Genomic DNA, 56,255 nt, shown 5'->3' on the forward strand with positions numbered 1-56,255 from the left:
GGCCGGCGCCCCGGCGGGGGGCCGCCCGCTTCCGTGGAACCGACTAGCGGCGCAGGCCGAGGCGCTCGATGAGCGTACGGTAGCGGACGATGTCGGTGTTCTTGAGGTAACCGAGCATGCGGCGACGACGTCCGACCATGCCCATGAGGCCACGGCGGGTGTGGTGGTCGTGCTGATGCGTCTTCAGGTGTTCCGTCAGGTCCAGAATGCGACGTGAGAGAACAGCAACCTGCACCTCCGGGGAACCCGTGTCGCCTTCGTGGGTGGCGTAGGCCTTCATGATTTCGGTCTTGACAGTAGCGTCGAGGGCCACATTAACTCCTGGAGTTGTACCGCGAACAGTTGATTTGCCGTCTCCGGCGTGATGACACGCAACCGCGGACTGCAGCGCACACCGCCAACCAGTCTATCATCACCGGTCACTACCGACGATGGGCCCTCCAGGCGTGGGTGAAGTAGGGCAGCCCCAGCTCTTCGCCCGGCTCGTGCCCCAGATGCTCATGGAGGTACCAGTCCAGGTTCCCCTCGACCCGGGCCCGGATGGGTGCCTTCGCCCGCAGGTAGTAGCTGCGTGATTTGGCCAGTTCAATCAACAGTTCCGGGGTCACCGTCTGCTCCCAGTGCAGGCCCATCGACTCCCACCCGGTGAATTCCGGCCCGATCTCCGGAACGAACCCGGGACGGTGCACGTCACCGGCATGCATGATGCGACTGAGCCGGTGCACCCAGGGCACGGTGACGTCCAGCTGGTTCCAAACCAGCGCCAACCGGCCTCCAGGGCGCAGGATCCGGGCGGTCTCGGCGGAGGCGGCCGGAACGTCCACCCAATGCCAGGACTGCGCCGCGGTGGCCACGTCGAAGGATCCCGCCGGAAGGCAGGTCTGCTCGGCGGTGGCCAGCACGGTGGTGATCGATGAGGATTTCAGCCGCAATTGGGCGAGCATGTCCTCCGAGGGGTCCACCGCGGTCGTACGCAGTCCCCGGGCGGCCAGTTCCCTGCTGAGGATGCCGGTCCCCGCCCCCAGGTCCACTGCGTCGCGGGCCCCGGCGGGGAGCAGGAAGTCAACGACCTCCGCGGGGTAACCCGGGCGAACGGCATCATAGAGCCCTCCCCCGTGGGCGAAGGCGGCGCCGAAGGACCGGCGGCGGGAGGCTTCGATGGCCGGCCCGCCGGCAGGAAGATTGGGAAGCGGGGCGTCCGGTGCGGGCCGGGTCACCGGTTCGACGGGCTCGCGCTCAGGCGCCGGCCCGGTCATGTTCCAGGACCCCGCGGGCCAACTCGACGTCCTCGTTCATCTGCTCAATCAACGCCTCGATGCCGTGGTAGGCGACCATCGGTCGCAACCGGGCCACGAATTCGACGACGGATTGCTGGCCGTAGAGATCGAAGTCCCCGACCTCTTCATCGGGACGGTCGATGACATGGGCCTCGACCTGCCGGCTCACCCCTTCGAAGGTCGGGTTCGACCCGACGGAAATGGCGGCAGGCCACCGCATGCCCGCCTCGTCGACGAGCCAGCCGGCATAGACCCCGTCGGCGGGGATGATCCCCGAGGCGTCGGTGGACAGGTTCGCCGTCGGAAACCCGAGTTCACGCCCCCGGGCGGCCCCGTGGACGATTTCCCCGCGCATCCGGTGGGCGCGACCGAGGATCTCGTTGGCGGTGGCCACGTCCCCGTCGGTGAGGGCCTCGCGGATCCAGGTGGAGGACCAGCGGCGGGTCTCACCGACATCGTCGATGCCGATGACGTCGAATCCGTGGATCCTTCCCATCTCGACCATGGTGTCGAAGTCCCCCGCGTTCCCGCGCCCGAACCGCACGTCATGACCGACGACGACGGCGCAGGCGTGCAGCCGGTCGACGATGACATCCTGGACGAATTCCTCGGCGGTGGCCTGGGAGAAGGCCAGCGTGTAGTTCACCATCAGGACCGCGTCCAGACCGGTCTCGGCCAGTGAGTCCACCCGGTCGGCCAACCCCATGATCAGGGGCAGGTAGCTATCGGGACGGTGCACCTTCGCCGGATGCGGATCGAAACTGATGGCCACGGCGGCAGCACTGCGTTCGCCGGCCAGACGGGTCAGCGTGGACAGGACCTCGCGGTGGCCGCGGTGGACACCATCGAAGTTGCCGATGGTCACGACGGATGGCCCGAAGTCCGGGGGGACGGATTCGAGGCCTTTCCAGTAGTGCACTGTGCTCCTTGGGAATGCGGCGGTTGTTCGGTGGCCGGGCTGACGCCTTTCCATTATTCACGATCGGCCCCCTGAAGCTGAATTCGGCTAGCTGTCGGCTTCCGCTTCACGATGCCGGTTCAGCCACCACAGGCCGATCAGTGGCAGCACCAACGGGATGTATCCGTACCCCTGCCCGAAGTGCGACCAGACCGCCGGGTGGGCGAAGTCCTGCGGCAGCGCGAAGGACAGGATGCCCACCACGATGACCCCGATCAGCTCGATGAGCACCGCCAGGAAGGACACCTTCCAGCTGCCGGGCTTCTTCGAGGCCAGGGCGATGGTCGCGATGATGTAGATGATGGCGGCCACGGCACTGAGGGCATAGGCCAGGGGCGCTTCACCGAACTTCGTCAGGACCTGGTAGCCGGCGCGGGCCGTGGAGGAGATCGCGAAGATCCCGTAGACGGCGATGATGATCCGCCCCAGCCCGGCTTGGCGGCTGTTCGGGCGCTGGGTGGCTGGTGCATTCATACGAGGGTGGCTCCATCCCAAATCTGTTCCATGCGATACAACATGACGAATACGGTGAGGCCGACGGCGGCCAGGACGGCGTTGGACCAGCGGGTCTTGTCGGTGATGGCCCAGGCGAAGGCCACGACCGGGACGAACAACGCGGTGGCCACGTACCCCCAGAACTCCCAGGCTTCACCGGAGATCGTCTCCCCGCCCGCCTGGCGGACCGCCGCGGCGATGCCATAGACGATGAGGAAGACCTCCACGGCGGCCACGGAGATGATGGCGTAGTCGTCCGGGTGGTCCCGCAGGATCGTGGCGACGACGCTGAGCACGACGGAGAGCGCACAGATGATCACCCCGGCAATGAAGAATCCATCGACGATCACGGTGGGTTGCTACCTTTCGGCTGGCGGGCGGGGTCGGGTGTGCGGGCTCAGGCGGTGACGAAGACGATCTCGGGCTTCGCGGCGCCGCCCTTGTTCTTCAGCAGGGCCACGCAGGTCCCGTCCGGGGAGAAGGCGGCAGTGACGGCATCGTCCTGGGCATTGGGCCCGATCCGGCGTCCGAAGGACAGTTCGGTGGCTTCCTCGGCACTGAGTTCGCGGTTTTCGAACAGGGCCCGGGCCGCTGCATCCAGGGAAAGCATCCCGAATTCCTCGGCCAGCTGCTCCATGGTCCGGGCGCCGTCGATGCCGTAGGGGCCCACTCGGGTCCTCCGCAGTGCGGTCAGGTGTCCCCCGACGCCCAGGTCCTCGCCGAGGTCACGGGCCAGGGCCCGGATGTAGGTGCCCGAGGAGCATTCGACGGTGACGTCGACGTCCTGGATCTTGCCCCCGCGCAGGCGGCGCACCTCGTGGACCTCGAAGCGGCTGACCGTGACCGGCCGCGAGGGAAGATCCACTTCCTGACCGCTGCGCACCCTGGCATAGGAGCGTTCCCCGTTGACCTTGATGGCGCTGACGGAGGAGGGGACCTGCTCGATGTCACCGGTCAGTCCGGCCACCTCGCGGTGGATCTGTTCCTCGGTGACCGCCGCGGCGATGCGCGCCTGGAGCAGCTCGCCTTCGGCATCGTCGGTGACGGTGTTCTCGCCGAGGCGGATGGTGGCTTCGTACGTCTTGGTGGCCCCGACGATGTAGGTCAGCAGACGGGTGGCCTTATTCACCCCGACCACCAATACCCCGGTCGCCATGGGATCCAGGGTCCCGGCGTGGCCGACCTTGCGGGTCCCTGCGAGACGGCGGGTCCGGCCGACGACGTCGTGGCTCGTCCAGCCCTGGGGCTTGTCGACGATCACCAGTCCCGATCCGACGTCGTCCTGAGCTGTGCTGGCACCTTTTTTCACGCACCCTAGTATAGGCGGCCCGAAGTCCCCGTGTTCACCGCCGCCTCCGAGGGCGGTACAAGAGGCGGCTCCCCTCCCCGGGCTTTGCCGGTCAGATCCCGTCGGAGGAGACCTCTCCCCCGCGGGCGGCTGCTTCTTCGACGATCTGCTGGACTTCGCCGGTGTTGAAACCGGATCTGACGGCCCAGACATAGGTGACGATGCCCACCAGGAGTTCCACGCCCATGCCCCAGGGGAAATGCAGCACCGGTGATTCCAAGGGGCCGTAGACGCCGAGGTAGCCCACCAGCAGCGAAGCCAACAACAGCCAGATCAGCCACCAGGTCGCGTTCACGTGGCACCGCCCGGTTTTGTTGCTGAAGAACCACAGGGCCGCGCAGAAGGCGATCACCAGGACACAGAACACCGCGTAGTACACCGGGAACGGCCAGCCTCCGGGGCGCTGGGCCTGGGCCCCGCTGAGGACCCATCCGCCGGCGGTGGCCACCCAGATCCACAAGACGAAGAAGATGATGCTGATCGCAAATGCCGGGACCGCCGAGATCCACTTGCTCTTCCACGCATAGTAGGCGGTGAAGAAGGGCAGCCCGATGAATGTGGCCGTGAAGACGTTGGCCAGGGTGGAGAAGCCGCTCCAGTACAGGATCAGCACCGCGGCCAGGAAGGAGATCGGGGACCAGAACCGGTAGGCCCTCAGCCGGAAGGGCCGCTTCAGTGACCCGGCGGTCCTGCGCAGGACCGGTAGCCCCACCCCGCCCATGATGTAGGTCAGCACCGCCGCCGAACTGATGAACCCCACCAGTTGGTACCAACTCGGTGCCGGGACGAAGAACACGCATCCGACCACGGCCGAGACGACCAGGGCCACCCAGGGGATCCCGAAGCGGTTGCTCTCGGTGAACTTCTTGGGGATGTTCCGGTACACCCCGAGCCCGTATCCGGTGCGGGCGCCGGTCCCCAGATACACCCACCCGGTGGCCAACGGGGACACGGCCGCATCGATGAGCAGGAAGGTACCCAGGGCCGCCAGCGCCGCGATGTTGGCCGAGCCGAGTGCATGGAACAGCGGCCCGTCCGCCCAGCCTCCGGCCACCAACTGGTCCCATTGACCGCCCTTGAGGCCCATGTCCTTCCAGTTGATGGCCCCGATGAACGCCACTTGCAGCAGGGTGTAGATCACTGCCGGGATCGCGATGGAACCAATGGTCGCCAAAGGGACGTTGCGCTGCGGATTCCTGACCTCCCCGCCGAAGTCCAGTGCCTGCCTGAAACCCAAGAGGGAGAAGATGATGCCCGTGGTGGCGATGGCGTGGAAGATCGGGGGAACTCCCAACGGGGCGAAACCGCCATAGGTGGTGAAGTTGCTGCCGTCGAGGATGAAGAAGAGGAAGATGAAGGTCAACGTCGGCAAGGCGATCTTCCAGATGGTCACCCACCGGTTGGATTCGGCCAGGAACCGGGCCCCGAAGAAGTTCAACACGAAGAAGAGGAACATCAGGACGAATCCGCTGAGGATCCCGGTGGGCCAGCTGAGCAGTTGCACCCCGTCCACGGTGGTCAGGAAATGGGTGTCGGGGAACCGTCCACCGATGTACGTCAGTGTCGCTTCGGCCTCGATCGGCGGGATGGAGACCACGGACAGCCAATAGGCCCAGCCGATGATCCAGCCGGAGAAGGCACCGTGGCTCAGGAACGTGTATCTGACGATGGCCCCGGAGCGGGGAAGCATGGCCCCGAGTTCGAGATAGGTCAGGGCGATCAGGAACACCAGGACCGAGGCGATGATCCAGGACAGGATGGCTGCCGGCCCGGCGACTCCGGCGGCCGCCAACACCCCGAAGAGCCACCCGGACCCGATTTGGGCGCTGACGCCCAGGAACAACAGTTGCGTAAAGGACAGATTTCGTTTCAGGGCCTTATCGGTCGATTCGAATGATCCGCGCTCAGTCTCGTGTGCGAGGCCCATGGTCAACACTTCCTTGTGTTTGACTTGAATCCTTGTTTATTCAGAATAAACCCCTCATAATGCGCACGAAAAGACAAGTTCACCGAAATTTTTGGAAGTCTTTTTTGTGCTCGAGGTCTCCTCGCGATCAGGCTTACATGCCGGGGAAATCCGGCCCCTCCGGGACGACTCGGTCGTGGCATGCCGCCATCGCTTCGGGTGGGACGGGCCTGCCGCTGGCGTTTTGTGCGTTGCTGATGCCCAGCGCCGAGACGACACCGGCCGCGATCATCAGCAGCGCCGCCACCAGAAGTACCCGGTGGAAGGCCGCGAAGTCCAGGACCGGACCGGCGAACCAGCCCACGGCAGCAACGGCGAGGAGACCGGCCACCCGTGACACCGCGTTGTTGATAGCCGATCCGATACCGCTCTGGGCCGGGTCGATGGCCCCAAGGACTGCCGCGGTCAGCGGGGCGACTGTCACCGCCAGGCCCAGCCCGAAGAGCACGACACCCGGCAGAATGTGCTGCCAGTAGTCCAGCGGTTCCGTTGCCGAGAGCATCAGCAGGAAGCCGGCAGCTCCGATCACGGGTCCCACGGACATGAATAGCCTGGGCCCGTATCGACCAGCAAAGGTCCCGAAGAGTGCGGAGAGTGCCAAGGACATCAAGGTCAACGGGATGGTGGCCATACCCGCTGAAAATGCGGTGAACCCTGCCGTCTCCTGCAAGAAGATCGGGATGATGAACGTCCCCAGCGTGATCCCCGCGTAGAACGCCGCGGTGGCCAGGTTTCCGATGCCGAAGTTCCGCTCCCGAAACAAGTGAAGGGGCATCATCGGGTGCCGTGCCGTTTTCTGCCTCCACATGTAGGCGCCCAGACAGGCCAATCCCCCAGCAAGCGGCAGGGAAACCAACGGAGCTGCCCACCCCCGCCCGTCCTGGAAGATCAAGGCAAAGACCGTCCCCCCCAGCCCCAGAGCCGCCAGCAACGCGCCGAGAACATCGATCGGCGTCCGCGCCGAGGGTTTCGCCGGCTCGTGGAGCTTGAGTAGTAGGACCAGGGTGACGGCGATCGGGAGCACGTTGATGGCGAAAACCAGCCGCCATGAAACAGCATCCACCAACAGTCCGCCCAACAGGGGCCCTGCGACGAAAGCGGTCCCCGTCCAGGCCGTCCATTGTCCGATGGCCCGCGCCCTGGGTTCTTCAGCGAAAGTGGAAGTGATCAGCGCCAACGAGCTGGGTACCAGCAGTGCGGCCGCAGCTCCCTGAAGTAGACGTGCGGTCAACAGGACGCCGGTGCTGGGGGCCACGGCACAGAGGAGTGACGCAGCGCCGAAGAAGATGAGTGCGAAGCGGAGCATCCGCACCCGCCCGAAGATATCGGATAAACTGCCCGCCACCATGATCAACGAACCCAGGGTGAGCAGATAGCCGTCGAGCACCCACTGCTGGGTGGTGATTCCCCCGCCCAGTTCACTGGCGATCGCCGGGAGGGCGACATTGACGATGGAGCCGTCGAGAAAGGCCACGAACGAGGCAAGAATTGCCACCCACAACACGGAACGTTCTGACCCGCTCATGGTTTCAGTCCCCTCCGCTGGATACTGCTGAACCGAAGATAGGACCGTGCCCCGGGGAAGTCAATGCCCGCTTCAAGGTGCCTGGAGGTGCTAATTGACCTGCCGGTATCGGCCCCGAAAAGCGACGGCGGCCGTCGTGCAGGTGATCTCCTGCACGGCAGCCGCCGTCGATGGTGAAAGACGCGGGACCTAGACTTCTGTCTCGTCGTCCTCGTCGTCACGCTTATAGGGATCGGCGTCCCCGGCGTGCGTCGCCTCGGAAGCCAGCGCGGCCACCTCGGCGTCACGCTCCTTGGCCTCACGCAGCAATTCCTCCAGGTTGGAGGCGTTCACTGGGATTTCGTCGGCGACGAATTCCAGGGTCGGGGTCAACCGGACGGTCAGGTTGCGCCCGACCTCCTTGCGCAGGATCCCCTTGGCCTTGGCCAGCCCTGCGGCGGCTGCGGCCTTTTCTGCGTCCTCGCCGAGGACTGTGTAGTAGACGGTCGCGTTCTGCAGGTCGTTGGTGACACGGGTGTCGGTGATCGTCACGTTTTCAACGCGGGGATCCTTCACCACCTTGCCGAGCGACTGCGCGACCAGGACCTTGATGCGTTGCGCGAGCCGTGCCGCGCGAGCCGGATCGGCCATGATGCCCTCCTGGGGATACCTTGTGCTGGTTCTTGCTGCTGTGTGGAAAAGAAGACGCCGGGCGCCCGCCCGTCAGGCGAGCGTCCGGCGTCGTACTGCCTTGGCGTCTAGACGCGCGGCTTCTCGCGCATCTCGAAGGTCTCGATGATGTCGCCTTCCTTGATGTCGTTGAAGGAGCCCAATCCGATACCACATTCGAAGTCCGTGCGGACCTCGGTGGCGTCGTCCTTGAAGCGCTTCAGCGAATCCACCGTCAGCTTGTCCCCGATGACCTTGCCATCGCGGGTGACACGCGCCTTGCTGTTGCGTCGGATCGTCCCGCTGCGGACGATCGAGCCGGCGATGTTGCCGAACTTGGAGGAACGGAAGACCTCGCGGACCTCCGCCGTACCCAGCTGGGCTTCCTCGTACTCCGGCTTCAGCATGCCCTTCAAGGCCAGCTCGATGTCATCGATGGCCGCGTAGATGACCGAGTAGAAGCGCATGTCAACGCCTTCCTTATCGGCCAGATCGGAAACGCGCTCGGCAGGCTTGACGTTGAAGCCGATGATGATCGCGTTGTCCACGGTTGCCAGGTTGACGTCGTTCTGCGTGATGGCACCGACGCCGCGGTGGATGACGCGCAACTGCACGCCTTCGCCCACGTCGATCTTGAGCAGTGAATCCTCGAGGGCTTCCACGGCACCGGACACGTCACCCTTGAGGATGAGGTTGAGGGTGTCGATCTTGCCATCGGCAACGGCCTGGTCGAAGTCCTCCAGGGTGATGCGCTTGCGACGCTTCGCCAGCTGGGCGTTGCGGTCGGCCGCCTCACGCTTCTCGGCGATCTGACGGGCGGTCCGCTCATCCGAGGTGACCAGGAACGTGTCGCCGGCCCGGGGGACGGTCGACAGACCCAGCACCTGGACCGGACGCGACGGGGTCGCCGTTTCCAGGTTCTCGCCATTCTCGTTGAACATGGCACGGACGCGTCCGTGGGCCTGACCGGCGACGATCGTGTCGCCGACCTTCAGCGTGCCGGACTGCACCAGCACGGTGGCCACTGCACCACGACCCTTATCGAGGTTGGCCTCGATGGCGATGCCGCGAGCATCCTTATTCGGGTTGGCGCGCATGTCCAGTGCGGCGTCCGCGGTCAGCAGCACCGCCTCGAGCAGTTCCTCGATGCCCAGGTTCTTCAGCGCCGAGACCTCGACGAACATGGTGTCGCCACCGTATTCCTCGGGTACGACGCCGTATTCGGCGAGCTGGCCCTTGACCTTGTCGGGGTTCGCCGCGTCCTTATCGATCTTGTTCACTGCCACGACGATCGGCACGTCGGCCGACTGGGCGTGGTTGAGCGCCTCAACGGTCTGCGGCATGACGCCGTCGTCCGCGGCGACCACGAGCACGGCGATGTCGGTGACCTTCGCACCACGGGCACGCATGGCCGTGAAGGCCTCGTGACCGGGGGTATCGATGAACGTGACGGCACGTTCGTTGCCCTCGTGTTCGTGGCTGATCTGGTAGGCACCGATGTGCTGGGTGATGCCGCCGGCTTCGCCCTCGATAACGTTGGACTTGCGCAGCGCATCGAGCAGTCGGGTCTTGCCGTGGTCGACGTGACCCATGACGGTGACCACCGGGGGCCGTGCCATGAGGTCCTCGTCGCCTTCGTCCTCGAGCTCCTGATCCAGGTCGATGGAGAAGGATTCGAGCAGCTCGCGCTCCTCGTCCTCCGGGGAAACGATCTGGACTTTATAGCCCAGCTCGTCGCCCAGGACGTCGAAGGTCCCCTCATCCAGCGACTGGGTGGCCGTGGCCATCTCGCCGAGGTGGAACAGCACCGTGACCAGTGCCGCCGGGTTGGCTTCGATCTTGTCGGCGAAGTCGGTGATGGAGGCACCACGACGCAGGCGCACGATGGTCTCGCCGTTGCCACGGGGAATGCTCACGCCGCCCAGCGACGGTGCACTCATCTGCTCCAGTTCCTGGCGCTTCGCCCGCTTCGACTTGCGCTGCTTGCCGCGACCGGCGCCTCCCTTGCCGAAGGCACCCTGGGTGCCACCGCGACCGCGGCCACCACCCTTGCCGCCGAAGCCGCCACCGGGACGGCCGGGGCCGCCTGCGCGTCCTGGAGCGCCGGGACGGCCTCCACCGGCCGGGGCCGGACGCTCGGTGCGGTTGGGCATCATGCCCGGGGTCGGGCGGGGCCCACCCGGACGAGTGCTCGGGGCACCGGCACCGGGGCGCGGGGCTCCCGGACGAGGCGCACCCGGACGAGGACCACCGGCACCGGCCGGCGGACGCGGTCCACCCTGGCCTGCCGGGGATCCGGTCCGCATGCCCTGCTGGGACGCGAACGGGTTGTTCCCCGGACGCGGCCCACCGGGACGCGGGGCGCCCGATCGTGCACCGGGACGCGGCCCGCCGGGACCGGAGTCCTTGCCGCGCATCCCCTGCTGGGATGAGAACGGGTTGTTGCCGGGGCGCGGGGCACCGGGCTTGGCGGTCGTCGGACGCGGTGCGGCCGGCTTCGCCGCCGAGGAATCCTCGGCAGCCGGCGCTTCGGCAGCCGCCGGCTTCTCTGCCACGGGCTCCGGAGTCGCCGGGGCAGCGGGTGCTGCCGGGGTCACGCCGGGCTTCGGGGCCGGACGGGCGCCGGGACGCGGGGCGTTGGACGCAGGGCTTGCCGGAGCAGCAGGGGCCGCAGGGGCCGCAGGGGCCTCCTTGGCCGGAGCCGCCGGGGTGGCCGGCTTGGCTGCTTCCGGTGCCTTGGCAGCCGGCTTCGCCGGTGCCTCGGACTGGGGGAATGCGCTCCGTAGTTTCTTGACTACGGGCGCTTCAATGGTCGACGAAGCGGAACGGACGAATTCGCCCAGTTCCTGCAGTTTTGCCACTGCATCCTTCGAAGTGATGCCGAGCTCTTTGGCGAGCTCGTGTACGCGGACCTTGGCCACATTTCTCCTGTCTCGGTCCGCCCCTGCACTCACTTCTTACCGGGTGCGAACCGTCTGTTTCGGGCTTGGTCGGTAGCCGCCCAGAGGCAGCATGCCGATCGTTGCGCATAACTGATTGGTCATCGTTAGGCGCTCATCGCTTGACACTCATCGGGTTTCCATCAGATTTCTGACCCGCTTTCACGTTTGACGGTTGATTCGGTGCTACCACCCGGCGGGGGCGCACCCAGTGCGGCCAATGCAATTTCCACTTGCGAGTCGTCCACGGGGGCCCTGAAGGCCCTGCGGAACGCCCGCCGCTTCACGGCACGGGCTGCACATACCGGTGCGGGGTGCAACCAGGCACCCCTACCGGACTTGCATCGACTGGGGTCGGGAACGACCAATGAGCCTGTTCCTTCGACCACCCAACGCAACAACTGATCCTGATCCGTCGATTCCCGACACCCGACACACGTACGCTGCGGCTGATGCTGCGAGCTCACGCGAGGGAGTCAACTCCTGGGTTGGGGTCGGCGGACCTGAACGGACCACTGACTAGTCTACCGCTTTTCCCACCGCCCATGGGGCATCGGTGCCGACGGTCACTCGGGACGAACCGCCTCGACACGCCCGTTCGGGTTGGCATCGGAGGAAATATCGATCCGCCAGCCGGTGAGCTTGGCCGCCAGACGGGCGTTCTGCCCTTCCTTGCCGATGGCCAGCGACAACTGGTAGTCCGGAACGACCACATGGGCCTGGCGGATGGCCTCATCGACGATGGTGACCGACTTGACCTTCGACGGGGAGAGGGCATTGGCGATGAACCGGGCCGGATCCTCGTTGTAGTCCACAAGGTCGATCTTCTCGTCGTAGAGCTCGTTCATGACCGCACGCACACGCGAGCCCATCTCGCCGATGCAAGCACCCTTGGCGTTGATTCCGGGCTTCGTGGGGCGCACGGCGATCTTGGTCCGGTGCCCCGCTTCGCGGGCCAGGGAGACGATCTCGACGGTTCCGTCCGCGATTTCCGGGACCTCGAGCTCGAAGAGCCGGCGCACCAGGTTGGGGTGCGAACGCGACAGGGTGATGGCGGGGCCCTTCAGGCCCTTGCGCACGTCGGTGACGTAGGCCCTGATGCGCGCACCATGGATATATTTTTCGCCCGGCACCTGTTCCGGTGGTGGCAGGAGGGCCTCGATGGTTCCCAGGTTGACCTGGATCATGATCGGGTTGTTGCCCTGCTGGATCTGGCCGGAGATCAGTTCGCCTTCCTTGCCCTTGAACTGTCCCAGGATGTTGTCGTCCTCCACGTCGCGCAGACGCTGGAGGATGATTTGCCGGGCCGTGCTGGCGGCGATGCGGCCGAAGCCTTCAGGGGTGTCGTCGAATTCGGCGAGTTCGTTGCCGTCCTCGTCGGTGTCGGTGGCCCAGATCGTGACTCGGCCGCTCTTCTGGTCCAGTTCGGCCCGGGCGCGATCAATGGCTCCCGGGGACTTGTGATAGGCCATGACCAACGCCTGCTCGATGGTCGGGATGATCAGGTGCAGTGGAATCTCGCGTTCCGATTCCAGGAGTCGCAGTGCGCTCATATCAATATCCATGTCAGGCCTCCTGCGCCTCGTCGATTTCCGGTACTTCGTCGTCCAGGGGCCCTGGAGTGGTGAACTCGACGTCCACGGTGCCTCGACGGATGTCGCCATAGGCGATCACACGGGGCTCGCCCTGCTTGGGTTTCATGCCCTTCTTCACCGGGACGTCGGGGACGACGGTCACGGTCTCGTCGTCGGCTTCCATCAACCGTCCGGTGATGTTGTCTTCGCCGATCAGGTTGATCTTGACCAGACGACCGATGTTCCGGCGCCAGTGGCGCGGCAACGTCAGCGGACGGCCGATTCCGGGCGAGGAGACCTCGAGTTCATAGGCCGGCCCCGGCTCGGCGGGCGCCTGGTCCATGGCCGTTGATACGGCTTGGGAGACCTCGGCCAGTGTGTCGAGATCGACGCTTCCGGTTCCTTCGAACAGATCCACGATGACGTTCACCGTGCGGTGGTCGGCACTGGAGCGGACCTCGACCTCTTCAAGGAGGAGGTTGTGGGCGGAAACGGTGGGTTCCAGATACTCCTTGAGCCGCTGCCCTTCGGACGGGGTTCCTGCCGGCTGTTCGGACATGACTTCCTCCCACATATTCGATGTTGTGCGTACAAGAGTATCGACAATTTCGCGGCTCCGCCGACGTCGCACCCCGTGGCAGGGCCCGCCGGGCGGTTCACTGGTCCGTCCCCTCGGAAGATCGAGCCCGCCACGGGTGGCATCGAGCCCCTGGTTCAGCGGGGCCCATGGGATGATCGTGTCGATGGTTACACGCTCCCCCTCCCCCCGTGGTCCCCGCCGTTCACCACGGCGCGGGTTCTCCGCAGTGGCCAGGTTCCTGCTGCGCACCTTGGGCCTGCTGCTGGTGGCTGCCATCGTGATCGGTATCGGCACGACGGTCGAAAGCCGTTGGGGCCCGGATTCCCGGGGCGGTGGGCAACAGATGAGCCCACAGGAAAAGGCTTCCCGGACCATGCTCGCCCTGGCAGGAACCGCTGAGGAACTGGCCACCGGAACCTCCGGGCAGGACGCGGGAAGTGCCTCCCCATCCGCCTCGGCTCCTGCCTCGCCCCCGTCGGAGAAGGCCCCGACGGTCGACAAGGCGTCGGCCACCGAGCTGGAACGGATCTCCACCATGCTGCGTCGGCATGTGGAACTTCTCACACCGGGGCTGACTGCCCACGTACAGCAGGAGGCCGACCAGAGCGCGTCGGCACCTGCCTCACCAAGCGCCAAGACCACGGATCCGGCGACTCCTTCCGCTACTGCGGCATCCACCACCACCTCCGTCACCGAAGTGGCCGTGGAACTGGCCGATACGGCCAACTGGCTGCTGGAGGCCGCCACCGACGCCGCTTCCAGTGAGGTCCCGGCAGTTCTGGGCTCGGGCATCGAACAACGCCTGGCCGCCCAGCGGCTGGCAGGAAAGATCCCCGGGGACGGTGCCTCGAAGAAATTGCCGAAGTTCGTGATCCCCGAGGCAACTCATGCCTGGCAAGATGCCGAGAGCCACCAGTTGCCCGAGGGCTCCTGCGCGGCCGAGCCAACGGATGGCGCCACCGGTAGTCCGGCGGCACCGGGGACGAATGCCGGTTCCTCGGTTTCTGCCACCCCTCTTCCGGCGAGCAGTACCGAGGGTATCTCCGCGCAGGACCAGGCTTCGGCCGGCGCCCTGGAGCAGGCCTCCGATGCTGCTTTCCGGCTTGCGTATGGATACCAGATGGCCGCCGTCAAACAGCCCGGGGATTCGACCCGGAAGGGCTGGGAGCTCTCGGAGGCCTCCGCCGAGCTGGGTCACCGGCTGGAGGATCTGCTGCCTGCCGGATGCACCCCCGTCCGGGAACCGGCCTACCAGCTCCCCCGGGATTTCTCGTCGAAGCCCATCGCGTCGGTCGCCGAGGCGGAGGGCCAGTTGGCGGGCCTGCTTCGTGATGCCGCTGCGGCCTCCGAACAGCCGGTCCGTCCGGCGCTGATCGCGGAAACCTGGCTGTCGGCCGAGCGTTCATTCACCTTGGCGAACACCATTCCCGACCTCACCTGAGGAAGTCATGGACACCGATCGTGCCCGCGATGCCTTTCGCGCTCAGTTCCAGGATCTTCCGGCACCGCTCCGCCACCAGGCGTTGCGGTCGTCGGCGGGAAGGCCCTGGCTGGACACCCTGTGTGAACGTGTCCTGGCCCGATGCGGGAGCTGGCATCTGGTCCCGGATCCTTCAGCGCCGCATCCATTCCTTGCCGGTCACGCGGGGCTCGTGGTTCCCGTCATCGACGCAGCGGGAGCCCGCCTGGCGCTCAAATGCCAGATCCCCGATCCCGTCCTGGCCACCGAGGCCACGGCACTGAATTGGTGGTCCGGGCAAGGCGCGGTCACGTTGTTCGCGGAAGAGGACGGGTTCCTGCTGTTGGAACGTCTGGACCCGGATCACGATCTGGGCTCCATGGCCCTGCCGGAGGCCGTCGAGATCTGGGGGCAGTTGATGTCCCGGCTGAGCCTGCCGGCCCGGGAGCTTACGCCGACGACGGCGGGCGCTGGGATGGTGGAGAGAACCGATGCCCTCGCCGAACGCTGGAACGATGAGCTTCCCGCCCGGTGGGCCGAGCTTCCGCCGGTGCTCCCCCGGCGTCTGCTTGAGGCCGCACTGGAACTCTGCCAGGTTCGCGGTGCCGTCGGCCGACGTGACGACCGGGACTTCCTGGTGCACTCCGAGCTGCACTACTTCAGCGCGCTCCGGCGGCCGCCCACCGGGGAATTCGTGGCCATCAACCCCCACCCAGTGATCGGCGACCGGGAATTCGGCGTCCTGCCGATGCTCGAGAATCGTTTGGCCGACCTGCCCTCCCGAAACTCCGGCCCCGCCTTGCGACTTCGTCTCCGCCATCTCAGTGAAGCGGCCGGACTCGACGAGGAATCGGCGGTGGGATGGGCGGTGGCCCGGGCGGTGGAGGACGTCCTGACCCATGCCGAGGAAGGCCTCTTCGACGAGGCCGAAAGATCCCTCTGGGTGGCGACGGCGCTCAGCGGCGGGGATGTCTCCTCCTTACCGGACGTCCACCGGCTCAACCCCCTGAACTGATTCCCTTTGCTGGCCGGTGGGTCTCAGCTGGTGTCTCCGGGCAGGGGTGGTGCCTGGGACCGGTAGTGGTGGCCGGTCGGAGTGGTGACCACCGTGGTATGCCGGGCCCCGGTCACGGTTTCGGTCCTCCACCCGGGCGCTTCCTTGCTGTAATTGCACTCAGCACACAGGCCCGCGGAATTCCTTGCGGTGGTCCTGCCCCCGGCAGCCCACCCCAGCACGTGGTCGTGGTGACGGACCGGGGCATCACACCACGGGCTACGGCAACACTGGTCGCGGGTCTCGATGAAACGAGCCAACCCCGCAGGAAAGATCCGCGCACGCGAGTCCATCGCGACCAGCTCCCCGGTCTCCGGGGCCGTATACAGCCGCCGGAGCCACGCCAACTGCTGTGGGGCGGGAAGATCATCAGCCCCGCCGGTACTGGGCCCGGGGGTACGAAGGCCACCGGCCCGGCGGATCAGTTCCCTAGCCACTTGGGCCGGGATGACCCCGTACCCGGGAAGGAACGCCGGTTCGCCATCACCCTGGAATAACGTCCGGTCGGTCATGACCAACTGGATCGCCACCGGCACCGCAGCCGCGCTGGCCCGACCGGTCAGACGCTCGACCAGGGTGTCGGCCATGATCTGCCCGCGGGAGCGGCCATCACCGATACCCACCAACCGGTCAGCTTCCATCGTGAGGGCCTTGAGCACCGAAACGCCCTGGGCCACCGGCAACAACCCGGACAAGATCGACATGGTGTCAGGGGCAGGTCGCAGGGAGACCCTGCGGTCCTTCACCGCCCGGCGGGCTCGGTCCACCACCGCCGACGGTGAGGCCGCGTAGGCTAATTTCCTGGCCCGGGCCACCAAGGCCCGGGTCCCGACGCCTTCGAGTGCTGAAGGGTCGGCCAACAGTTGTTCATCGACCTGGCGGCGTTGCTCCGCGTCCAGGCAGGCGGTTTCCTGCACCAGCAGGGTGGCCCGCCATTCACTGAGTCGGCCGGTGGCCAGGGCGTGGTGGGCATGGGGCATCTCGTTCACCACGGCCTGGGCCATCCCCACCAGCCGGTGCCCGGCATGCGGGGATTCGGACCGGGCCAACGCGACCTGGGTGTGGACCCCGGCCCCGGCCTTCTCCGCCGGGAGGCCTTCGGCCAGGTGGCGGGTGCGCACGGCCGCGTCCAGGGCCACCGCTGCCCGGGCCTGGAGGCCGGACAGGGCGTTCTTCGCTGCTTCGGCGGTGGCCAGGACGTCGATGAGGCCGGCCTCGTCCAGGCCGGCGGTGTCCATGGTGGGCAACAGGTCCAATAACGAGGTCAGCACCCCGGGGGCAGGTCCTGCCGTCGGGGTTTCCGGGGTCCTCGGTGATTCGAACATGTCTTCGATTCTATCGAGGGCACCCCACGGAAAGCCCGGGAAACCAGCCCTGTGAGGGGCCCGTGGATCACCCAAGAAACCCCCTGCCGAACTACTGCCGGTGCAGGATGTTCTCCTGGACGACGTCGTACCCCAACCTCAGGATCAGCACCGTCACGACCACGAGGAAGACGATGCGGATGAACCTGCTGCCCTTGCTCACGGCCATCCGCGCCCCCAGATAGCCGCCCACCATGTTGGCCAGCCCCAACACGAGCCCCAGCCCCCAGAGCAGGTGCCCGGTGGGCAGGAAGAAGGCCAGCGCCCCCAGGTTGGTGGCCATGTTCACGATCTTGGCCTTGGTGCTGGAGGCCAGGAAGTTGTATCCGAGGAAGACGACCATCGCGATGATCAGGAATGATCCGGTCCCGGGGCCGATGAGCCCGTCGTAGAACCCGATGACCAGGCCGATGACCGCCGCCACCGCATAGTGCCGGCGACCGGTATGGCGCAGGGTCGTCAGCTCCCCGACCGTGGGTCTGACGGCGGTGAAGATCGCCACGGCGACCAACGCGGCGACGATGATCGGCTTGAAGACCGCCGCGGGCAACAGGGTGGCCACGATCGCGCCGCCGAAGCTGCCGATCAGGGCGATGCCGGCCATCGGCAATGCGGTCTTCAGGTCGGGGTTGGCCCGGCGGTAGTAGGTGATGGCACTGGTCGTCGTGCCGAACACCGAGCCGAGCTTATTGGTGGCCAGCGCTTGGACGGGCGTGATGCCGGGGACCAGCAACAAGGCCGGCAACTGGAGCAGTCCCCCGCCACCGACGACGGCATCGATCCAGCCGGCAGCCAGACCCGCGACGAGCACCAGCAACACGGTGCCCAGCTGGAGGTCCACCAGCCCGGAGCCCTCCAGCAGGGACGCCCAGTCCACCGGGTGACCGCCTAGCCGCGAACGGCGTCGACGAGGTGGCCCACCACATCGGCCACCGGGATGTTCTCGGCGGTCCCGGAGGCCCGGTCCTTGACTTCCACCAGACCTTCAGCCAGGCCACGGCCCACGACGGCGATGGTGGGGACCCCGACCAGTTCGGCATCACCGAACTTCACCCCGGCGGAGACCTTCGGGCGGTCGTCGAAGATGACCTCGATGCCCTGGGCGTCGAGCGCTGCGGCGATGCGTTCGGCTTCGGCGAAGAGCTCGGCGCCCTTGCCGGTCACCATGAGGTGTACGTCGGCGGGGGCGACGTTGCGCGGCCACATCAGCCCACGGTCGTCGTGGTTGGTTTCGGCCAACGCGGCCACGGCTCGCGTGACCCCGACCCCGTAGGAGCCCATCGTGACCGTGACGAGCTTGCCGTTCTGGTCCAGGACCTTCAGTTCCAGTGATTCGGCGTATTTGCGGCCCAGCTGGAAGATATGACCCATTTCGATGCCTCGTGCGGTGCGCAGCGGCCCGGAGCCATCGGGGGCGGGGTCGCCCTCGCGGACCTCCACGCATTCGATGGTGCCGTCCCAACCGAAGTCGCGACCGGCGACCAGGCCGAAGACGTGGCGTCCGGGTTCGTTGGCACCGGTGATCCAGGAGGTACCGGAAACGACGCGCGGGTCCACCAGGTAGAGGACCCCGCTGGCCGCCTCGGTGCCCAGCACCGCATGATCGAGTCCGTTGCCGGGACCCATGTAGCCCTTGACCAGCGACGGGTTCTTCTTCAGGTCGTCCTCGGTGGCTGCCTCGATCTCCACTTCGCCGCCGATCTCCAGGTGGCCGGCGATATTGGCCTCGACGCGCTTGAGGTCCACCGCCCGGTCCCCCGGCAGGCCGATGACGACCAGCCGGCGCTCCCCGGTGGGCATTTTCGCGGCGATGACGACGTTCTTGAGCGTATCCGCTGCGGTCCACTCGCCGGCGTCCCGGGGGGCCACCTCGTTGGCGACGGCCACCAGCGTGTCGATGGTCGGGGTGTCGGGGGTGTCCTTGACCTGGCACGCCGGCAGCGTGGAGTAGTCGATGTCTTCGGGCACGACGGTGGTCACGGCCTCCACGTTGGCCGCATAGCCGCCGGCCGAACGCACGAACGTGTCTTCCCCGACCGGGGTCGGGTGCAGGAACTCCTCGGATTTGGAACCACCCATGGCCCCGGCAGTGGCTTTCACCGGCAGGATCTCCAGGCCCAGGCGGGAGAAGATCTTCAGGTAGGCCTCGCGGTGCTTGGCGTAGGCGGTGTCCAGACCGGCGTCGTCGATGTCGAAGGAGTAGGAGTCCTTCATGATGAATTCGCGGCCGCGGAGCAGGCCGGCGCGGGGGCGGGCCTCGTCCCGGTACTTGTTCTGGATCTGGTAGAGGTAGACCGGCAGGTCCTTATAGGAGTTGTAGAGGTCCTTCACCAGGAGCGTGAACATCTCCTCGTGGGTCGGTGCCAGCAGGTAGTCGGCGCCCTTGCGGTCCTGGAGCCGGAAGAGGGCGTCGCCGTATTCGGTCCAGCGGCCGGTGGCCTCGTAGGGTTCGCGCGGCAGCAGGGCCGGGAAGTGGACTTCCTGGCCGCCGATGGCGTTCATTTCCTCACGGACGATCGCCTCGACCTTCGCCAGGACGCGCAGGCCCAACGGGAGCCAGCTGTAGATGCCGGGGGCGGCGCGGCGGATGTAGCCGGCCCGCACCAGCAGCTTATGGCTGGCGACCTCGGCGTCAACCGGGTCTTCGCGCAGGGTGCGCAGGAACATGGTGGAAAGTCGCAGGACCACGCTTGCTGTCCGTTTCCGCGGGCTGGGCCGCTGGTCGTGTGGGTTGATGTCCAGGTCGGGACGCTTCCAATTTACCCGCTGCCCGACGAAGGGCCGAACAGCCTAGGGCCCGCGGGCCGCGTCATTGCGTTCGCAATGCTTCCAGCGCCTCATCGAGCTGCTCGGCCACATCCTCGGGAACGATGTCTTCCTCCTGCTCGTCGCGCGTGGTGGCCGAGACCACCACGGCTCCATCGCTGCCGGAAACGGTGTAGCTGGCCACCCCCTGTTCCCCGGCGGCGACATCCATCCGGTAGCCCACGGTGGCTTCGGCATCCGTCGTCGTCTTCTCCCGGTCCACCGTGGCGGTCCCGTCGGTGTCGCCCAGATGCAGGTCGAAGGTCCCGCAGCGGCTGACCAGATCCGTGGTGCGGGAGACGGCGGCGGCGGCGGCTTCGGGATCGGGGTAGGAGGCCAGCGATACGTAGCTTTCCCGGTTGACCGTATCCCCGGGGATGGTCACCGAGGTGATGACCGCCCCGGCGGGCAACGTGGCTTCCTGGTTGTCCATGAACGGCGCACATTGGGCGGGGGTGATGTCCATGTCATCGAGCAGGGCCTGCCCGGTTTCGGTCTGTCCGGCGATCTCCTTGGCCGTCCGGACCCGGGCCCCGGGATGGTTTTCGGCCAGTTCATGGGCCGCGTCGGCCAATTCATCGGCGGTGAAGGACGGCAGCGGGCCCGTCAGCGGGGGCAGGGCACTGCTGCTCGCGGGAGCTTCGCTGCTGCTCGGGGACGCGGCAGCGGAGGACGACGACGGCGCCGGGTCCGCTGACCCGCTGCCGCCGGCCTCGGACGGTCCCCCCGGATCGCCGCCGGTGCAGGCGCTCAGGACCAATGGCAGGGCCAGAAGCACTGCGGCGGTCCTGCCACCTCTGGCTGCAGACGATGCCCCGTCCATGGGTCCCCCGTTTCGCAGGCCGGAACCGGCCCCGTGGGTGCCGGATGTTCTCCCCCACCCTAGCGAACGTGGAGCCCGCGAGGCAGGACCGCAGCACTGCGGATTCAGAACAGGACCGTGGCGAATTCCCCGACCTGTTCGAATCCGGCGCGGCGGTAGGTGGCCAGGGCCGGGAGGTTGTAGTCGTTCACGTACAGGCTCGTGACCGGAGACAGGGCCAGTGCCGATCCCGCCACCGCGGCCATGGCCGGCCCGGAGATGCCTTCTCCGCGGTGTTCCGGGGCGACCCAGACCCCCTGGATCTGGGTGGCGTGCGGGGAAACGGTCCCGAGTTCGGCCTTGAAGCGGATGCCGCCATCCGCCGGGCGGTCCACGAAGGAATGTCCCTGGCGGATCAGCGAACGAACCCTGGAACGGTAGAAGGGGGCGCCGGCACCCAAGGGCGAGTACCCCAGTTCCTCTTCGAACATGGCGGCACAGGCCGGCAGGACGGCGTCGAAATCGGCCATCGTCGATCTCCGGACGGCGGTGGATGGAAGGATCCGCGGCTGCCGGTCCAAGACCATCAAGGGTTGGGAGGGCCGGACATCGAAGGCGCGTTGCGGGGATTCGGGCCGCAGCGAGTCCCAGAGCGGCAGCACGGCAGAGGCCGGACCGAACATGGAGGAGACCTGGCGTTCCATGCCCAGGACCGCGGTGGCGAAGGCCAGTGCGTCGTCGGGCCCGGCCTGGATGGGGACCAGGTTCGCGCCGACCCAGAGTGCAGCGCTCAGTTCACCGGCGTCGTAGCGTCCCAGCACCAGGGACCCCGTCGGGGTCGGTGCCGCGGAACCGGTGGCCGCCAGTTGGGCGTCCATGAAGATGTTGGACACCGGGTCCCGGGCGACGAGGCCCCGCAGGGCGGCGGTATCCTCGTCGGCCAGGACGCGGACGGTGTCCCCGAAGGGTTCGCCACCGCTGTAGCGCAGCTTCGCCGGAGGGAACCATGGGAGTGCACGGGAGAGGATCCTGGACATTCCTTCCCCTTCCCGGCGCCTGCGGTGGCGGCTTATGCCAAAGTCTTGCAGACTCCGGCCCGTGGCGGAACCAGATGACACCGCATGGTGTTGCTTTGGATCAGGAGACCGAAACACTCGGGACGCCACCGGTGGCATCCCCCGCGGCTTCCATTTCCTCTACGATGCGTCCGGCTTCTTCGATGAGGGTCTCCACGATCTGGTCCTCGGGGACGGTCTTGATGACTTCCCCCTTGACGAAGATCTGTCCCTTGCCGTTGCCGGAGGCGACGCCGAGATCGGCTTCGCGGGCTTCGCCGGGTCCGTTGACGACGCACCCCATGACGGCCACGCGCAGCGGGAACTCCATGCCCTCGAGCCCGGCCGTGACCTCGTCGGCCAGCTTGTACACATCGACCTGGGCCCGGCCGCAGGAGGGGCAGGAAACGATTTCGAGCTTGCGGGGACGCAGGTTCAGCGACTGCAGGATCTGGTCCCCGACCTTGATCTCCTCGACCGGCGGGGCGGAGAGGGAGACCCGGATGGTGTCGCCGATGCCCTGGGAGAGCAGTGCGCCGAAGGCCGTCGCGGACTTGATGGTGCCCTGGAAGGCCGGACCGGCTTCGGTCACGCCCAGGTGCAGGGGCCAGTCGCCCTGTTCGGCCAGCAGCTCGTAGGCGCGGACCATGACGACCGGGTCGTTGTGCTTGACGGAGATCTTGAAGTCGTGGAAGTCGTGTTCCTCGAACAGGGACGCCTCCCAGACCGCTGATTCGACGAGCGCCTCGGGGGTGGCCTTGCCGTACTTCTTCATCAGGCTCGGGTGCAGGGAGCCGGCGTTGACGCCGATGCGGATCGAGGTGCCGTGGTCCTTGGCCGCCTGGGCGATCTCCTTGACCTGGTCGTCGAATTTGCGGATGTTCCCCGGGTTCACGCGCACTGCCGCGCAGCCGGCTTCGATCGCCGCGTAGACGTACTTCGGCTGGAAGTGGATGTCCGCGATGACGGGAATCTGTGACTTCCTGGCGATGATCGGCAGGGCCTCGGCATCATCGGGCGACGGGCAGGCCACCCGGACGATATCGCAGCCCGAGGCCGTGAGTTCGGCGATCTGCTGCAACGTGGCGTTGATGTCGGTGGTCGGCGTGGTGGTCATCGACTGCACGCTGATCGGGGATTCCGAACCAACACCGACGGCCCCGACCTTGATCTGTCGGGTTTTCCGTCGCGGGGCCAGAACCGGTGGTGGGGCGGCTGGCATTCCAAGGCTGACCGAGGTCAAATTATCCTCCGGGTTTTCAGGGGTGTTCATCCAGGCCCCATTATCCCCCTTCCGAGGGGAAAATGGGGCCCGATAGTGGATCAGACGTGGTGAGAGAGCTCACCGGTCACGGGGCTCCATTCGGTCAGGCGCAGTGCCGCGACCAGGGAGTTGGCGTTGAACGGGTCTTCGCCGAGCTTCGCGGCGAGGGCCTCCTCGGAGGGTGCCTTGATCAGCAACAGGGCCCCCGAGCCATCCACGTAGGGGCCGGAAGCCACGAGGGAGAACCCGTCGGTCAGGGTCCCCAGGAAGGCACGGTGCGCGGGGCGGTGTTCGTCCCGGGCGGCTTCGGAATCAGCTGCGTATACGTATTCCACGGCAAAAATCGTCATGGGCACCAGTGTACGTTCCCCGCGACAGGCCGGTGGACCGGCTACTGGTAGGAGACGAACCACGGTTTCGGCTCGAGGTCGAAGGTCTGCTCGGGGGTGAAGGTCGGGGAGTCCTCGTCGATGAAGTTCTTCCACGCCATCCTGATGCCGTCGGGCAGGTCCCGACGCAGGTTCTTCCAGGTCGCCAGTTTCATCCCCGGGGTGCCGTGGCCGTCGGCATGCAGGACCATCGCCAACTCGGGGTGGGTGGTGTCCAGCGTGGAACGGTCCGTGATCATGCTCCGCCGGAACTGATGGAGAATGACGACCTTCTGCGGCAGTTCCTTCTTCCGGGTCAGTGCGGCCAGCCAGTCGTTGGTCCGGTTCAGTTCCGCGGCGTCGACGGAACCGATTTGTTCCATATGCCGTTGCCCGGGCTTCAGCCTCCATTCCGGGTCGTAGGCGATGCCCACGTTCGGGTAGGCCAGCAGCTTCTCGTAGTGCTTGGCCTGGGTCAGGAAGTCGTTGCGTCCGGGTTGCAGGTCCAGCACCACATAGATCCCGGCCTCTTGTGCCGCCTTGACCCAGGGTTCCAGGGTGTCCACTGGGGTGTAGCGGGAGTACTTCCCGTCCGCACCGGGGGCTGCGGAGGCGACCGTGGCGATGATCTCGAAGGCGGGCTGGACCTTTTCCTTGCTATGGGGCTGGTATTCGGCGGCCAGTTTCCGGGCCCGTTTGATCGTTCCGTCGAGGTCCTGCTCCCCCAGGGCGCCCAGGGAGGAGGTGCCGGGTGAGCCGTAGAGCCCGATCAGGCGCCGGTCCGGGAACACGAGCTGCCCGCCGCCGGGAAGTTCCTGTCCACTGGCTGCAGTGGCTGCCAGGGCAGAGAACTCTGCCGGTTTGGCGAACCCCTTTCCGAACGTGAGAAGCTGCGCGCCCGCATGGTCACCGAAGAATTCCCGGTTCGTGTCGGCCCGCGGATCGGGTGATTTCATCCTCGCCCGGTCCGCCCCCGCGGCTTCGGCGGTGGCCAAGGCCGGTCCCGCCGCCGGGTCTGCCTTCTTCCCCGCCCGGACAACGACCGCGAACCCGGGGTCGGTCGCCTTTTCTGCTGCATCGATGGAGGGCGGTTCCGCGTCCGGGTCCTCCCCGTCCACGACGTCCCGGTCCCCCGCCACCGCCTCGGACAGGGGCCCGTAGGCGATGAGGGTGCCCGCCCCCAAACGCTTCAATTCCTCGTCGAAGTCCTTCTGCTCCGAAGCCCCCTCGGGGGCCATGAGCACCGGGATGCCGAGTTCGCCGGCCCGCCCCGCGGCCCGCGTGGAGGAGTCGGCGTCGTCGTTTCCGAGGACGACGACGGCGGGTGCCTTCGCGAAGAACGCCTCGCTGGCTTCCAGTGCCATATCCCCGGTGTCCCCACCCAGGTGGCTGATGCCGGGCTCCGGCTCGGCCAACACGACGCGGTCGGGGTTCGCCCCTGACGACGCCGCCGTGTTTCCGGCGTAGTTCCCCGGGGCGTTCGCGGTGCATCCGGCCACGACGAGCCCCAGGGCCAGGGTGGCCGCGACGAGGGCGCTCCCGCGCAGCGTGGTGCCGGTGGTGCGTCGATCACCCAAAAATATTCACCGGTTTGACGATATCCGCATAGATCAGCAGCGCACCCATACCCAGCAACAGGACGCCCACCACGTAGGTCAGGGGCATGAGTTTGGCGATGTCCACCGGCCCCGGGTCCCGACGTTTGAAGACGCGGGCGACGAAACGGCGCAGGCCTTCCCAGAGGGCGCCGACGACATGGCCGCCGTCCAGGGGAAGCAATGGAATGAGGTTGAAGACGAAGAGGGCGACGTTCAGGCTGGCGACCAGACCGAAGAGCGTGGCGATGCGGTCCTTGATCGGGATTTCGTCCATGGCGCTGACCTCGCCGGCGATCCGGCCGACCCCGACGACCGACATCGGCCCGTTCGGGTCCCGTGGCGCCGAAGAGAAGGCCGCCTGCCCCACTGCCACCAGTCGTGCCGGCAGATCCACCACGATGCCGGCCACGGCCCGGACGTTCTGACCCACGGCCGACGGCACCTCGGTGAGCGGCAGGGTCATCTGCACGTTCTCCGAGCCCATGCCCACGAAGCCGACGTTGACCAGTTCGGTGTTGCCGTGGGCGTCGGTTTTGACCCGGCCGTTGATATCCAGGGCAGGTTGCTGGGATAGCTTCGGGGTGATGCTTGTGTGGTGTTCGGAGCCGTCCCGCAGATAGGTGATCGGAACGGTATTCCCGGCGTCGGCCCGGATGAGCTCGGAGAGGTCGTCCCACTGCCATTCCTTGAGCTGGTGTCCGTCGAAGGAGGTGATCCGGTCTCCCGGACGCAGCCCTGCTTCATAGGCCGGTGCCGCCGGGTCGCCGGCCTGGCAGTTCGTTGCCGCGTCGTCGCCGCCGCGGGCCTTCTGGTCGGCCTGGCTGACCACGCACTGGTAGACCTCGGAGATGTTGGTCGTGGACTGGATGGACCCGAAACCACTGATCAGCACGGCGAACAGCACGAAGGCGATGACCAGGTTCATGAACGGGCCGCCGAGCATGATGATGACGCGTTTATATACCGGGAGCTTATAGAACATCCGGTGCTCGTCCCCGGGGCGCAGCTGCTCCGCGGCCGCTTGACGGGTCTCATTGGCCAGCTGGGTAAACATTCCCGTGCTGGCGGCCTTGACCTTGCCCTCCACCGCTGTCGCCTCGGCGGGAGGGAACATCCCGATCATCGAGATGTAGCCGCCCAGAGGGATCGCTTTGACCCCGTATTCGGTTTCTCCGCGCCGGCGAGAGAAGATCGTCTTGCCGAAGCCGATCATGTATTGCGGGACGCGCACGCCGAAGAGCTTGGCCGGGACCAAGTGGCCGATTTCGTGCAAGGCAATGGACACGGCGACACCGATCGCAACGATCAGGACGCCGGCAATGAAGAGGATGACTGTCACAATTGTCCCCAACGATCCTGGGCGCTCTTTCGTGCCCACGCTTCGGCCACCAGTACCGACTGGACACTGAGTTCATCGCCGACGATGGCCCCGGCGTCGTATTTGCCCACCACATCGGCGACGGCGTCCACGATCTCGGGGAACCGGATGCGTCCTGCGTGGAAGGCCGCGACGGCTTCCTCGTTCGCCGCGTTGTAGACGGCCATATGGGTGGCCGAGGCATTGGCTGCCTGCTTGGCCAGGCGGATCGCCGGGAAGGCTTCCTCGTCCAGCGGTTCGAAGGTCCAGGTCGACGCGGTGGTGAAGTCACAGGCCGCCGCCGCGCCGGGGACCCGGGCCGGCCAGCCCATGCCCAGGGCGATCGGCAGGCGCATATCCGGCGGAGAGGCCTGGGCGAGGGTGGAGCCGTCGATGAACTCGACCATGGAGTGCACGATCGACTGCGGGTGGACCACGGCGTCGATCCTCTGTAGCGGGACGTCGAAGAGCAGATGGGCTTCGATGACCTCCAACGCCTTGTTGACCATGGTCGCCGAGTTGGTGGACACGACTTTGCCCATGTCCCAGGTGGGGTGGGCGAGCGCCTGGGCGGGGGTGACGTCCATCAGCGCTTCCCGGCTCATGCCGCGGAACGGGCCGCCCGAGGCGGTGACGATCAGCCGGGAAACCTCCTCGGCGGTGCCGGCACGCAGGGCCTGGGCCAGCGCCGAATGTTCCGAGTCCACGGGAACCAGCTGGCCCGGCGCGGCGGCCTGCTTCACCAGGGCGCCACCGGTGATCAGCGATTCCTTATTCGCCAACGCCAGTAGGTGTCCCGCCTTCAGGGCCGCCAGCGTCGGGGCCAACCCGATCGAGCCGGTGACGCCGTTGAGGACGACGTCGGCATCCGGGTAGCCGGCGATGCGTGCCGTCGCCGTGGGGCCGGTGAGCAGTTCGGGGCGGTAGGAGCTGTGCCCGGCAAGCTCGGCATGGGCGTGGATGCGCGCCTTGAGCTCATCGATGTCCCCCTCGGCGAGCGCGACGACCTCGGCCCGGGTGTGCACCGCCTGCCGGGCCAGGAGTTCGAGGTTGGAGCCGCCGGCGAGCGCGACGATGCGGAACCGGTCGGGGGCTGCATCGGCGACGTCGATGGCCTGGGTGCCGATCGACCCGGTCGAACCGAGCAGGACGATGCGCCGGGGGGCATCCGGGGCGGGGTTGATATGTGGCGGTTCGCGAAACTCCATGCCTCCAGTATCGCGCACTCGGCGGCAGGGGTGGACATCCCGGCGGCCGGGTCAGGAGGACTCGCCGTCGTCCTCTTCCCCTTCGTCGTCCAGGTCGCTCCAGTCGGCGTCGAGCCCTGAGGCGTCGGCCGCATCACCGGGGAATTCGAAGGGGTGCCGGAGCATCCAGATGAGCCGCCGGGTGACCCCCGGGCGCACCGGGAAGGTGTCCACATGGAAGATCTCGGGGTCCGCCAGCGAGGGTCGGTAGGTCCCCAGGCTGTCGGAGCCCCCGGCCTCCTCGGGCGAGGCCGGGGCATAGTGTACGGCCAACGGCGAGCCGAGTTCGGCGGCCAGTTGTGTGGCCAGCAGGATCCCCTCGGCCCGGTGGCGTCGGGACAGGACCCCGGTGGACGCGGTGTCGATGTCGTGGTCGGTGAACTCGGTTTCCCAGGCACGCATCCTGGCTTCGAGTTCGGCCGGCAGCGCCAGTTCGTCATAGGCCACGGGCTCCCACGTCCAGACCGGGCTCTCCCCATTTTCGACGAAGAGGCGCACATAGGGCACCCCTTCGATCGTGGTGTAGCTGGTATCCGGCTCCATCTCCTCCATGGGGACAGTGTGCCAGTGTTCAGTCGTCGGAGACGCGGAGGTCGACCTCGATGTTGCCTCGGGTGGCATTGGAATAGGGGCACACCTGGTGGGCCGCCTCGGCCAGCTCGCTGGCCACGGTCGCGTCCACAGCGGGCAGGGTGACTTCCAGGGTCACTGCCAGGCCGAACCCTCCGGACTCGAGCCCACCGAGGTGGACCTGGGCGCCGACGCTGGACCCATCGACGTCGATCTGGCGTTCGCGGGCCACCATCTGCAGTGCACTGTGGAAGCACGCGGCGTAGCCGGCGGCGAAGAGTTGTTCGGGGTTGGCACCGGCACCTGAACCGCCCATGGATTGCGGGATGGCCAGATCGAGGTCGACCCGGTTGTCGGTGGAGGTGACATGCCCGTCGCGGCCGCCACCGGTGGCGAGTGCTTCAGCGGTGTAGAGAGTCTTCATGATGGATCCTTGGGGTTGTCGGTGCGGGCAGGCGTTGCCTGCCCGGTGGAACAGATCTTGGCCAGTAGCCGGCGCAGCTCGACTGCTTCCGCTGCCTCTAGGCCCAGCTGGGCGAACAGACGTGCTGGAATCCCAACGGCGTCCTCGCGCAGGGCCGCGCCCTCGGAAGTCAACTGGACCGTGACCACGCGCTCATCGGCAGTGCCGCGATGCCGTTGGATGCGGCCGGAGGCTTCCAGCCGCTTCAGCAGCGGTGACAGGGTCCCTGAGTCGAGACCGAGCCGCCGTCCAAGCGTGGAAACCGGTTGACCGTCCTGCTCCCACAGGGCGAGCATGACCAGATATTGCGGATAGGTCAGGCCCAACGGCGCCAACAACGGGCGGTAGGCAGCCACGACGGTCTTCTCACTGGAATAGAGCGGGAAGCATAATTGCTCGTCGAGAGCCAGCGGGTTGATCTGCATAAATTAAGAATAGTGCACAATTTAGTTGTGGGCAACTCATCTAACCTGCCATCCATTAGCGTTCCACTGAGCCCGGCTGTCGTTTTCCGAAGACGATCGCTCGGAATGCCGGCCAAGCTGATGAATCGTTAGCTCCTGTTGACTCGGCCTAGTACTTCTCGTGGGATGAAGCGTCGGGAGACAAAGCCAGCACGCCATGCCAGACTGACGTGATGCCCCGCCAGTACGAGCCTCCGGCGCGAGAGGTCTTGGAGTGGGTTCGGCGCCATGTGCATGCGCATGCCCGGGTAACCGCCGTCGCGCGCCTGCAGGGCGGAGTCACCGCAGACATGGACCGAATCACTGTCGAGGCTCCGAGTGGAGCCCGGGATGTGGTGCTGCGCCGCTGGCAGTTCGATGACGAGGCTGAGGCCCAGGTAACACGCGAAGCGTCCGCGCTGACGGCGATACGTGGTCACGGGGTGCCTGCACCTCAACTCCTCGCAATGGACGCGGACGGCGTCGAGACCGGGGTGCCCTGCACACTCACGTCCGCCTTGACCGGGCAGCCGGACCTGGCTCCGGCAGACATGCGTTCCTGGCTGGGCCAACTCGCGACCACTCAGGCGGCGATCCACGCCGTACCCGACCGGCCACGAACCTCCGCGGACGCCGGGAACGGTGACGGCGAGCCTGTGCCCGTGCCGGACCGCTACGGCGGGCGCCACCGCCCCACTGGACTGGTTGTCTGACCGTGGTCTGCGCGATGCGGCCCGCGAGGCTGCGTCGGGACCGCTGGGCGGCGAAACGGTCTTTGCGCACGGCGACTACCAGCACTTCAATGTGTTGTGGGATGACAGGCGACTCACCGGCGTTGTGGACTGGCCCGACGCGGCGACCGGCAACCGGGGCAGCGACGTCGGCCACTGCAGGCTCAATCTGGCCGTATTGTTTGACGCCGAGACGGCTGGTGCCTATTTGACGATGTACGAGCGTGCTGCGGGCGTACGGGTGGATCGGCGGGCCGACTTGCGGGCGTTGCTCTGTTTTGACCTCGGGTGGCAGCACTTCGTCCCGCACCAAGTGGCAGGTCGGGCTCCGCTCGACCTGGCCGGGATGCCTGAGCGGGTTGCTGCCGCAATCCGCGATGCCCTGAACGGGGTCCATTAGCCTGTCTGTTTACGGTCAACGGCGTATCCGGATTTTCCGCAAGTGGAACCCAAACGGGCGTCCCGGAGTGGGATGACCGCGGCTCTCAGCTAGCGGCTGTTGTCCGCCAACTTCTCCAGCCCGACCACTCGGCCGCCTCAATGACGCAGAACCGGTTTCCCTCGGGGTCTTGCATGATGACGTAATCTGCATCGTCGGGGCATCGACCCCAATCCACCTTGGTGGCACCGAGAGTCGTCAGTCGGTGAACTTCAGCCGCTTGGTCCTCTGCGTACAAGTCCAGATGCATGCGCGGTGGCAATATCCGCTCAGAGCGGTGCGCGTCGAGGGAGACATTCGGACCAGTTCCATCGGTGGCGAATAACAGTGCGAAGTCATCATCAATCGGCTCACGCACAGCGTAATTGAGAGCATCAGACCAAAATTGAATCTGTTTTTGCAGGTCGCTCACACGAATGACTATGGACCCAACAACAAGCATTCCATAACCGTAGGTTGAGTGGAGTGACGCCACAAGCGGAACCCCATGGGAGGCAACTGTTCCCGTGTTGAATAAGGCCTATCGTTGTTGAATGGCGATGAAAGACAAGTTCGGGTATCCGCTCAAAATCGAGGCTATTGACCGCTACATGCCCCCGGTTGAGCTCCCTCCTTCGACCACACCTGAGGAACACGCTCGCCATGCAGAGGCCTATTCTGCCTACCAAGAACGCTTCCTTCAGGCGTCCAAGGAACGCCGCAACAACAAGGAGTGAATTCGACTCTTCGAATCCTCGCCTCCTGCGCCTCAATAGCCGAACCTCCACCGGACATCGGCCGAGGTGTCCCGTGCATATGTGTGGAGCTTGGCGCTCTTTGGTCGTGTTCTGTGACCGATACTTCTCCTCACGGTGGCATTGAGGTCAAGGATCAGCGAAGCGGTCTCTGTTGCGGAGAATGAGGGTCGTGGTAACGGTCACACCTCCGCCCGCAGCCTTCGTGGGGTGGTTAAGGCCGTTCTGCGCTCATCGAATCGATGCTGTTCACCGCATCGTGGGAGCTCGGGCTACCTGAGCAGGGGGGCGAGATAGCCGCCCTCGTCTTCAAGCAGGGCGGTGAGCAGGCGGTCCGGTCGCCAGTTCTGGAGTCGTTCCTCGTCGCTGCCAAGGGCCAGCCAGATCTCAAGGTCACGGAGCTGGTCGAGAATCGCTGCGCCACGGATAAGCGTACGACCATGAATCAGATCCATATGACGAGCGGCAATCTCAACCGCCGCGTTGCCTGCCGCCGAATCAACGCAATGGCCCTCCTCGGATATGCGGGCCTCGTAGACCAGCCGGCACAGGTCGATCTCGATCGGAGCGAGCACGGCGAACTCAAAGTCCAGCAGGGCGACGACTTCACCGTCCCATAAGGCATTCATCAGCGCGAGGTCGCCATGGTTGACGGTTTGCTCTACTAAGGGTGCAGCCCGGAAGTAGTCCTCGATGACTTCGTGGAGCTGCGCCTGCTGGGCGCTGGACAGTCCCAGCGCGACTTCGGCGTGTTTAGCCGACGCGGTGGCAGCGTCAATCGTTGCTGGCACGAAACCACCGTGCGACGCGACAAGCGTCCTGAGGTACGGGCTCGAGTCGTGCACGCTGTGGGCGCGGGCCCACAGCTGACGCACTGCTGATTCCTGCTCAGCAGGCGTCAGTGTAGGCCATGCCTCTTGGAGATTCTGACCGGGGATCTCTGCACTCACGATCCAGCCGTGGCCTGCGATAGTGCCCTCGCCGAGGATCTCTGGGTGTCCGACCTCTCGCGGCAGAGCCCGCACGAGCGCAACCTCTCGAGCCATGTCGACGGGTGTATGCGCGATTCGTACGGCGATGCCGTCACCGACCCATGTCGCGTTTGAGGATCCGTTTGCTCGCTGCATCCGCGTGAGTGTGCCGCCGTAGCGGGTTGCGACTTCAGCGGCCAAATCCTGGACGAAGGCTGCGCTGATCTGGTCGCGATCTTGGTCCAGTGGGTGGATATTTGCAGAGGGCTCTTTCATAGGGCTCTCATTTTGGCATATCCGTTTAAGCGCCGATTCAGTGGCGCTACCTCGATCCTTCTCTACACCCTCGACGGGGAAGAGAGTTGCCTTACCCATCGGGTCTGAGGATGATCCGTGCGGAAATCCACCCGAGGGGGTGTGTCTAGGGCAGATCGACTTTGGTTTGAACATATCAATGCCCGCAAGTGGAACCCACTGCGGGATGGTGCTCGCGGGCGCCACACGTCCAACAATTTCGATTCAGCTGCTTGTCGTCCAATACACGAATTCCCAGCGGGCGAGCAGCAAGGATCAGTTTGTTCCGACCGGATGACGGTCTCTTCTGGGCATACTCTTCAGCGCGCTCAGGGGAACCGTCGCAAGGATCAATCCAGCAAAGACAGAAACGGCAGCCAGAACTATACCGTTGGCCAAGAGCTGGTACGAAGACCACGCGATCTGGAGCACACAAGCCGTGGCTGAAACCCAAGCAGTGCCCAGGATAGTCGGGCCAGCGTGGACCGCACCAGAGTCCCGTGACACGGTTCTTGCAACAACCGCAATCTGAACCGATAAAGCGACAGCGACAAGGGCAATGACGATCCCGACAATGATTGCTGGTATCCAAGTGCTGAACAGAGCAAGGGCAGCGGATCCCACCAAGGTACCGACTAGAACCCTTAGCCTTGGGTTAGTGGTTTTTCGTTCCATGGTTACTCCCAGCCCTTCTTCCCACTTGATACCGCCTGTGGGGCTAGTCTACAAATGCTTCATGACCTTGAGCTACGGCCTAGAGAGCTGCATTCCTGTCTGCGGCTCGGCGCAAGCATAAGGGGCTCATCGTTTTCCAAAGTCGATTGCGCGGAGTGTCCTAAGACCTCGGGACGGCGGCCCCGTGCCCTCAAGCGGGTCCGGCGACGGCCGGCCGGATCGCGCAAAGCAATGTCAGCTCCGACGTTGATGGGGTGTCCAGAGGGGAACGCTAAACGGGACAGCAGATACCTCCGCATTGGGTATTCCCCACGACAGTTTTCCTCACAGGCCGGCCGGAAGTGTGCTCGGAAGCTCCTCCGCATACTCCCTCAGAGCTCTCTTATACCCATCGAGTGGGGAGCGTGACACCAGTCACGCTCCGTCTGGATTGCTCACAAATGACTTCCGTGGTGGAATAGAGTTGCTTGCCTACCTATCGGTAGGTAGGCAAGTAAGTGAGTTCATTCGACTTTTGAGGAGATCCCTACAGTGACTACTATTCAGCGCCAACGGAAGGTGGGTGCGTGGTTCGCGGTGTCGCTAGCACTGGTAACCATCCTGGGCCCTGCCGGCACCGACATGTACCTGGCCTCCCTGCCCGACATCGTCCAGCAACTCAACGGAACCGCAGCGTCAGGCCAGTTGACCCTCACGGTTTACCTGCTGGCGATGGGTGCGGGGCAACTAATTTTTGGCCCACTCACCGATGCATTCGGACGACGTCGGCCCCTCTTGGGCGCCCTAGTGGTATTTCTTCTGGCGTCTCTCTGGGCGGCAGCCAGCCCAACCATGGGAACCCTTCTAGCGGCTCGCACCTTGCAAGGGCTCGCGGCGGCGCTGACTCTCGTCGTGGCCTTGAGCATGGTTCGAGATGCCGCTCAGGGAGTGCGCGCCGCTCAGCTCTTCGCATTGTTGATGACAATCGAGGGCCTTGCGCCGGTGCTTGCACCGACCCTTGGCGGGTTCGTTGACCAGCACTTTGGCTGGCGTGCAGTGCTGCTGGTTCTTGCAGGTCTGGCTGCCATCGCACTGGCCAACTCGACAGCCAACCTGCGTGAGACCCTCCCGGTGGAGACCCGATCCTCCCTCCGGCTGGGAATGGTGCTTAGCACTTACAAGCGAATCGCAAAGGATTCCGGATTCTTGCTTCCCGCCTTAGGGCTGTCCGCGGTGTTCTTTTTCCTCTTTGGCTACATCGGAGGTGCACCATTTATCTACCAAGGTCATTTTGACCTTGACGCCAACACCTTCGGGCTCGTGTTCGGAGGAACAGGACTTGCCGTTATGTTCGGTGCCATTGTCGCTGGGCGCACCGTGACACGATTCGGTGCTGGTGCACTAGGAATGGCTGGGACGATCATCGTCGCGCTCGGTGCCGCGGTCGGTTTCGTGCTGACGCTGTTGGGAATGGGTCTACCGGGTATCGTCATTGGCATGTTCATTTCCCTTTTCGGCATTGGTATCGCGGAAGCGACACTTATGGCACTGGCCATGGCTTCCCAGCACACGTCCCTGGGTTCTACCGCAGCCCTGCTAGGAGCATTCCAGCTCATCATCTCCTCGGCCGCTACCCCCATCGCAGGAGTAATGGTCGAAGCAGGGCCACTGGCCTGGCTGGCATTCCTGATGGTGGTCGGTGCGGTTGCCATTGCTATCGTGGCAGTGAGCGTCAAACGAGCACCTGCCGTGACCGATCTCGGCAGCCACTAATCGTTTCGAACCAAAGAATACGGAGCATCAGCACCCAATGTCATTGTCCCCATCGGCAAAGAAGATTTGCACCGTTGCTGTTGACCACTTCGCAGAATTCGGTTATGACGCGTCCTCGCTCACGGTGATCGCGGAACAGGCCGGGATGCGAAAGGCTTCCCTCTATGCCCACTTTGCCAACAAGGATGCGCTCTTCAACGAGGTCATGGACATCGCCCTGCGGGAGGAACGTCTCGCTGCAAGCAATGCCTTCGCCGCAGAATCAGGTGTACCTTTGCCCGGCGGTGAGTATCTAAACGCCCTGCACCCCAGATACGCATCGTCGGCGGACTTCCGTTTTTTGCTGCGCACCGTCTATGCTCCGCCGCTCGCGCTCCGCGAGGAAGTGATCACCAAGTACCGACTCTTTGAGGCTGACCTAAGATCACTGTTCATAGCAGCTCTGCCCAGAAGTCTCGACCCGCGCAATGCCACAACGCTAGTAGATGCATACCTTGGCATCGTCGACAGCCTGCAGGTAGAACTTATCTACAATTCACCAGAGAATTACGAGGCCCGACACCGGGCCCTCTGGGAGATACTTCAGCGATATCCAATCTCATAGCAGGTGGTGAGCCCTAGGGTGGGCGTGGTTCTCACGGACCACGCCCACCCTGGGGCTTACTGACAGCTCGGATCGTTGCATTGGATGTCAAAACTTCAAGACGTTGAGGACTCCGGCCTCGACTACGCTGAAAAGGCCCGGCTCAAAACCGATCTTTACAGGCCGCGGAGCTACGGCGGTAACCGCCATTTTTGGGTTAAAGAAGGACTTCCATTACCCACTAACAGTCGTAGTTCACTGTCGAATTTTGGTGCTCCGGTATCGCGGTAGCGAACGGGAAAGAGTGCTTTTCGTCGTCGACGGAGCTGCATCGTCCCGTTTGGGGATCTGTCCGAATTGACAATTTGAACCGTCCCGATAGGGGGTCCTCCACCGGAAACGACCGCTCGAAATAGGAGTTACCGAGAGCGCCAAGCCTGTGAATCGCAACGATAAGTGGCGGCGAATTCTTAGCGGTAAATGGCGCTCTCGGCGCCTGCTAGGGGAACCTTCAGCGGATATCGTCTTGGATGGACTCGCACGCACAAGGGGGCGACGTCGTCTCAGGTACGGCGTCTCCTATCACCGACCTCTGGTGAGCATTCTCGGCCAGCCATCCCTAACACGTGGTGTGAGGCTACTCTGCTCTTCTGGATCAAGGCCGCAATCATCCGCTGTCAAATTACGAGCCGGTGGAAGGCTCCGAGACGTTCTGCCGCGTTGTCCCAGGCCAAGTGACTTTAGGCGATGAGGTCTAGTTAACAACCGACTTCTTGGACTCGAAACACGATATCCAAGATGTCCATACGCCGGAGTACCAATCGGTAGCGAAGATTATCCTCCGGCGGGCCAGCAGGTCGCTTAGCGCCGGGTGGGGGATCTTTTTCCGGTCCTTTAATTCGAGCAAGGTTTCGGTCAAGGTAGCGACCACCATTAAAGTCGCAATCGTCGAGACCAGGAGTGCCGTAATCAGGGGCGGGTAGCCTGATACGGCTGCAGCGAGAACAATGAAAAGGCTGTTGCGCACAAAGACCCACGCGCCAGCCGCCGAATCAGCTGCAACCGTCGCCGTTCGGCCTAACCTGGCTAGAAACCATGGTTTTGATAGTGAACCGAAGCAGGCGCACTGCAGGTTACGAAGTCTAGTTGCCCGGAGGATGTACGAGGCCGTAAATGCGATCACAAGTGACGCCGAAAAGGGGCCGCCCGCTTTCGAGAAGCCGAAAAACAACATGGCACTGGCTGCGATCTCCATGCCGATCACAAAGACCCCGATGGAGCGACCGGAATGTCCACCAAGCAGGGCCTCCACGTCCGCGCGAAACTGGGCAAAGGACAGGGTTTTTAGGCTGCTACTTACGAGCCAGAGAAAACCGAGAATCACCGAGGCCAATTGGACTACTGTCGGCGAGTCCACGGTTCACTCTCCAGATACTCGTCGAAATTCGGCGCGGATGCCTTGTAAAACGGCCTTGACTAGAGCCTCTCGCGTTGCCGGGGAAAACTCGCCGTTGTATGACCAACGCAGCTCGATATCTGCGGGGTTTTCCCCATAGGCCACTGCCTGAAGTGTTAGCTTCTCAACTCGCTTTTCCTGCTTAGGCGGGGAAAAGTCTTTGTGGTTGGCTGTCCCTACGCCTTGCGCGGGAGAACCTGCATGCCATGTCATCTCTACCTCCTAGGTCATTCGATATCACTAGCAGTAAACGCCGCAGCACCATCCAGTCTGGAGGACGGGATCGCACTTGCCGAGGGGTTTCGCCCCAATATCGGGATTCGGGCTTGTGTTGTAGACCGTGCACGAGTCCACTGATCTCGGCCCGAACTGACACTCACTTATTGTGTCCGTGCAATAGCCGATGCATGTGCAGGGGTACTGGTAGTTTCCTGGACAGTCGCAGCCATAGAGGCGTTGTGTGCCGAAGTCGCAGGCGCTGGGCGGTGCTGCCGCGGCCGATGGGGCAAACCCAACCAGAGAGCCGATGCTTCCTGCCGCGAGGACGGTCAGTCGCGTGAATGACCGCCGATCAAGAGCGATTCCCCCGCTCCGCGGGGATGGGCGTTCCCCCGTGCCTTTCATACCAACTCTCCTTTTTGGGCTAGCTGCTGGACAACCCAATTCACATCGGGGGCAGGCTCGTAGTCCTTTGCTTCTAGACGGTCCATGACGATTGCAGTGGGCGTTCCGTGGACGCCAGCGGCGAAAAGAATGTCGCTTCCCGCATCGGCGTGAAGAGTCCAGCCAGCACGTTCGATGGATTGCATCATGGCGGGATTGCCGGAAGCCGAGGGCGCCGTCGGCGTTGTGACGAAGAGCAGATTCTTATTGCCGCTGAGATCGGCTTTCCGGAGCAGATCATCGACTAGCTTTCGGCAGCCCGGGCAGCCGCTAGAAACGAACATGACGACGAGCATGTCGTGTGCGGAGCGGGAATAGAATTCGTGGAGGTCTGCAAGTTCGCGTGGCATGCGCCCCTTCCTGAACCACTCGGGCTCCGGTGGGATCGTCACCAATTCGCGAAAAGAAGTCAATTCACTGCGAAGGATGGCCACTTCCCGCATGGTTCCCAGAATTGCTAATAAAAGGACCGCTACAATGAAAGCCAGCACCCATACCATTTTATTTCCCCCAACTGAAATCGTATGTCGTCGCCAATGTAACAAGTTTCCTGTTTGCCGACAAGGTTTAGCTTTGGCCCATAAAGTTACAGTTTTCCAAGACACTCCAGGCCCATCTCGAACTGTGGAGAAGAGTGGCTACATTCCGGAGCGTGGCCTGTCTCGGAAACATGCCTTGCGGCAAACCGTCTTGATCCCTCCGCATCGAGGGGTTTTTGGGGCAGAATGACCTGGTGAGACATCTCGGATATACACGGGTCAGCACCAAGGGCCAGGACGCGCAGCTGCAGGTCGACGCCCTCGTCAAGTCGGGCGTGCAGGAGCGGGACATTTTCGCCGATGTCACATCAGGCAGCCGGACCGCGATCTCGCGCCCCGGAATGAAGAAGCTCCTCGAATACGCCCAGCCCGGTGACACCGTCGTGGTGTGGCGGGTCGACCGGCTCGGGCGGTCCCTGATCGACGTACTCAACACGGTCAAGCTCCTCCGGGAGCAGGACGTGCAGGTGAAAAGCATCTCGGACGGCATCGATCCATCGACGACCTCGGGCCGGTTGATGCTGAACATGCTCGCCACGTTGGCCGAATACGAACGCGAACTGATCACCGAACGCGTGAACGCCGGCATCACCGCCGCGCGGAAAAGCGGAACCAGATTCGGCAGACCCCTGTCGGATCCCGTCGTGGTCGCCGACAAGCTCAAGCTCGTCGCCGAGGCGAGGGCGAAGGGCCGCACCGCGGAGGACGCGGCGAAACTCGTCGGGTGGAGCCGGGCCACCCTGTATCGTCACCAGCAGGCCTTCGCGGCTCGCGAGGGCACCACCGTGTAGGTGTCTCGTGGACGCGGCGGAGCGGTGGCGTGTTCTTCGGCTTCATGTCGAGGACCAGATCCCGCTCGCTGTCCTTGCCCGGGAGACCGGAATCTCCGTCCGGGCGCTGCAACGTTGGAACCGGCTCTACCGGCAAGGCGGCATCTCGGCCCTCGAACCCAACCCACGCAGCGACAAAGGCGTCCGCCGAACGTCGAGCGAGACGGTCGCGTTCATTGAACGTTTGGCACTCACCCGGCCACGCCCAGGCATCTCCACGTTGCATCGCCTTGCCGCCACCGATGCGCAACAGCGCGAGCTGCCGGCGCCGAGCTATGCAACTGTCCGGCAGATCGTGCAGGCCCTCGATCCGGCCATGGTCACGCTGGCGCTTGAGGGGCCCGCGTCGTATCGGGACAAGCACGAGCTGGTCTTCCGCCGCCGCGCGGAACATCCGAACCAGACATGGCAGTCAGACCACACCGAGCTCGACATCCTCATCGTCGGGGCTGATGGGAAACCCGACCGGCCTTGGCTGACCACCGTGATGGATGACTACTCCCGCGCCATCTGCGGATACATGGTCTTCACCGACACCCCGTCAGCGATTAACACCGCCCTTGCCCTCCGGCAGGCAATCTGGCGGAAAACGGACCCCACCTGGGCGATGTGCGGGATCCCCGACATCCTGCACGTGGACCACGGCTCCGACTTCACCAGCCACCATCTTGAGAGAACTGCTATCGCCCTGCATATCAGGATCATCCACTCAACCGTCGGCCGGCCCCAGGGGCGGGGGAAGATCGAGCGGTTCTTCGGCACCATCAACACCGAGCTTCTGGCTGCGCTACCTGGCCATCTCGGCTCCGGCAGCCGGGCACCAACACCCGTCCTCGATCTTGCAGGGCTCGACGGAGCGGTCGGCGACTTCATTGGCACCTATAACGACAGGGTCCACAGCGAGCTGGGGATCTCGCCGCGCGACGCGTGGGTTGGCGATGGCTGGCTTCCCCGCATGCCGCAGAGCCTGGAAGAACTCGACGGGCTGCTCCTCACCGTTCCGAAGAGCCGGGTCGTGCAACGCGACGGCATCCATTTCCAAGGCCAGCGCTACCTCGCCCCGACCCTGGCCCCCTTCGTCGGACACACCATCACAATCCGGTACGACCCGCGCGACATCTCCGAGATCCGCGTATACGACCGGGACACGTTCATCTGCACCGCCATCGACGAAGCCCACCCCAACCTTCGCCTCAGCCTCCGCGATATCGAAACCGCCCGCCGGGCCCGCCGCAAACAACTACGCCGCGCCATCAACGACCGCATCCCCACCGTTTACACCCGCGAAGAACCCCGCAACCCCGAAACCACGAAACGGCGGCCACGGCTGCGCACCTACGAAGAGGACGAGTGATGAACCAGGCATTCATCGTCACCAAAGAGCACCGGCGCTTCACCGAGTTCGCCAACGCCGTGCGGAAAGAGAAGACCATCGGGATCTGCCACGGCGCGGCCGGCGTCGGGAAAACCAACTCCGCCCGCCGCTACGCGAACTGGGACGCGCTCGAGGCCTACATCAACGAGTGGGGACCCCGCGGAGACCACGACGCAAAGCACTATGCCCTCGCGAACCGATCCCGCACCGTCTTCTACACACCCGAAGTCCTCTGCCGGCCCAGGGATCTCATGGCCGAGCTCGCGCACTGGCAGATCAAAGTCGGGATCTGCGTCGAAGAGCACCTCCAGTCCCTCAAACCCGAAGTGGTGACGGTAAAACAAGGAGACCTCACTCGTCTCGTCGAGCTGCTCATCGTCGACGAAGCCGAACGGCTGACCCCCACTGCCCTGGAACTTCTCCGCGACCAACACGACCGGACCCATCTCGCGATGATCCTGATCGGCATGCCCGGCATCGACGAACGATTCCGTCACTACCCGCAGCTTTACAGCCGGCTCGGATTCTCACACCAATACCGCACCCTCGGACGCGAGGAGCTCCTGTTCGTCCTGGACCGTCACTGGAAACGGCTCGGAAAAACCCTCGACCCCGATGACTTCACCGACGCGCAAGCCATAGCGGCGATTGAACGGATCACCCGCGGCAACTTCCGGCTCCTCGAACGGCTCTTCCCCCAAATAAGCCGGGTGCTCAGGATCAACCAGCTCGACACCATCACCGACGACGTCGTCGAAGCCGCCGCCAGCATCCTCGTCATCGGCAGCTAATGACTCAGAGCGATCACAAAACGCCGCCAAAGAGCGCCAAACTCCACAGCCAAGCCATCACCGTCCCGTAAGACCCGTCCGGCGAGTCGTCCGGTGACGGGTCCTTATGTGACACACTGATCTGCATGTCTGAGATCATCATCGGCTATGCACGCGTGTCCACGGAAGAGCAAGACCTCACCGCGCAGCGTGATGCCCTAGCAGCCCTGGGCGTCACCTCGGAACGCATCTATGTTGATCATGGGTTTACCGGCACCAACAAGAATCGTGCCGGCCTACGCGAAGCCTTGGCCGCATGCCGAGCTGGGGATACCTTCGTCGTTACCAAGCTGGATCGCCTAGCCCGCTCCGTCCGGGACGCCCACGAAATTGCCGATGACCTCGCCAGACGCGAAATCAAACTCAGCATCGGCGGTTCCGTCCATGACCCTACCGACCCAATGGGCAAACTCCTGTTCAACGTGTTGGCGATGATCTCCGAGTTCGAAGCTGACCTTATTCGGATGCGCACCCGCGAAGGAATGAAGGTTGCCAAGGCCAAGGGCAGGCTGCGGGGCAAGCAGCCCAAACTCTCAGCGAAGCAGGAAGAGCACCTCCTCGAACTGCACGCCGCTGGGGAACACAGCAAGGCGGAGCTAGCTGAGCTGTTTAGCGTCGGTCGCTCCACTGTCTATCGAGCCATTGAACGCGGGCGGCTGCGGAACTTAAAGGAAGACAACCGCTGACACTGCTGTCCTGCCCGTGCAGTCGTATTCGAAAAACGACACCGGCCCGCTAGCCGTCGATACGGGCCACCAGACGGCGGGCATGGCGCAGCAAGGGCTCGTCGACCATCTGTCCCTCGAAGGAGAAGACCCCCGAGGCGGTGCGTGCCGCCTCCAGAATGGCCCGGGCCCGCTGCACCGCTTCCGGGTCGGGGGCGTAGGCGGCCCGGATCACCGTCATCTGGGCCGGGTGGATGCTGGCCTTGGCGGCGAATCCGCTGGCGACCGCGTCACGGGTCTCGGCGGCGAGACCCTCGGTGTCGGGGATGTTGATGTAGACGGAGTCGATGCCGGCCTTCCCATAAGCCCCTGCGGCCAGCAGGACGGCTGCCCTGGCATGGACGGCGACGTCACGGTAGGAACCGTCGTCGTGCCGGCTGGAGGTCCCCCCAAGGGAGGCGACCAGGTCCTCGGCTCCCCACATGAGCGCCACGACGTTGGGCTCGGCGGCGATGGCCGGCGCGTTGAGTACACCCAGCGCCGTCTCGCACAGGGCGATGACCCGATAGTCGGCCAACTGCCTGAGCTGTTCGACGGTTTCGGTCTTGGCCAGCATCACGGTGCTGTAGGCGGTCTCCCCCACAGCCGCCAGGTCTTCGGCGAAGTCCTCGGTGTCCACGGGGTTCACCCGGACGATCGTACGTCCCGGATCCAAGGGCGTGTCCACCACCGATCGTCGGGCCGCCGGCTTATCGGTGGGTGCCACGGCGTCCTCGAGGTCGATGATCACCGCGTCGGCCCGGGCGGAGGCCTTGGCATAGCGTTCGGGCCGGTCTGCGGGGCAGAAGAGGATGGCCGGCCCCATAGTGAAGGCCGGTGCAGAGGTATCGCTCATGACTGCTTCTTCCCGGCATCCAGGTGTCCGGCCTCGGTCCACATCAGCACGGTGCGCGAAGCCTCGGCCACCACCTCACCGTCCTGGTTGTGCCCGGTGTGCTTCATGGTGGCGATCCCCTGCCCGGGCCTGGACTTCGAGGGACGCAGCCCGGTGATCTCGGTTTCGGTATACAGCGTGTCCCCGTGGAAGAGCGGGTGGGGGAAGTTCACGTCGTTCAGACCCAGCTGTCCGATGATCGTGCCCTGGGTCAGCTGTCCCACCGACTGGCCGACCAGGGTGGCGAGGGTGAACATCGAGTTCACCAGGCGCTGCCCGAAAGGCTGGGTGGCGCTGAAGGCCGCGTCCAGGTGCAGGGCCTGGGTGTTCATGGTCATCGTGGTGAACAGGACGTTGTCCGTCTCGGTCATCGTCCGCCCCGGGCTGTGTGCGTAGACGGTCCCGACCTCGAGTTCATCGAAGTAGAGCCCGCGTTCGACCACGCGCCGCCCCGGAGCCGGGGTGCCGCCGTCGTTCGCTGCATCAGCGTTCATATCCTTCTCCTAGAGTCCGAGTTCGCGGGCAATGAGCATCAGCTGCACCTCGGTGGTGCCTTCGCCGATCTCGAGGATCTTCGAATCCCGGTAGTGACGGGCGACGACGAACTCGTTCATGAAGCCGTAGCCGCCGAAGACCTGGGTCGCGTCCCGGGCGTTGTCCATCGCCGCTTCGCCGGCGATCAGTTTGGCCATGGCGGCCTCGGTGGTGAACGGCTTGCCGGCGAGCATCTTCGAGGCGGCACCATAGTAGGCCAGCCGGGCGCTGTGGGCGCGGGCCTGCATGCGGGCGATCTTGAATGAGACGGCCTGGAACTTTCCGATGTTCTGGCCGAATGCGGTGCGCTCCTTGGCGTAGCGGACCGATTCGTCCACGCACCCCTGGGCGGCGCCGGTGGCCAGGGCGGCAATGGCAATGCGCCCCTCATCGAGGATGGACAGGAAGTTAGCGAAGCCTCGGCCGCGCTGACCCAGCAGGTTCTCCTGCGGGACGGTGACGTCCTTGAACGTCAGCGGGTGCGTATCCGAGGCGTTCCAGCCGACCTTGTTATAGGCCCTCTCCGCGGTGAAGCCCTCGGTGTCGGTGGGCACCAGGATGGTGGAGATCTCCTTCTTCTCCGAACCGTCGGCCCGCGTCGAGGTCCCGGTGACGGCGGTGGCGGTGACCAGGCGGGTGATGTCGGTGCCGGAGTTGGTGATGAACTCCTTATTGCCGTTGATCACCCAGTTCCCGTTCTCTTCACGAGCCGTGGTGCGGGTTCCACCGGCATCGGAGCCTGCCTCGGGTTCTGTCAGGCCGAAACCTGCCAGCGCCTGCCCGCTGGCCAACTGCGGTAGCCACTGTTCCTTCTGCGCGTCGGTGCCGAAACGGTAGATCGGCATGGCGCCGAGCGAGACCCCTGCCTCCAGGGTGATCGCGACCGACTGGTCGACCCGGCCCAGCTGTTCCAGGGCCAACGACAGGGCGAAGTAGTCCCCGCCCATGCCGCCGTGTTCTTCGGGGAAGGGCAGGCCGAACAGGCCCATCTCCCCCATCTGGGAGACGACGTCGTAGGGGAAGCTGTGCTCCTCGTCGTGTTTGGCGGAGACGGGGGCGACGACGTTGTCGGCGAAGTCGCGGACTGTATCGGAAAGGTCCTGGTAGTCGTCGTCGAGTTCGAGGTTCGGCATGGAGGGGTCCTTAGCTGGTGGTGGTTTCGGTAGCGGGCGCGTCGGCGCCCGTGGTCTCGGGGGTCACGGTGGCCACCGAGGCCCCGGCGGAGACGTGGTCCCCGACGGCGACATGGATGGTGGCGGTGCCGGTCAGGCCGGCGACGAGGGGATGTTCCATCTTCATCGCCTCCACGGCCAGCAACGGTTGGCCAACCTCGACGTGGTCGCCGGTGGAGACCAGCACCGAGACGACGGTGCCGGGCATCGGTGACCGGGATTCGGGGTCGCCGCCGGCTTCCTCGCGTTCGAGGCTGGCCAGTCGGCGGTGCACAACGGCGCGGCGGTCAAGCCAGCGCACATGGGCGCCATAGCCGCCCGAGGCGATCCAGGCTTCGCGTCCCGCACTGGCCGGGACTTCGGCGAAGGCGGGGACGACGTCGGAGGCCGTTGCCCCGTCGGCGCCGTCGCCCTCCGGAGGCAGGGTCACCATATGCAGTTCGCCGTCGATCTCCAGGGCCAGGGTCCGTTCCCGGTGGCTGCCCAGGCGCCAGCCATCCGATGCCCAGGCTCCGAAGCGTGGGATGGTGGCCGGTTCCACGGCCAGGAAGCAGCGGGCGATCGACCGCAACTCGTCTTCGCTCGGGCTGCGTTTGTCCTGGATCCCCCACCGGTCGATGAAGGTGGTGTCCAGACGTCCGGCCTGCACATCGGGTTCGGCGATCAGCGCCCTGAGGTATTCGAGGTTGGTTTCGACGCCGAGGATGACGGTTTCGGCCAGCGCCGTGTCAATCCGGGCCAGGGCCTGGACCCGATCGTCGCCGTGGGCGATGACCTTGGCCAGCATCGGATCGTAGTCGGGGGTGATGTCGGAGCCGGTGGCGATGCCCGAGTCGACGCGGATGCCTTCACCGACGGGGTCTTCGGCGCGCAGGATCGTCCCGATGGAGGGCAGGAACCCCTGGGCCGGGTCCTCGGCGTAGACGCGGGCCTCGATGGCGTGGCCTTCCAGGGACAGGGCCTGCTGATCGAGCTCGAGCACCCGGCCGGCGGCGACCCGGATCTGCCATTCGACCAGGTCCACCCGTGCGCCGTTGAAGCGCACGACTTCCTCGGTCACCGGGTGCTCGACCTGCAGACGGGTGTTCATCTCCATGAAGAAGAATTCGTCGGGGTTCTCGTCCGAGACCAGGAACTCCACGGTTCCGGCCCCGACGTAATCCACCGAGCGGGCCGCATTCACTGCCGCCTGGCCGATCCGCTCGCGGATCCCGGCGCCACCGTCCTGCATCTGCAGCAGCGGTGCGGGCGCCTCTTCGATGACCTTCTGGTGCCGGCGCTGCAGCGAGCATTCACGTTCGCCCAGGTGGATGGTGTGCCCGTGGGTATCGGCCAGGATCTGGACCTCGATATGCCGGGGGCTGCGCACCAGGCGTTCGAGCAGCAGCGTGTCGTCGCCGAAGGAGCTCTTCGCCACCCGGCGGGCGGTCTGCAAGGTGGCGGGCAGCTCGGCCGCGGACTCCACCGCATGCATTCCCTTGCCGCCGCCGCCGGCGGAGGGCTTGATCAGCAGCGGGAATCCGACGTCGGCCGCCGCCGCGATCAGGGCGGCATCGTCCATCCCGGGATCGGCGACCCCGGGGACGACGGGGACACCGTGGCTGGCCACATGGTTCTTGGCCCGGATCTTATCGCCCATGAGGTTGATGGAATGGGCGCTGGGGCCGATGAAGGTGATCCCGGAACCCTCCAGTGCGCGCGCGAACTCGAGGTTCTCGGACAGGAACCCGTAGCCGGGGTGGACCGCCTGGGCGCCGGAAGTGCGGCAGGCATTCAGCACGGCGTCGATGTTCAGGTAGCTTGCGGCGGCGGCCGCCGGGCCCAGGCAGACGGCGTCGTCGGCTTCCCGGACATGGCGGGCCCCGGCGTCGGCTTCGGAGTAGACGGCGACGGAGCGGATCCCCAGCCGGCGCAGCGTCCGGATGACCCGGACGGCGATCTCGCCACGGTTGGCGACGAGCACGGTATCGAAGAGCGGTGACTCTACGTGGTTTTCGGTCATCGGGGGATCACATCCTGAAGACGCCGAACGAGGTGTCCGGCAGGGGTTCGGTGGCGCAGACGTCCAGGGCGAGGCCGAGCACCCGGCGGGTGTCGGCGGGGTCGATGATTCCGTCGTCCCAGAGGCGCGCGGTGGAGTAGTAGGGGTTGCCCTGGTCTTCGTATTGTTCGCGGATCGGCTCCTTGAAGGCCTCTTCCGCGTCCTCGCTCCAGGATTCGCCGGAGCGTTCGATCCCGTCGCGTTTGACCGTGGAGAGCACCGAGGCGGCCTGGGCGCCGCCCATGACCGAGATGCGGGCCGCAGGCCACATCCACAAGAAGCGCGGCGAGTAGGCCCGCCCGCACATCGAGTAGTTCCCGGCACCGAAGGAACCGCCGATGACGACGGTGAGTTTCGGGACCCGGCAGGTCGCCACGGCGGTGACCATCTTCGCGCCGTTCTTGGCGATGCCGCCGGCTTCGTAGTCGCGTCCGACCATGAAGCCGGAGATGTTCTGCAGGAACACCAGCGGGATGCCGCGCTGGTCGCAGAGTTCGATGAAGTGGGCGCCCTTGAGCGCGGATTCGGAGAAGAGCACGCCGTTGTTCGCCACGATCCCGACCGGGTGGCCGTGGATGCGGGCGAAGCCGGTGATCAGCGTGGTCCCGTAGCCGGATTTGAATTCGTGGAAGCCGCTGCCGTCGGTGATCCGGGCAATGACCTCGTGGACGTCGTAGCGGCCGTTGACGTCGACCGGGACCGCCCCGTAGAGCTGCTCGGGATCGGCGACGGGGTCCTTGGATTCGATGACGTCCCAGGCCGGTTCGGCCGGCGGCGGGAGCGTTTCGACGATGTCCCGGACGATCTGCAGGGCATGGCCATCGTCCTCGGCGATGTGGTCGCTGACCCCCGAGGTCTTCGAATGCAGTTCCGCCCCGCCGAGCTCCTCGGCCGTGACGACCTCGCCGGTGGCCGCCTTCACCAGCGGTGGTCCGCCCAGGAAGATCGTCCCCTGGTTGCGGACCATCACCGTCTCGTCGCTCATGGCCGGCACGTAGGCGCCCCCGGCGGTGCAGGAGCCCATGACCGCGGCGATCTGCGGGATCTTGCGGGCCGAGAGGTTGGCCTGGTTGTAGAAGATGCGCCCGAAGTGGTCGCGGTCGGGGAAGACCTCGTCCTGGCGGGGCAGGAAGGCGCCTCCGGAGTCGACCAGGTAGACGCAGGGAAGATGGTTCTCCAAGGCGATCTCCTGGGCCCTGAGGTGCTTCTTGACCGTCATCGGATAGTAGGTGCCGCCCTTGACGGTGGCGTCGTTGGAGATGACCAGGATCTGGCGGCCATGGACCAGACCGATCCCGGCGATGACTCCGGCGCCGGGGCAATCGCCGTCGTACATCCCCTCCGCGGCCAGCGGGGCGATCTCCAGGAACGGTGATCCCTCGTCGAGCAGCGCGTCCACGCGTTCGCGGGGAAGCATCTTTCCGCGGTCGATATGCCGGCGGCGGGATTTTTCGCTGCCGCCGCGGGCGACGGTATCCAGACGGTCACGCAATTCGGTCACGAGGGCGCGCTGGGCGGCGTCGTTCTCGGCGAAGACGTCGGCCGCCGGGTCCAGGTGGGAGGCCAGGGTTTCCATCGGTAGCTCTTCCTCGGCGTCGGGGGTGGTTGCCGTTCCACACGGAGACAACCAATAGTTTGAGTTAATAGGTACTAACTGAAATAGACGTTAGTATTCATTAACTGAAATGTCCAGCACCTCTTGTGGGCCAACTCACGCTAGCGGATGGAGTAGCGCCGTGCAGCAACAACCCGAGCCCCTGGCGGCGCCCGACGCGGTGAACGCCACCGGTGAAACCACGGGCCGCAGCCAGGCCAAGGCCTCACGCCGCTCCACCCTGCTGGCCGAAGCGGCCCGACTCTTCGCCACCCACGGCTACCACGGGGTCTCCATCGAGGACCTCGGCTCGGCGTCGGGCATCAGCGGCCCGGCCGTCTACCGCCACTTCCCCGGAAAGGCGGCGGTGCTCGGTGCCCTGCTCACCGAGGTCAGCCACGACCTGCACGACGGCGGAAGCGCCGTGGCCCGGGCCGGTGGCAGCCCCGAGGAGGTGCTCGGTGAGCTGGTCCGCTTCCATGCCGACTTCGCCCTGGGCCACCGCAATGTGATCCGGGTCCAGGATCGGGACATGGCCAGCCTGTCCGAGGCCGACCAGTCCACGGTGCGGCGTCTACAGCGCTCCTACATCGAGATCTGGGCCAGACAATTGCGGCTGCTCCACCCCGGGGAGGGCGAATCGGCGGCTCGTTTCCGGGCCCAATCGGTCCTGGGGCTGATCAACTCGACCCCGCACTCGGCCCACCGCTCCGATGCCGATCCGCTGACCCGGCGACGCCGTCTGGTCTCCATGGCGTTGGCGGCGCTGAAAGCCCCGGTAGGCTAGGCCCGCATCACAACGGTAGGCTGGGAGGAATCGCGTCCACCGGCCGGCCGGACCGAGAAAGAACACCGTTGTCGTAGAGAGGTACTGACCGTGAAGCTTCGCCCAGTTGAGCCAGCGGACCTGGATTGGTTCTTTGAACACCAGCAGGATCCCCAGGCCAATGTCATGGCCGCATTCACCGCCAAGAACCCCGCGGACCGAGGGGTGTTCGACCATCACTGGTCGCTGATCCTCAACGACCAGAAGGCCACCGTCCGGGCGATCGAGCAGGACGGCCGGGCCGTCGGCTACGTCATGGCGGACTCCCACGACGAAGTCATCGAGCTGGACTTCTGGACCGACAGGAAATACTGGGGGCAGGGGGTGACCACCGCCGCCGTGGACGCCTTCCTCAGCGAGATCACCGAACGCCCGATCCGGGCCCGCGTGGTCACGGACAACATCGGCAGCCAGAAGGTCCTGGAACGTCGTGGTTTCACGATCATCGGCGAGGTCGATGGTTTCGCCAACGCCCGGGCCGCGGTGGTGAAGGAATACATCATGGAACTGGCCTGAGGCCGCTTCCCTCCTGAGACGAAAAAGGGGCTGCCCCGCCGCGGATCCGCGGCGAGGCAGCCCCTTTTTCGGGCCCGGTCCGGCTAGAGCATCGTGATGAGCATGCCCGGATCGGACATGATCGTGCCCACGTCGGCCAGGAACCGCGATCCCTGTTCCCCGTCGACGACGCGGTGGTCGAAGGACAGGCTCAGCGTGGTCAGCTGACGCAGCACCACCTCCCCGTGGTAGCCCCACGGCTGTTCACGGACCTGCCCCAGGGCCAGGATGGCCGCCTCCCCCGGGTTCAGGATCGGGGTGCCGGCATCGATGCCGAAGACCCCGATGTTCGTGATCGAGAACGTTCCCCCGCGCAGATCCTCCGGTGCGGACTTGCCGGCCTTGGCCGTGAGCGCCAGATCACGCAGGGCATCGGCCATGGCCCTGAAGTCCAGACCCTGGGCGTCCTTGAGGTTGGGCACCATGAGACCACGGGGGGTGGCCGCGGCGATGCCGAGGTTGACGTAGTTCTGCTGGACGATCTCCCCGGCCGCGGCATCCCACCGGGAGTTCAGCGTCGGCTGGCGTTCGAGGGCGATGCAGACGGCCTTGGCCGCGATCGTCAGCGGGGTGAGCTTCATGTCCTGGTAGGCGCGGTCGGCACGCAGCCGGGCCAGCAGCTCCATCATGGGGGTCACGTCGAGGGTCAGGAACTCGGTGACATGCGGCGCGGTGAAGGCACTGTCCACCATGGCCTGCGCCGTATGCTTGCGCATCCCCTTGATCGGGCTGCGCACCTCGCGCGGTTGCCCTCCCAGGGTGCGTACTGCCCCGGCAGCCATTGCGCCGGACGGCAGGCCGGTCTCCCCGGTCGCGGAGGGGGAACCCGTCCCGGCCGGGGCCCCGGCAGCATGGGCTGCGTTGACGTCGTCCCGGGTGATCAGTCCGCGCGGGCCGCTGCCGTCGAGCCGCTCCAGGTCGAGGCCCAGATCACGGGCAAGCTTGCGGACCGGAGGCGTGGAGCGTGGTCGTTCCGCGGCAGCTTCACCCATCGCGGGGGCCGGCTCCGCCGGGGCCGCCTCGGGGGCGGGCGCTGCGGCACGAGGCGGGGCACCGACCGTCCCCTGGCGACGGGCCTTGCGGGCCGGACGCTTCCCGGTCTCGACCTCGGCGCCATAGCCCACCAAGGTGGGTTCGCGCTGGGCGGGAGCCTCGTCGGCGTCCTCCGGGGCCGCCGGGCCCACGGGCGAATCCCCGGACCCGGCCTCGCCGGGAACGTCGAAGGACACGATCGGGTTGCCGACCTCCACCACGGTACCGGGCTGTTCGTGCAACTCGGTGACGACCCCCGAATAGGGGCTGGGCAATTCGACGACGGCCTTGGCGGTTTCCACCTCGGCAATGATCTGGTTCAACTGGACGGAATCGCCCACGGCGATCTTCCAGTTGACGATTTCGGATTCGGTCAGTCCTTCGCCGAGATCGGGAAGCTTGAAAACCTTCAGCACTGTACTCATCTAGCCTTCCAGACTGCTCAGGGAGTTGGGACGGTCCATCACCCGGTCCACACCATCGAGGATGCGGTCCAGGTCGGGCAGGTGGTGCATTTCCAGCTTCGAATACGGGTAGGGGATGTCGAAGCCCGTCACCCGCACGGGGGCATGCTCGAGCTGGTAGAAGCAGCGTTCGGTGATCCCCGCGGTGATTTCGGCCCCGAGGCCCAGGTTCTGGCTGGCCTCATGGGTCACCACCAGGCGGCCGGTCTTCCTCACCGAGGCCGCGATGGTGTCGAAGTCGATCGGCGAGATCGACCGCAGATCGATGACCTCGACGGAGATATCGTCGTCCTCCGCTGCGGTGGCTGCCGCAAGTGCCGTCTTGACCTGGGCTCCATAGGCCACCAGCGTGACATCGGTGCCCGGACGGCGCACGGCGGCGCTGCCCATTTCGGGTCCCGTCAGGGCCGCCTCGAGATCGACGTCACCGCGCTCGTGATAGCGGCGCTTGGGCTCGAAGAAGACCACCGGATCATCACAGGCGATCGCCTGCTGCATCATGACGTAGGCGTCCTGCGGGGTCGAGGGGCTGACCACGCGCAATCCTGCCGTATGGGCGAAATAGGCTTCCGGGGACTCCGAGTGGTGCTCGGGGGACCCGATGCCCCCGCCGAAGGGGATCCGAATGGTCAGCGGCATGGAGACCATCCCGTGCGTGCGGTAGTGCAGTTTGGCGACCTGGCTGACGATCTGGTCGAAGGCCGGGTAGACGAAACCATCGAACTGGATCTCCACCACGGGCCTGAACCCGCGGTAGGCCATACCGACGGCGGTGCCGACGATCCCTGATTCGGCCAGCGGGGTGTCGATGACCCGGTGTTCGCCGAAGTCCTTCTGCAGCCCGTCGGTGATGCGGAAGACCCCACCGAGCTTGCCGATGTCCTCCCCCATGAGAACGACCTTCGGGTCCGCTTCCATGGACTGGCGCATGCCCGCATTCAGGGCTTTGCCGAATGTCAGCTTGCTCATCGCGCACCCTCTTCCGTGGCCGACGAAGCGTCGGCGAATTGTTCCCGGTACAGCGCATAGTGTTCGCGCTGGCGGTCCAGGGCCGCATGCGGCTGCGAATAGACGTTCTCGAAGACCTCCATCGGCTCCGGGTCCTGAAGGCCGATGATGCCCTGGCGCAGGCTGGCGGCCACCGAATCGGCCACCTCCCCGGCGGCTGCCTTCAGTTCGGCCTCGTCGACGCCGAGGTCCACCAGATGCCGTTCGAGGCGTTCGATCGGGTCCTTGGCGGCCCAGAGGTCCAGTTCGTTGGCATCGCGGTAGCGCGTGGGGTCATCCGCCGTGGTGTGCGGGCCCATCCGGTAGGTCACCGCCTCGATGAACGTGGGGCCGTTGCCGCTGCGGGCCCGATCCAGGGCGATCCGGGTGGCCGCCAGGCAGGCCAGCACGTCGTTGCCGTCCACGCGCAGCGAGGGGATGCCGAACCCGGGTGACCGGTCGGCGATGTTGGTCAGGCTCTGGACCCCGACCGGTTCGGAGATGGCCCAATGGTTGTTCTGGCAGAAGAAGACCACCGGCGCCTGGTAGCTGGCGGCGAAGACCATGGCCTCGTTGACGTCGCCCTGGCTGGTGGCCCCGTCACCGAAGAAAGTGATGGCCGCCTGCGACCCGCCGTCGTATTTGATGCCCATGGCATAGCCGACCGCATGCAGGGCCTGGGCCCCGATGATGATCTGCGGTGTCGCCATGTTCTTGCCGAAGGGGTCCCAGCCGCTGTAGGCGTTGCCGCGCCAGACGCGCAGGGTGTCCTCGGCGCTGATCCCGCGGCAGTAGGCCAGCCCGGTTTCGCGGTAGGAGGGGAAGATGAAATCGTCATCCTCCAGGGCCCGGCCGGCGCCGATCTGTGCTGCTTCCTGGCCCAGCAACGGTGGCCAGAGGGCGAGTTCGCCCTGACGCTGGAGCGCCGTGCCTTCCTGGTCGACACGGCGGATGGCCACCATGTCGGTATGGAGGCGGCGCAGGGCCTCCACCTCGATGTCGTCGACCCAGGGATCGAATTCCCCATGCGGGGTGCGGCGTCCGCTGGGGTCGATGAGCTGGATCAGCTCCTCGCCCCGCTCGCCGGCTGCCTGTGGATTAGTCATGGTCTGCGCTGCGTCCTTCGTTGTTCGTCGGCCGACTCGCTGGTTGCCGGATGGGTGATCCGGTGTCCGAACGGCGGGGCGGACTTCATCGTCGTTCCCTACCTGTGACGGTACTCACAAGACGCACTGCGCACAACCATCAATATATCTACTGAGCACTCTGCACGGTAACCGCCCGGTAGTACCTGATAGCGTTGCGCATTATGGCTGACTTGGATGAGGTTGATCACAGACTGTTGGGGGCCCTGGCCCTGGACCCGAAGGCAACCACCGTGGCCCTGGCGACGACGCTGGGTCTATCGCGCAATACGGTGCAGGCGCGCTTGAACCGGCTGGAGAACCACGGGGCCTTCCTTTCCTTCGAACGCCGGGTCAACCCCGCGGCCCTGGGCTATCCGTTGACCAGCTTCGTCCACATCCACGTCCAGCAGAAGAAGCTCGGTGAGATCACCGCCGCCCTGGCCCGCATCCCCGAGGTCGTGGAAGCCCACGGGCTCAGCGGGACGGCCGATATCCTGGCCACCGTCGTGGCCCGCGGCGCCGAGGACCTCTTCCGGGTCAACGGCGCGATCCTGGACATCGACGGCATCGAACGCGCGGACACCTCGCTGTCGATGGCAGAACTGATCCCCCACCGGATGCGCCCGCTGCTGGAACGCGGGGCCGAAGGAGGCCCCTCGGCGACCGTCCGGAACTAATGGCGGATGCGCCCGGCTCCCCAGACGGCCACGGCGCACGCTCCGGCGATCAGGACCGACTGGAGCACCGCGTGCGGGGCCGGCCGTCCGGCGACGGGCGCTCCCATGACGGTACCCAGGCCCGCGGAGGACATCACCGTGCCCACCCCGAGCCAGGACATCGCGGAGCCGGCGCTCAGGGAACTGGCCATGCTGAACGCCGAGACGGCACTACCCACCGATCCGATCGACCCGATGCTGCCCACCGAGCAGATCGACAGCACGGACCCGGCGCTACCGATGCTCAGGAACGAATCCTGCGAGGCGATGGACCACGAACTGGACATGGCCCCAGCGTAGTCCGGCGGGACCGCCCGGTGAAGGCCCTTCCCCGGTACACGGCAAGGAAGCCGGGTCCGCACTGGCGAACCCGGCTTCCGCCGTCGTCCCGGATCCGCGACCCGGGCTGGATGACCTAGTGGTCGGTGGCCTTCTCGGCACCGAAACCGGTCAGTGAACGGACCTCCATTTCGGCCTGCTTGGCCGGGTCTTCCTTCCGGTTGCTGAGCACGGTGCCCAACCAGCCCAGCAGGAACGCCAGCGGGATCGAAACGATGCCCGGGTTGCTCAACGGGAAGAACGCGAAGTCGGCGCTGGTGATCATCGAGGTCTCGGTGCCGGAAACGACCGGGGAGAACGCGATGAGGATGATCGCGGCGGCCAGGCCACCATACATCGACCAGACGGCCCCCTGGGTGGAGAAGCGCTTCCAGTACAGCGAGTACACGATCGTCGGCAGGTTCGCCGAGGCGGCCACGGCGAAGGCCAGCGCGACCAGGAAGGCCACGTTCTGCCCCTGGGCGCCGATGCCACCGATGATGGCGGCGATGCCGATGACGACCACCGTGCGACGGGCGACCTTCATCTCCTTCTCCGGGGTCGTCTTGCCCTTGGCGATGACGTTGGCGTAGATGTCATGGGCGAACGAGGCCGCAGCGGTGATCGTCAGCCCGGCCACCACGGCCAGGATGGTCGCGAAGGCGACCGCCGAGATCACCCCGAGCAGGAGCGGTCCCCCGAGTTCGAAGGCCAGCAGCGGGGCCGCGGAGTTCACCCCGCCCGGGGCGTTGGTGATGCGCTCGGGGCCGATCAGTGCCGCAGCGCCGTAACCCAGCACCAGGGTGAACAGGTAGAACGCCCCGATGAGCCAGATCGCCCAGACCACGGACTTGCGGGCCTCCTTCGCGGTGGGGACCGTGTAGAAGCGCATCAGCACGTGCGGCAGGGCGGCGGTGCCCAGCACCAGGGCCAGGGCCAGGGAGACGAAGTCCAGCTTCGAGGCCTCCGAGACACCGTACTTCAGGCCCGGATCCAGCAGCGCCGGGTTGTTCGCGGTCTCCACGGCGTCACCGAGCAGGGCCGAGAGGTTGAAGCCGTACATGGACAGCACCCAGATGGTCATGACCAGCACACCGGCGATGAGCAGGCAGGCCTTGACGATCTGCACCCAGGTGGTGCCCTTCATGCCGCCGACCAACACGTAGACGATCATCAGCGCGCCCACGACGGTGATGACCAGCGACTGGCCCATCTTCCCGTCGATCCCCAGCAGCAAGGAGACCAGCGCACCGGCCCCGGCCATCTGGGCCAGCAGGTAGAACAGGCAGACCGACAGCGTGGTGATGGCCGCCGCGATGCGGATGGGCCGCTGCTTGAGCCGGAAGGACAACACATCGGCCATGGTGAACTTGCCGGTGTTGCGCAGCATCTCGGCGACCAGCAGCAGGGCGACCAACCAGGCCACCAGGAAGCCGATGGAGTAGAGGAAGCCGTCATAGCCGTTGATGGCGATCGCCCCGACGATCCCCAGGAACGAGGCGGCCGAGAGGTAGTCCCCCGCGATCGCCGTCCCGTTCTGGGTTCCGGTGAAGGAACGCCCGCCGGCGTAGTAGTCGGCGGCGGTCTTGTTGTTCTTGCTCGCCTTCAACACGATCACCAGGGTGACCCCGACGAAGAGCGCGAAGATGCTGATGTTGACGATGGGGCTGCCCACCGACGTCGATTCCGTCGCTGCGGCCAGTGGTGCCGCGGCGGTCAGGGACAGAAGGCTCATTTCAGGCCTCCTTCGTCGACGTTGGCTTCGAGTCGATCGCGCAGGGCCGTGGCCCTGGGGTCCAGCTTCCTATTCGAGAAGTGGACGTAGGCCGCGGTGATGCCGAAGGTCGAGACGAATTGCAGCAGTCCCAGCAGGAGACCGAGATTGATGTTCCCGATCACCTTGATGGACATGAAGTCGTGGGCGTAGTCGGCCAGAAGGACGTAGGCGAAGTACCAGACCAGGAAGGCGATGGCCATCGGGAAGATGAAGCTGCGTTGGGTTTTGCGCAGATCCTGGAACTCGTCGCTGGCCTGGACGGCCATGAATTCCTCGGACACTTGGTCCGGGGCGGGATCGGTCCGTAGGGCGGCGTCGGTGCCGTCCTGCGGAACAGGGTCCGGGCTGGTGGGGTGGGCCATTTTCTTCTCCTCAAGGGTGGTGGCATCCATCCGCCGCGGGACAAACCGTGTCCACACGCATCCTCGGCGGAAGAGTGACACCCATCACTCTCGGGCACCATCAACCGATAGTGAAGCGAC

Annotated in this window: 56 protein-coding genes; 14 read left to right on the forward strand and 42 right to left on the reverse strand. The window is 65.4% G+C overall.

Translation table 11 applies throughout. The features are described from left to right. Positions 1–43 precede the first annotated feature (43 nt). The 13 genes from rpsO to rimP all read right to left on the reverse strand — a co-directional run bounded on the left by rpsO (position 44) and on the right by rimP (position 13,289). The gene (rpsO, locus tag ACT3S2_RS11495) at positions 44–313 is read right to left on the reverse strand and encodes a 30S ribosomal protein S15 (RefSeq protein WP_444554629.1); all 270 of its coding nucleotides are present in this window, start codon (positions 311–313) and stop codon (positions 44–46) included. Between the two features lie 109 nt (positions 314–422). Beyond that, positions 423–1,256 (reverse strand): class I SAM-dependent methyltransferase, encoded by an 834-nt coding sequence (locus tag ACT3S2_RS11500; RefSeq protein WP_444561724.1) that lies wholly within the window; start codon positions 1,254–1,256, stop codon positions 423–425. Then, positions 1,237–2,196, reverse strand: coding sequence for a bifunctional riboflavin kinase/FAD synthetase (locus ACT3S2_RS11505; protein ID WP_444561725.1), 960 nt, complete (start codon positions 2,194–2,196; stop codon positions 1,237–1,239). The genes ACT3S2_RS11500 and ACT3S2_RS11505 overlap by 20 nt, the downstream gene beginning before the upstream one ends. Positions 2,197–2,283: 87 nt before the next feature. Beyond that, entirely contained in the window at positions 2,284–2,709 is a 426-nt protein-coding gene (locus ACT3S2_RS11510; protein ID WP_444554632.1) for a hypothetical protein, read from the reverse strand. Beyond that, positions 2,706–3,080 carry a hypothetical protein gene (locus ACT3S2_RS11515; RefSeq protein WP_444554633.1) on the reverse strand — a complete coding sequence of 125 codons (375 nt, stop codon included), beginning with the start codon at positions 3,078–3,080 and terminating at the stop codon, positions 2,706–2,708. Before ACT3S2_RS11515 ends, ACT3S2_RS11510 begins: the two co-directional genes overlap by 4 nt. A gap of 47 nt (positions 3,081–3,127) precedes the next feature. Then, on the reverse strand, positions 3,128–4,039 hold the full coding sequence (truB, locus tag ACT3S2_RS11520; RefSeq protein ID WP_444561726.1) for a tRNA pseudouridine(55) synthase TruB: 912 nt from the start codon (positions 4,037–4,039) through the stop codon (positions 3,128–3,130). Positions 4,040–4,130: 91 nt separating this feature from the next. Further along, positions 4,131–6,005 (reverse strand): APC family permease, encoded by a 1,875-nt coding sequence (locus tag ACT3S2_RS11525; protein ID WP_444561727.1) that lies wholly within the window; start codon positions 6,003–6,005, stop codon positions 4,131–4,133. A gap of 133 nt (positions 6,006–6,138) precedes the next feature. Beyond that, the gene (locus tag ACT3S2_RS11530; protein WP_444554636.1) at positions 6,139–7,569 is read right to left on the reverse strand and encodes an MFS transporter; all 1,431 of its coding nucleotides are present in this window, start codon (positions 7,567–7,569) and stop codon (positions 6,139–6,141) included. A 189-nt stretch (positions 7,570–7,758) separates the two neighbouring features. Continuing rightward, positions 7,759–8,199, reverse strand: coding sequence for a 30S ribosome-binding factor RbfA (rbfA, locus tag ACT3S2_RS11535; protein WP_444561728.1), 441 nt, complete (start codon positions 8,197–8,199; stop codon positions 7,759–7,761). A 107-nt stretch (positions 8,200–8,306) separates the two neighbouring features. After that, the gene (infB, locus tag ACT3S2_RS11540) at positions 8,307–11,138 is read right to left on the reverse strand and encodes a translation initiation factor IF-2 (RefSeq protein ID WP_444561729.1); all 2,832 of its coding nucleotides are present in this window, start codon (positions 11,136–11,138) and stop codon (positions 8,307–8,309) included. A 161-nt stretch (positions 11,139–11,299) separates the two neighbouring features. Further along, positions 11,300–11,623 (reverse strand): YlxR family protein, encoded by a 324-nt coding sequence (locus ACT3S2_RS11545; RefSeq protein WP_444554639.1) that lies wholly within the window; start codon positions 11,621–11,623, stop codon positions 11,300–11,302. Between the two features lie 99 nt (positions 11,624–11,722). After that, positions 11,723–12,721 (reverse strand): transcription termination factor NusA, encoded by a 999-nt coding sequence (gene nusA, locus ACT3S2_RS11550; RefSeq protein WP_444554640.1) that lies wholly within the window; start codon positions 12,719–12,721, stop codon positions 11,723–11,725. A gap of 1 nt (position 12,722) precedes the next feature. Continuing rightward, a complete protein-coding gene (gene rimP, locus ACT3S2_RS11555; protein ID WP_444554641.1) occupies positions 12,723–13,289 on the reverse strand; it encodes a ribosome maturation factor RimP in 567 nt (188 codons plus the stop codon). A gap of 184 nt (positions 13,290–13,473) precedes the next feature. Between rimP and ACT3S2_RS11560 the strand changes: the two genes are divergently transcribed. Together ACT3S2_RS11560 and ACT3S2_RS11565 are read left to right on the forward strand one after the other, a co-directional pair. Further along, entirely contained in the window at positions 13,474–14,751 is a 1,278-nt protein-coding gene (locus tag ACT3S2_RS11560) for a hypothetical protein (RefSeq protein WP_444561730.1), read from the forward strand. Between the two features lie 7 nt (positions 14,752–14,758). Further along, positions 14,759–15,784, forward strand: coding sequence for an aminoglycoside phosphotransferase family protein (locus ACT3S2_RS11565; RefSeq protein WP_444561731.1), 1,026 nt, complete (start codon positions 14,759–14,761; stop codon positions 15,782–15,784). 23 nt (positions 15,785–15,807) lie between these two features. Here ACT3S2_RS11565 and ACT3S2_RS11570 read toward each other — a convergent pair whose 3' ends face one another. The 13 genes from ACT3S2_RS11570 to ACT3S2_RS11630 form a co-directional block, all read right to left on the reverse strand. Beyond that, a complete protein-coding gene (locus ACT3S2_RS11570; RefSeq protein WP_444561732.1) occupies positions 15,808–17,148 on the reverse strand; it encodes an HNH endonuclease in 1,341 nt (446 codons plus the stop codon). 91 nt (positions 17,149–17,239) lie between these two features. Then, positions 17,240–18,064: a sulfite exporter TauE/SafE family protein gene (locus tag ACT3S2_RS11575; RefSeq protein WP_444561733.1), complete on the reverse strand. Its 825-nt coding sequence runs from the start codon at positions 18,062–18,064 to the stop codon at positions 17,240–17,242. Positions 18,065–18,075: 11 nt separating this feature from the next. Further along, on the reverse strand, positions 18,076–19,875 hold the full coding sequence (locus ACT3S2_RS11580) for a proline--tRNA ligase (protein WP_444561734.1): 1,800 nt from the start codon (positions 19,873–19,875) through the stop codon (positions 18,076–18,078). Positions 19,876–19,996: 121 nt separating this feature from the next. Next, complete coding sequence (locus ACT3S2_RS11585) at positions 19,997–20,815, reverse strand: hypothetical protein (RefSeq protein WP_444561735.1); 819 nt, start codon at positions 20,813–20,815, stop codon at positions 19,997–19,999. Between the two features lie 104 nt (positions 20,816–20,919). Next, complete coding sequence (locus tag ACT3S2_RS11590) at positions 20,920–21,831, reverse strand: GNAT family N-acetyltransferase (protein WP_444561736.1); 912 nt, start codon at positions 21,829–21,831, stop codon at positions 20,920–20,922. Positions 21,832–21,931: 100 nt separating this feature from the next. Next, positions 21,932–23,092, reverse strand: a complete 1,161-nt coding sequence (gene ispG / locus ACT3S2_RS11595; protein WP_444555406.1) for a flavodoxin-dependent (E)-4-hydroxy-3-methylbut-2-enyl-diphosphate synthase — start codon at positions 23,090–23,092, stop codon at positions 21,932–21,934. A gap of 80 nt (positions 23,093–23,172) precedes the next feature. Next, positions 23,173–23,463: a YciI family protein gene (locus ACT3S2_RS11600; protein WP_444555395.1), complete on the reverse strand. Its 291-nt coding sequence runs from the start codon at positions 23,461–23,463 to the stop codon at positions 23,173–23,175. A 41-nt stretch (positions 23,464–23,504) separates the two neighbouring features. Next, positions 23,505–25,058: a hypothetical protein gene (locus ACT3S2_RS11605; protein WP_444561737.1), complete on the reverse strand. Its 1,554-nt coding sequence runs from the start codon at positions 25,056–25,058 to the stop codon at positions 23,505–23,507. Beyond that, positions 25,051–26,421 carry a M50 family metallopeptidase gene (locus ACT3S2_RS11610; protein WP_444561746.1) on the reverse strand — a complete coding sequence of 457 codons (1,371 nt, stop codon included), beginning with the start codon at positions 26,419–26,421 and terminating at the stop codon, positions 25,051–25,053. Before ACT3S2_RS11610 ends, ACT3S2_RS11605 begins: the two co-directional genes overlap by 8 nt. Further along, complete coding sequence (gene dxr, locus ACT3S2_RS11615; protein ID WP_444561738.1) at positions 26,415–27,644, reverse strand: 1-deoxy-D-xylulose-5-phosphate reductoisomerase; 1,230 nt, start codon at positions 27,642–27,644, stop codon at positions 26,415–26,417. The genes ACT3S2_RS11610 and dxr overlap by 7 nt, the downstream gene beginning before the upstream one ends. A 51-nt stretch (positions 27,645–27,695) precedes the next feature. After that, positions 27,696–28,235 carry a hypothetical protein gene (locus ACT3S2_RS11620; RefSeq protein WP_444555392.1) on the reverse strand — a complete coding sequence of 180 codons (540 nt, stop codon included), beginning with the start codon at positions 28,233–28,235 and terminating at the stop codon, positions 27,696–27,698. Between the two features lie 19 nt (positions 28,236–28,254). Further along, a complete protein-coding gene (locus ACT3S2_RS11625) occupies positions 28,255–28,677 on the reverse strand; it encodes an organic hydroperoxide resistance protein (RefSeq protein WP_444555391.1) in 423 nt (140 codons plus the stop codon). Further along, the gene (locus ACT3S2_RS11630; protein ID WP_444555390.1) at positions 28,674–29,141 is read right to left on the reverse strand and encodes a MarR family winged helix-turn-helix transcriptional regulator; all 468 of its coding nucleotides are present in this window, start codon (positions 29,139–29,141) and stop codon (positions 28,674–28,676) included. The genes ACT3S2_RS11625 and ACT3S2_RS11630 overlap by 4 nt, the downstream gene beginning before the upstream one ends. 329 nt (positions 29,142–29,470) lie before the next feature. On the opposite strand from ACT3S2_RS11630, the gene ACT3S2_RS11635 reads away from it, so the two are divergent. Continuing rightward, the gene (locus ACT3S2_RS11635; protein ID WP_444555389.1) at positions 29,471–29,872 is read left to right on the forward strand and encodes a phosphotransferase family protein; all 402 of its coding nucleotides are present in this window, start codon (positions 29,471–29,473) and stop codon (positions 29,870–29,872) included. Then, positions 29,865–30,290, forward strand: a complete 426-nt coding sequence (locus tag ACT3S2_RS11640; protein ID WP_444555388.1) for a phosphotransferase — start codon at positions 29,865–29,867, stop codon at positions 30,288–30,290. The genes ACT3S2_RS11635 and ACT3S2_RS11640 overlap by 8 nt, the downstream gene beginning before the upstream one ends. 85 nt (positions 30,291–30,375) lie before the next feature. Here ACT3S2_RS11640 and ACT3S2_RS11645 read toward each other — a convergent pair whose 3' ends face one another. Then, positions 30,376–30,771 (reverse strand): VOC family protein, encoded by a 396-nt coding sequence (locus ACT3S2_RS11645; protein ID WP_444555387.1) that lies wholly within the window; start codon positions 30,769–30,771, stop codon positions 30,376–30,378. Positions 30,772–30,862: 91 nt separating this feature from the next. Between ACT3S2_RS11645 and ACT3S2_RS11650 the strand changes: the two genes are divergently transcribed. Next, a complete protein-coding gene (locus tag ACT3S2_RS11650; protein WP_444555386.1) occupies positions 30,863–31,045 on the forward strand; it encodes a hypothetical protein in 183 nt (60 codons plus the stop codon). A 290-nt stretch (positions 31,046–31,335) separates the two neighbouring features. On the opposite strand, the gene ACT3S2_RS11655 is transcribed toward ACT3S2_RS11650, so the two are convergent. Beyond that, the gene (locus ACT3S2_RS11655; RefSeq protein WP_301422373.1) at positions 31,336–32,310 is read right to left on the reverse strand and encodes a phosphotransferase family protein; all 975 of its coding nucleotides are present in this window, start codon (positions 32,308–32,310) and stop codon (positions 31,336–31,338) included. A 1,224-nt stretch (positions 32,311–33,534) separates the two neighbouring features. On the opposite strand from ACT3S2_RS11655, the gene ACT3S2_RS11660 reads away from it, so the two are divergent. Next, positions 33,535–34,755: a multidrug effflux MFS transporter gene (locus ACT3S2_RS11660; protein ID WP_301422374.1), complete on the forward strand. Its 1,221-nt coding sequence runs from the start codon at positions 33,535–33,537 to the stop codon at positions 34,753–34,755. Positions 34,756–34,792: 37 nt separating this feature from the next. Continuing rightward, positions 34,793–35,359: a TetR/AcrR family transcriptional regulator gene (locus ACT3S2_RS11665; protein ID WP_301422375.1), complete on the forward strand. Its 567-nt coding sequence runs from the start codon at positions 34,793–34,795 to the stop codon at positions 35,357–35,359. A gap of 733 nt (positions 35,360–36,092) precedes the next feature. On the opposite strand, the gene ACT3S2_RS11670 is transcribed toward ACT3S2_RS11665, so the two are convergent. The 3 genes from ACT3S2_RS11670 to ACT3S2_RS11680 all read right to left on the reverse strand — a co-directional run bounded on the left by ACT3S2_RS11670 (position 36,093) and on the right by ACT3S2_RS11680 (position 37,948). Next, complete coding sequence (locus ACT3S2_RS11670) at positions 36,093–36,731, reverse strand: MauE/DoxX family redox-associated membrane protein (protein ID WP_301422376.1); 639 nt, start codon at positions 36,729–36,731, stop codon at positions 36,093–36,095. A gap of 27 nt (positions 36,732–36,758) precedes the next feature. After that, positions 36,759–37,007: a hypothetical protein gene (locus ACT3S2_RS11675; RefSeq protein ID WP_443390562.1), complete on the reverse strand. Its 249-nt coding sequence runs from the start codon at positions 37,005–37,007 to the stop codon at positions 36,759–36,761. A 407-nt stretch (positions 37,008–37,414) separates the two neighbouring features. Then, positions 37,415–37,948, reverse strand: coding sequence for a hypothetical protein (locus ACT3S2_RS11680; RefSeq protein ID WP_444555385.1), 534 nt, complete (start codon positions 37,946–37,948; stop codon positions 37,415–37,417). Between the two features lie 242 nt (positions 37,949–38,190). On the opposite strand from ACT3S2_RS11680, the gene ACT3S2_RS11685 reads away from it, so the two are divergent. The 4 genes from ACT3S2_RS11685 to ACT3S2_RS11700 all read left to right on the forward strand — a co-directional run bounded on the left by ACT3S2_RS11685 (position 38,191) and on the right by ACT3S2_RS11700 (position 41,717). Next, positions 38,191–38,787 (forward strand): recombinase family protein, encoded by a 597-nt coding sequence (locus ACT3S2_RS11685; protein WP_301422378.1) that lies wholly within the window; start codon positions 38,191–38,193, stop codon positions 38,785–38,787. 7 nt (positions 38,788–38,794) lie between these two features. Beyond that, complete coding sequence (locus ACT3S2_RS11690; protein ID WP_301422379.1) at positions 38,795–40,180, forward strand: Mu transposase C-terminal domain-containing protein; 1,386 nt, start codon at positions 38,795–38,797, stop codon at positions 40,178–40,180. Beyond that, complete coding sequence (locus ACT3S2_RS11695; RefSeq protein WP_301422380.1) at positions 40,180–40,992, forward strand: AAA family ATPase; 813 nt, start codon at positions 40,180–40,182, stop codon at positions 40,990–40,992. Before ACT3S2_RS11690 ends, ACT3S2_RS11695 begins: the two co-directional genes overlap by 1 nt. Before the next feature lie 125 nt (positions 40,993–41,117). Further along, entirely contained in the window at positions 41,118–41,717 is a 600-nt protein-coding gene (locus tag ACT3S2_RS11700) for a recombinase family protein (RefSeq protein ID WP_444555384.1), read from the forward strand. Positions 41,718–41,766: 49 nt separating this feature from the next. Here ACT3S2_RS11700 and ACT3S2_RS11705 read toward each other — a convergent pair whose 3' ends face one another. From ACT3S2_RS11705 to ACT3S2_RS11725, 5 genes are read right to left on the reverse strand one after another with little or no spacing between them, the layout of a single operon-like run. Next, positions 41,767–42,591 carry an HpcH/HpaI aldolase/citrate lyase family protein gene (locus ACT3S2_RS11705; RefSeq protein WP_444555383.1) on the reverse strand — a complete coding sequence of 275 codons (825 nt, stop codon included), beginning with the start codon at positions 42,589–42,591 and terminating at the stop codon, positions 41,767–41,769. Beyond that, on the reverse strand, positions 42,588–43,124 hold the full coding sequence (locus ACT3S2_RS11710; protein ID WP_444555382.1) for a MaoC family dehydratase: 537 nt from the start codon (positions 43,122–43,124) through the stop codon (positions 42,588–42,590). The genes ACT3S2_RS11705 and ACT3S2_RS11710 overlap by 4 nt, the downstream gene beginning before the upstream one ends. A gap of 9 nt (positions 43,125–43,133) precedes the next feature. Further along, positions 43,134–44,297 carry an acyl-CoA dehydrogenase family protein gene (locus ACT3S2_RS11715; protein WP_444555381.1) on the reverse strand — a complete coding sequence of 388 codons (1,164 nt, stop codon included), beginning with the start codon at positions 44,295–44,297 and terminating at the stop codon, positions 43,134–43,136. 10 nt (positions 44,298–44,307) lie between these two features. Continuing rightward, positions 44,308–46,338 (reverse strand): ATP-binding protein, encoded by a 2,031-nt coding sequence (locus ACT3S2_RS11720; RefSeq protein WP_444561739.1) that lies wholly within the window; start codon positions 46,336–46,338, stop codon positions 44,308–44,310. Between the two features lie 7 nt (positions 46,339–46,345). Continuing rightward, positions 46,346–47,953 carry a carboxyl transferase domain-containing protein gene (locus tag ACT3S2_RS11725; protein WP_444561740.1) on the reverse strand — a complete coding sequence of 536 codons (1,608 nt, stop codon included), beginning with the start codon at positions 47,951–47,953 and terminating at the stop codon, positions 46,346–46,348. A 160-nt stretch (positions 47,954–48,113) separates the two neighbouring features. Here ACT3S2_RS11725 and ACT3S2_RS11730 point away from each other — a divergent pair, with 160 nt between their 5' ends. Both ACT3S2_RS11730 and ACT3S2_RS11735 read left to right on the forward strand, forming a co-directional pair. After that, positions 48,114–48,758, forward strand: coding sequence for a TetR/AcrR family transcriptional regulator (locus ACT3S2_RS11730; protein WP_444561741.1), 645 nt, complete (start codon positions 48,114–48,116; stop codon positions 48,756–48,758). Between the two features lie 90 nt (positions 48,759–48,848). Beyond that, the gene (locus ACT3S2_RS11735; RefSeq protein WP_444555377.1) at positions 48,849–49,313 is read left to right on the forward strand and encodes a GNAT family N-acetyltransferase; all 465 of its coding nucleotides are present in this window, start codon (positions 48,849–48,851) and stop codon (positions 49,311–49,313) included. A gap of 83 nt (positions 49,314–49,396) precedes the next feature. On the opposite strand, the gene ACT3S2_RS11740 is transcribed toward ACT3S2_RS11735, so the two are convergent. From ACT3S2_RS11740 to pdhA, 3 genes are read right to left on the reverse strand one after another with little or no spacing between them, the layout of a single operon-like run. Then, positions 49,397–50,809, reverse strand: a complete 1,413-nt coding sequence (locus ACT3S2_RS11740; protein ID WP_444561742.1) for a dihydrolipoamide acetyltransferase family protein — start codon at positions 50,807–50,809, stop codon at positions 49,397–49,399. Beyond that, a complete protein-coding gene (locus ACT3S2_RS11745; protein WP_444555375.1) occupies positions 50,810–51,817 on the reverse strand; it encodes an alpha-ketoacid dehydrogenase subunit beta in 1,008 nt (335 codons plus the stop codon). Continuing rightward, entirely contained in the window at positions 51,814–52,941 is a 1,128-nt protein-coding gene (gene pdhA, locus ACT3S2_RS11750) for a pyruvate dehydrogenase (acetyl-transferring) E1 component subunit alpha (RefSeq protein WP_444555374.1), read from the reverse strand. Before pdhA ends, ACT3S2_RS11745 begins: the two co-directional genes overlap by 4 nt. A gap of 203 nt (positions 52,942–53,144) precedes the next feature. On the opposite strand from pdhA, the gene ACT3S2_RS11755 reads away from it, so the two are divergent. Next, entirely contained in the window at positions 53,145–53,639 is a 495-nt protein-coding gene (locus ACT3S2_RS11755) for an Lrp/AsnC family transcriptional regulator (protein WP_444555373.1), read from the forward strand. Here the strand turns inward: ACT3S2_RS11755 and ACT3S2_RS11760 are convergent. The 3 genes from ACT3S2_RS11760 to ACT3S2_RS11770 all read right to left on the reverse strand — a co-directional run bounded on the left by ACT3S2_RS11760 (position 53,636) and on the right by ACT3S2_RS11770 (position 56,039). After that, positions 53,636–53,965, reverse strand: coding sequence for a hypothetical protein (locus ACT3S2_RS11760; RefSeq protein ID WP_444561743.1), 330 nt, complete (start codon positions 53,963–53,965; stop codon positions 53,636–53,638). The genes ACT3S2_RS11755 and ACT3S2_RS11760 overlap by 4 nt on opposite strands. A 128-nt stretch (positions 53,966–54,093) precedes the next feature. Next, the gene (locus ACT3S2_RS11765) at positions 54,094–55,731 is read right to left on the reverse strand and encodes a solute symporter family protein (protein WP_444555710.1); all 1,638 of its coding nucleotides are present in this window, start codon (positions 55,729–55,731) and stop codon (positions 54,094–54,096) included. Then, the gene (locus ACT3S2_RS11770; RefSeq protein WP_444561747.1) at positions 55,728–56,039 is read right to left on the reverse strand and encodes a DUF485 domain-containing protein; all 312 of its coding nucleotides are present in this window, start codon (positions 56,037–56,039) and stop codon (positions 55,728–55,730) included. The genes ACT3S2_RS11765 and ACT3S2_RS11770 overlap by 4 nt, the downstream gene beginning before the upstream one ends. Positions 56,040–56,255: the final 216 nt, after the last annotated feature.

Origin of the sequence: Arthrobacter sp. AOP36-A1-22, assembly GCF_052377615.1 — a bacterium.
Classification (GTDB): domain Bacteria; phylum Actinomycetota; class Actinomycetes; order Actinomycetales; family Micrococcaceae; genus Arthrobacter_H.

What these genes read in the sequence shown, in the direction of transcription:
- ACT3S2_RS11500 (WP_444561724.1), bottom strand. Translation starts at nt 1,256, where the DNA reads ATGACCGGGCCGGCGCCTGAGCGCGAGCCCGTCGAACCGGTGACCCGG.
- ACT3S2_RS11510 (WP_444554632.1), bottom strand. Translation starts at nt 2,709, where the DNA reads ATGAATGCACCAGCCACCCAGCGCCCGAACAGCCGCCAAGCCGGGCTG.
- ACT3S2_RS11525 (WP_444561727.1), bottom strand. Translation starts at nt 6,005, where the DNA reads ATGGGCCTCGCACACGAGACTGAGCGCGGATCATTCGAATCGACCGAT.
- ACT3S2_RS11530 (WP_444554636.1), bottom strand. Translation starts at nt 7,569, where the DNA reads ATGAGCGGGTCAGAACGTTCCGTGTTGTGGGTGGCAATTCTTGCCTCG.
- rbfA (WP_444561728.1), bottom strand. Translation starts at nt 8,199, where the DNA reads ATGGCCGATCCGGCTCGCGCGGCACGGCTCGCGCAACGCATCAAGGTC.
- nusA (WP_444554640.1), bottom strand. Translation starts at nt 12,721, where the DNA reads ATGGATATTGATATGAGCGCACTGCGACTCCTGGAATCGGAACGCGAG.
- rimP (WP_444554641.1), bottom strand. Translation starts at nt 13,289, where the DNA reads ATGTCCGAACAGCCGGCAGGAACCCCGTCCGAAGGGCAGCGGCTCAAG.
- ACT3S2_RS11560 (WP_444561730.1), top strand. Translation starts at nt 13,474, where the DNA reads ATGGTTACACGCTCCCCCTCCCCCCGTGGTCCCCGCCGTTCACCACGG.
- ACT3S2_RS11565 (WP_444561731.1), top strand. Translation starts at nt 14,759, where the DNA reads ATGGACACCGATCGTGCCCGCGATGCCTTTCGCGCTCAGTTCCAGGAT.
- ACT3S2_RS11570 (WP_444561732.1), bottom strand. Translation starts at nt 17,148, where the DNA reads ATGTTCGAATCACCGAGGACCCCGGAAACCCCGACGGCAGGACCTGCC.
- ACT3S2_RS11585 (WP_444561735.1), bottom strand. Translation starts at nt 20,815, where the DNA reads ATGGACGGGGCATCGTCTGCAGCCAGAGGTGGCAGGACCGCCGCAGTG.
- ACT3S2_RS11590 (WP_444561736.1), bottom strand. Translation starts at nt 21,831, where the DNA reads ATGTCCAGGATCCTCTCCCGTGCACTCCCATGGTTCCCTCCGGCGAAG.
- ACT3S2_RS11600 (WP_444555395.1), bottom strand. Translation starts at nt 23,463, where the DNA reads ATGACGATTTTTGCCGTGGAATACGTATACGCAGCTGATTCCGAAGCC.
- dxr (WP_444561738.1), bottom strand. Translation starts at nt 27,644, where the DNA reads ATGGAGTTTCGCGAACCGCCACATATCAACCCCGCCCCGGATGCCCCC.
- ACT3S2_RS11620 (WP_444555392.1), bottom strand. Translation starts at nt 28,235, where the DNA reads ATGGAGGAGATGGAGCCGGATACCAGCTACACCACGATCGAAGGGGTG.
- ACT3S2_RS11625 (WP_444555391.1), bottom strand. Translation starts at nt 28,677, where the DNA reads ATGAAGACTCTCTACACCGCTGAAGCACTCGCCACCGGTGGCGGCCGC.
- ACT3S2_RS11630 (WP_444555390.1), bottom strand. Translation starts at nt 29,141, where the DNA reads ATGCAGATCAACCCGCTGGCTCTCGACGAGCAATTATGCTTCCCGCTC.
- ACT3S2_RS11635 (WP_444555389.1), top strand. Translation starts at nt 29,471, where the DNA reads ATGGACCGAATCACTGTCGAGGCTCCGAGTGGAGCCCGGGATGTGGTG.
- ACT3S2_RS11645 (WP_444555387.1), bottom strand. Translation starts at nt 30,771, where the DNA reads ATGCTTGTTGTTGGGTCCATAGTCATTCGTGTGAGCGACCTGCAAAAA.
- ACT3S2_RS11650 (WP_444555386.1), top strand. Translation starts at nt 30,863, where the DNA reads ATGGCGATGAAAGACAAGTTCGGGTATCCGCTCAAAATCGAGGCTATT.
- ACT3S2_RS11655 (WP_301422373.1), bottom strand. Translation starts at nt 32,310, where the DNA reads ATGAAAGAGCCCTCTGCAAATATCCACCCACTGGACCAAGATCGCGAC.
- ACT3S2_RS11665 (WP_301422375.1), top strand. Translation starts at nt 34,793, where the DNA reads ATGTCATTGTCCCCATCGGCAAAGAAGATTTGCACCGTTGCTGTTGAC.
- ACT3S2_RS11675 (WP_443390562.1), bottom strand. Translation starts at nt 37,007, where the DNA reads ATGACATGGCATGCAGGTTCTCCCGCGCAAGGCGTAGGGACAGCCAAC.
- ACT3S2_RS11695 (WP_301422380.1), top strand. Translation starts at nt 40,180, where the DNA reads ATGAACCAGGCATTCATCGTCACCAAAGAGCACCGGCGCTTCACCGAG.
- ACT3S2_RS11700 (WP_444555384.1), top strand. Translation starts at nt 41,118, where the DNA reads ATGTCTGAGATCATCATCGGCTATGCACGCGTGTCCACGGAAGAGCAA.
- ACT3S2_RS11705 (WP_444555383.1), bottom strand. Translation starts at nt 42,591, where the DNA reads ATGAGCGATACCTCTGCACCGGCCTTCACTATGGGGCCGGCCATCCTC.
- ACT3S2_RS11710 (WP_444555382.1), bottom strand. Translation starts at nt 43,124, where the DNA reads ATGAACGCTGATGCAGCGAACGACGGCGGCACCCCGGCTCCGGGGCGG.
- ACT3S2_RS11715 (WP_444555381.1), bottom strand. Translation starts at nt 44,297, where the DNA reads ATGCCGAACCTCGAACTCGACGACGACTACCAGGACCTTTCCGATACA.
- ACT3S2_RS11720 (WP_444561739.1), bottom strand. Translation starts at nt 46,338, where the DNA reads ATGACCGAAAACCACGTAGAGTCACCGCTCTTCGATACCGTGCTCGTC.
- ACT3S2_RS11725 (WP_444561740.1), bottom strand. Translation starts at nt 47,953, where the DNA reads ATGGAAACCCTGGCCTCCCACCTGGACCCGGCGGCCGACGTCTTCGCC.
- ACT3S2_RS11740 (WP_444561742.1), bottom strand. Translation starts at nt 50,809, where the DNA reads ATGAGTACAGTGCTGAAGGTTTTCAAGCTTCCCGATCTCGGCGAAGGA.
- ACT3S2_RS11745 (WP_444555375.1), bottom strand. Translation starts at nt 51,817, where the DNA reads ATGAGCAAGCTGACATTCGGCAAAGCCCTGAATGCGGGCATGCGCCAG.
- pdhA (WP_444555374.1), bottom strand. Translation starts at nt 52,941, where the DNA reads ATGACTAATCCACAGGCAGCCGGCGAGCGGGGCGAGGAGCTGATCCAG.
- ACT3S2_RS11755 (WP_444555373.1), top strand. Translation starts at nt 53,145, where the DNA reads ATGGCTGACTTGGATGAGGTTGATCACAGACTGTTGGGGGCCCTGGCC.
- ACT3S2_RS11760 (WP_444561743.1), bottom strand. Translation starts at nt 53,965, where the DNA reads ATGTCCAGTTCGTGGTCCATCGCCTCGCAGGATTCGTTCCTGAGCATC.
- ACT3S2_RS11765 (WP_444555710.1), bottom strand. Translation starts at nt 55,731, where the DNA reads ATGAGCCTTCTGTCCCTGACCGCCGCGGCACCACTGGCCGCAGCGACG.
- ACT3S2_RS11770 (WP_444561747.1), bottom strand. Translation starts at nt 56,039, where the DNA reads ATGGCCGTCCAGGCCAGCGACGAGTTCCAGGATCTGCGCAAAACCCAA.